63 protein-coding genes and 2 pseudogenes (1 of these 65 cut by a window edge) are annotated in these 57,010 nt (G+C 39.9%); 50 read left to right on the forward strand and 15 right to left on the reverse strand.

Translation table 11 applies throughout. The features are described from left to right. Positions 1-149: 149 nt before the first annotated feature. From ACTJKA_RS14210 to ACTJKA_RS14245, 8 genes and pseudogenes are all read left to right on the forward strand, one after another. Complete coding sequence (locus ACTJKA_RS14210; protein ID WP_268359920.1) at positions 150-1,028, forward strand: hypothetical protein; 879 nt, start codon at positions 150-152, stop codon at positions 1,026-1,028. A gap of 183 nt (positions 1,029-1,211) precedes the next feature. After that, entirely contained in the window at positions 1,212-3,005 is a 1,794-nt protein-coding gene (locus tag ACTJKA_RS14215; RefSeq protein WP_345912305.1) for a DNA/RNA non-specific endonuclease, read from the forward strand. A 5-nt stretch (positions 3,006-3,010) separates the two neighbouring features. After that, positions 3,011-3,493: an immunity protein YezG family protein gene (locus tag ACTJKA_RS14220; protein WP_268382712.1), complete on the forward strand. Its 483-nt coding sequence runs from the start codon at positions 3,011-3,013 to the stop codon at positions 3,491-3,493. A gap of 146 nt (positions 3,494-3,639) precedes the next feature. After that, a pseudogene (locus ACTJKA_RS14225) lies at positions 3,640-3,942 on the forward strand (DNA/RNA non-specific endonuclease); the annotation flags it as partial. Positions 3,943-3,944: 2 nt separating this feature from the next. Further along, positions 3,945-4,421 (forward strand): immunity protein YezG family protein, encoded by a 477-nt coding sequence (locus ACTJKA_RS14230; protein WP_171465996.1) that lies wholly within the window; start codon positions 3,945-3,947, stop codon positions 4,419-4,421. Between the two features lie 155 nt (positions 4,422-4,576). Beyond that, a complete protein-coding gene (locus ACTJKA_RS14235; protein WP_265154765.1) occupies positions 4,577-5,146 on the forward strand; it encodes an SMI1/KNR4 family protein in 570 nt (189 codons plus the stop codon). Positions 5,147-5,434: 288 nt separating this feature from the next. Then, positions 5,435-6,280: pseudogene (locus tag ACTJKA_RS14240) on the forward strand (DNA/RNA non-specific endonuclease); the annotation flags it as partial. Beyond that, positions 6,280-6,750, forward strand: a complete 471-nt coding sequence (locus ACTJKA_RS14245) for an antitoxin YezG family protein (RefSeq protein WP_268359916.1) — start codon at positions 6,280-6,282, stop codon at positions 6,748-6,750. The pseudogene ACTJKA_RS14240 and the gene ACTJKA_RS14245, both read left to right, overlap by 1 nt. Before the next feature lie 106 nt (positions 6,751-6,856). On the opposite strand, the gene ACTJKA_RS14250 is transcribed toward ACTJKA_RS14245, so the two are convergent. Further along, on the reverse strand, positions 6,857-7,318 hold the full coding sequence (locus ACTJKA_RS14250; protein WP_017367303.1) for a macro domain-containing protein: 462 nt from the start codon (positions 7,316-7,318) through the stop codon (positions 6,857-6,859). A gap of 165 nt (positions 7,319-7,483) precedes the next feature. Here ACTJKA_RS14250 and ACTJKA_RS14255 point away from each other — a divergent pair, with 165 nt between their 5' ends. Together ACTJKA_RS14255 and ACTJKA_RS14260 are read left to right on the forward strand one after the other, a co-directional pair. Continuing rightward, positions 7,484-8,026, forward strand: a complete 543-nt coding sequence (locus ACTJKA_RS14255; protein WP_017367304.1) for a GNAT family N-acetyltransferase — start codon at positions 7,484-7,486, stop codon at positions 8,024-8,026. A 140-nt stretch (positions 8,027-8,166) separates the two neighbouring features. Next, the gene (locus ACTJKA_RS14260; RefSeq protein ID WP_008343955.1) at positions 8,167-8,748 is read left to right on the forward strand and encodes an undecaprenyl-diphosphatase; all 582 of its coding nucleotides are present in this window, start codon (positions 8,167-8,169) and stop codon (positions 8,746-8,748) included. A 57-nt stretch (positions 8,749-8,805) separates the two neighbouring features. Here the strand turns inward: ACTJKA_RS14260 and ACTJKA_RS14265 are convergent, their stop codons facing one another. After that, positions 8,806-9,177: an iron chaperone gene (locus tag ACTJKA_RS14265; protein ID WP_008343954.1), complete on the reverse strand. Its 372-nt coding sequence runs from the start codon at positions 9,175-9,177 to the stop codon at positions 8,806-8,808. 386 nt (positions 9,178-9,563) lie between these two features. Here ACTJKA_RS14265 and ACTJKA_RS14270 point away from each other — a divergent pair, with 386 nt between their 5' ends. From ACTJKA_RS14270 to ACTJKA_RS14290, 5 genes are all read left to right on the forward strand, one after another. Then, the gene (locus tag ACTJKA_RS14270; RefSeq protein WP_017367305.1) at positions 9,564-10,217 is read left to right on the forward strand and encodes a CotZ-related putative spore coat protein; all 654 of its coding nucleotides are present in this window, start codon (positions 9,564-9,566) and stop codon (positions 10,215-10,217) included. Positions 10,218-10,291: 74 nt separating this feature from the next. After that, positions 10,292-10,636, forward strand: coding sequence for a DUF3992 domain-containing protein (locus ACTJKA_RS14275; RefSeq protein WP_008343952.1), 345 nt, complete (start codon positions 10,292-10,294; stop codon positions 10,634-10,636). A 44-nt stretch (positions 10,637-10,680) separates the two neighbouring features. Continuing rightward, entirely contained in the window at positions 10,681-12,267 is a 1,587-nt protein-coding gene (locus tag ACTJKA_RS14280; RefSeq protein ID WP_440607808.1) for a BclA C-terminal domain-containing protein, read from the forward strand. A gap of 244 nt (positions 12,268-12,511) precedes the next feature. Next, positions 12,512-13,624 (forward strand): tetratricopeptide repeat protein, encoded by a 1,113-nt coding sequence (locus ACTJKA_RS14285; protein ID WP_035391960.1) that lies wholly within the window; start codon positions 12,512-12,514, stop codon positions 13,622-13,624. Positions 13,625-14,086: 462 nt separating this feature from the next. Beyond that, on the forward strand, positions 14,087-14,308 hold the full coding sequence (locus tag ACTJKA_RS14290; protein ID WP_440607809.1) for a hypothetical protein: 222 nt from the start codon (positions 14,087-14,089) through the stop codon (positions 14,306-14,308). Between the two features lie 39 nt (positions 14,309-14,347). On the opposite strand, the gene ACTJKA_RS14295 is transcribed toward ACTJKA_RS14290, so the two are convergent. Next, positions 14,348-15,043 (reverse strand): YoaK family protein, encoded by a 696-nt coding sequence (locus ACTJKA_RS14295; RefSeq protein WP_008343947.1) that lies wholly within the window; start codon positions 15,041-15,043, stop codon positions 14,348-14,350. 34 nt (positions 15,044-15,077) lie between these two features. Further along, a complete protein-coding gene (locus tag ACTJKA_RS14300) occupies positions 15,078-16,943 on the reverse strand; it encodes a DNA ligase D (RefSeq protein ID WP_440607810.1) in 1,866 nt (621 codons plus the stop codon). Positions 16,944-17,058: 115 nt separating this feature from the next. Here ACTJKA_RS14300 and ku point away from each other — a divergent pair, with 115 nt between their 5' ends. Further along, positions 17,059-17,907 carry a non-homologous end joining protein Ku gene (ku, locus tag ACTJKA_RS14305; RefSeq protein WP_007499384.1) on the forward strand — a complete coding sequence of 283 codons (849 nt, stop codon included), beginning with the start codon at positions 17,059-17,061 and terminating at the stop codon, positions 17,905-17,907. A gap of 28 nt (positions 17,908-17,935) precedes the next feature. On the opposite strand, the gene ACTJKA_RS14310 is transcribed toward ku, so the two are convergent. Continuing rightward, complete coding sequence (locus ACTJKA_RS14310; RefSeq protein WP_098680466.1) at positions 17,936-18,379, reverse strand: DUF2188 domain-containing protein; 444 nt, start codon at positions 18,377-18,379, stop codon at positions 17,936-17,938. Between the two features lie 159 nt (positions 18,380-18,538). Between ACTJKA_RS14310 and ACTJKA_RS14315 the strand changes: the two genes are divergently transcribed. The 8 genes from ACTJKA_RS14315 to ACTJKA_RS14350 all read left to right on the forward strand — a co-directional run bounded on the left by ACTJKA_RS14315 (position 18,539) and on the right by ACTJKA_RS14350 (position 26,650). Continuing rightward, a complete protein-coding gene (locus tag ACTJKA_RS14315) occupies positions 18,539-19,012 on the forward strand; it encodes a VOC family protein (RefSeq protein ID WP_051626170.1) in 474 nt (157 codons plus the stop codon). 48 nt (positions 19,013-19,060) lie between these two features. Beyond that, a complete protein-coding gene (locus ACTJKA_RS14320; RefSeq protein ID WP_035700902.1) occupies positions 19,061-19,474 on the forward strand; it encodes an Rrf2 family transcriptional regulator in 414 nt (137 codons plus the stop codon). Between the two features lie 135 nt (positions 19,475-19,609). Continuing rightward, the gene (locus ACTJKA_RS14325) at positions 19,610-20,461 is read left to right on the forward strand and encodes an SDR family oxidoreductase (protein WP_440607811.1); all 852 of its coding nucleotides are present in this window, start codon (positions 19,610-19,612) and stop codon (positions 20,459-20,461) included. A 263-nt stretch (positions 20,462-20,724) separates the two neighbouring features. Then, positions 20,725-22,284, forward strand: coding sequence for a M48 family metalloprotease (locus ACTJKA_RS14330; RefSeq protein ID WP_440607812.1), 1,560 nt, complete (start codon positions 20,725-20,727; stop codon positions 22,282-22,284). 245 nt (positions 22,285-22,529) lie between these two features. Further along, a complete protein-coding gene (locus ACTJKA_RS14335; RefSeq protein WP_048002255.1) occupies positions 22,530-23,246 on the forward strand; it encodes a (Fe-S)-binding protein in 717 nt (238 codons plus the stop codon). A gap of 21 nt (positions 23,247-23,267) precedes the next feature. Beyond that, on the forward strand, positions 23,268-24,692 hold the full coding sequence (locus ACTJKA_RS14340) for a LutB/LldF family L-lactate oxidation iron-sulfur protein (protein ID WP_270107731.1): 1,425 nt from the start codon (positions 23,268-23,270) through the stop codon (positions 24,690-24,692). Continuing rightward, on the forward strand, positions 24,689-25,411 hold the full coding sequence (locus tag ACTJKA_RS14345; protein ID WP_270107730.1) for a LutC/YkgG family protein: 723 nt from the start codon (positions 24,689-24,691) through the stop codon (positions 25,409-25,411). The genes ACTJKA_RS14340 and ACTJKA_RS14345 overlap by 4 nt, the downstream gene beginning before the upstream one ends. A gap of 330 nt (positions 25,412-25,741) precedes the next feature. Next, the gene (locus tag ACTJKA_RS14350; RefSeq protein ID WP_142155167.1) at positions 25,742-26,650 is read left to right on the forward strand and encodes a DMT family transporter; all 909 of its coding nucleotides are present in this window, start codon (positions 25,742-25,744) and stop codon (positions 26,648-26,650) included. A gap of 51 nt (positions 26,651-26,701) precedes the next feature. Here ACTJKA_RS14350 and ACTJKA_RS14355 read toward each other — a convergent pair whose 3' ends face one another. Further along, positions 26,702-26,842, reverse strand: coding sequence for a hypothetical protein (locus ACTJKA_RS14355; protein ID WP_270107729.1), 141 nt, complete (start codon positions 26,840-26,842; stop codon positions 26,702-26,704). A 111-nt stretch (positions 26,843-26,953) separates the two neighbouring features. Between ACTJKA_RS14355 and ACTJKA_RS14360 the strand changes: the two genes are divergently transcribed. The 8 genes from ACTJKA_RS14360 (at position 26,954) to ACTJKA_RS14395 (ending at position 38,814) form a co-directional block, all read left to right on the forward strand. After that, on the forward strand, positions 26,954-29,170 hold the full coding sequence (locus tag ACTJKA_RS14360) for an RNA ligase (protein ID WP_270107728.1): 2,217 nt from the start codon (positions 26,954-26,956) through the stop codon (positions 29,168-29,170). A 64-nt stretch (positions 29,171-29,234) separates the two neighbouring features. After that, entirely contained in the window at positions 29,235-29,945 is a 711-nt protein-coding gene (locus ACTJKA_RS14365) for a DUF421 domain-containing protein (protein WP_224559863.1), read from the forward strand. Between the two features lie 228 nt (positions 29,946-30,173). After that, positions 30,174-30,755, forward strand: a complete 582-nt coding sequence (locus ACTJKA_RS14370; protein WP_007499369.1) for a TetR/AcrR family transcriptional regulator — start codon at positions 30,174-30,176, stop codon at positions 30,753-30,755. 21 nt (positions 30,756-30,776) lie between these two features. Continuing rightward, positions 30,777-33,920 carry a bifunctional cytochrome P450/NADPH--P450 reductase gene (locus ACTJKA_RS14375; protein WP_336750461.1) on the forward strand — a complete coding sequence of 1,048 codons (3,144 nt, stop codon included), beginning with the start codon at positions 30,777-30,779 and terminating at the stop codon, positions 33,918-33,920. Positions 33,921-34,164: 244 nt separating this feature from the next. Further along, positions 34,165-35,073 (forward strand): trypsin-like serine peptidase, encoded by a 909-nt coding sequence (locus ACTJKA_RS14380; protein WP_048001486.1) that lies wholly within the window; start codon positions 34,165-34,167, stop codon positions 35,071-35,073. 146 nt (positions 35,074-35,219) lie between these two features. Beyond that, positions 35,220-37,214, forward strand: coding sequence for a glycosyltransferase family 39 protein (locus ACTJKA_RS14385; protein ID WP_440607813.1), 1,995 nt, complete (start codon positions 35,220-35,222; stop codon positions 37,212-37,214). Positions 37,215-37,441: 227 nt separating this feature from the next. Beyond that, complete coding sequence (locus ACTJKA_RS14390; protein ID WP_224559893.1) at positions 37,442-37,822, forward strand: NucA/NucB deoxyribonuclease domain-containing protein; 381 nt, start codon at positions 37,442-37,444, stop codon at positions 37,820-37,822. Positions 37,823-37,965: 143 nt separating this feature from the next. Then, the gene (locus ACTJKA_RS14395) at positions 37,966-38,814 is read left to right on the forward strand and encodes an STAS domain-containing protein (protein WP_017359585.1); all 849 of its coding nucleotides are present in this window, start codon (positions 37,966-37,968) and stop codon (positions 38,812-38,814) included. Between the two features lie 32 nt (positions 38,815-38,846). Here ACTJKA_RS14395 and ACTJKA_RS14400 read toward each other — a convergent pair whose 3' ends face one another. Beyond that, on the reverse strand, positions 38,847-39,389 hold the full coding sequence (locus tag ACTJKA_RS14400; protein WP_017359584.1) for an IseA DL-endopeptidase inhibitor family protein: 543 nt from the start codon (positions 39,387-39,389) through the stop codon (positions 38,847-38,849). A gap of 296 nt (positions 39,390-39,685) precedes the next feature. Between ACTJKA_RS14400 and ACTJKA_RS14405 the strand changes: the two genes are divergently transcribed. Further along, on the forward strand, positions 39,686-40,129 hold the full coding sequence (locus ACTJKA_RS14405; protein WP_008343821.1) for a hypothetical protein: 444 nt from the start codon (positions 39,686-39,688) through the stop codon (positions 40,127-40,129). A 47-nt stretch (positions 40,130-40,176) separates the two neighbouring features. Here ACTJKA_RS14405 and lexA read toward each other — a convergent pair whose 3' ends face one another. After that, on the reverse strand, positions 40,177-40,797 hold the full coding sequence (lexA, locus tag ACTJKA_RS14410) for a transcriptional repressor LexA (protein WP_007499350.1): 621 nt from the start codon (positions 40,795-40,797) through the stop codon (positions 40,177-40,179). A gap of 159 nt (positions 40,798-40,956) precedes the next feature. On the opposite strand from lexA, the gene yneA reads away from it, so the two are divergent. The 6 genes from yneA (at position 40,957) to ACTJKA_RS14440 (ending at position 45,373) form a co-directional block, all read left to right on the forward strand. Next, entirely contained in the window at positions 40,957-41,268 is a 312-nt protein-coding gene (gene yneA / locus ACTJKA_RS14415; RefSeq protein WP_007499348.1) for a cell division suppressor protein YneA, read from the forward strand. Between the two features lie 17 nt (positions 41,269-41,285). Next, positions 41,286-41,933: a YneB family resolvase-like protein gene (locus tag ACTJKA_RS14420; protein ID WP_017359583.1), complete on the forward strand. Its 648-nt coding sequence runs from the start codon at positions 41,286-41,288 to the stop codon at positions 41,931-41,933. 69 nt (positions 41,934-42,002) lie between these two features. Then, entirely contained in the window at positions 42,003-42,233 is a 231-nt protein-coding gene (locus ACTJKA_RS14425; protein WP_008343816.1) for a DUF896 domain-containing protein, read from the forward strand. A 188-nt stretch (positions 42,234-42,421) separates the two neighbouring features. Beyond that, the gene (gene tkt / locus ACTJKA_RS14430; RefSeq protein WP_047946227.1) at positions 42,422-44,425 is read left to right on the forward strand and encodes a transketolase; all 2,004 of its coding nucleotides are present in this window, start codon (positions 42,422-42,424) and stop codon (positions 44,423-44,425) included. A gap of 198 nt (positions 44,426-44,623) precedes the next feature. Further along, entirely contained in the window at positions 44,624-45,070 is a 447-nt protein-coding gene (sirA, locus tag ACTJKA_RS14435) for a sporulation inhibitor of replication protein SirA (protein ID WP_007499339.1), read from the forward strand. Between the two features lie 84 nt (positions 45,071-45,154). Continuing rightward, positions 45,155-45,373 carry a YneF family protein gene (locus ACTJKA_RS14440; protein ID WP_003212379.1) on the forward strand — a complete coding sequence of 73 codons (219 nt, stop codon included), beginning with the start codon at positions 45,155-45,157 and terminating at the stop codon, positions 45,371-45,373. Between the two features lie 268 nt (positions 45,374-45,641). On the opposite strand, the gene ACTJKA_RS14445 is transcribed toward ACTJKA_RS14440, so the two are convergent. Continuing rightward, a complete protein-coding gene (locus tag ACTJKA_RS14445; protein ID WP_369810454.1) occupies positions 45,642-45,815 on the reverse strand; it encodes an aspartyl-phosphate phosphatase Spo0E family protein in 174 nt (57 codons plus the stop codon). 208 nt (positions 45,816-46,023) lie between these two features. On the opposite strand from ACTJKA_RS14445, the gene ACTJKA_RS14450 reads away from it, so the two are divergent. Together ACTJKA_RS14450 and ACTJKA_RS14455 are read left to right on the forward strand one after the other, a co-directional pair. After that, positions 46,024-46,731: a cytochrome c biogenesis CcdA family protein gene (locus ACTJKA_RS14450; RefSeq protein ID WP_008343813.1), complete on the forward strand. Its 708-nt coding sequence runs from the start codon at positions 46,024-46,026 to the stop codon at positions 46,729-46,731. 94 nt (positions 46,732-46,825) lie between these two features. Beyond that, positions 46,826-47,308 (forward strand): CcdC family protein, encoded by a 483-nt coding sequence (locus tag ACTJKA_RS14455; RefSeq protein ID WP_007499337.1) that lies wholly within the window; start codon positions 46,826-46,828, stop codon positions 47,306-47,308. Positions 47,309-47,328: 20 nt separating this feature from the next. On the opposite strand, the gene ACTJKA_RS14460 is transcribed toward ACTJKA_RS14455, so the two are convergent. The 4 genes from ACTJKA_RS14460 to sspO form a co-directional block, all read right to left on the reverse strand. After that, positions 47,329-47,757: a DUF2621 domain-containing protein gene (locus tag ACTJKA_RS14460; RefSeq protein ID WP_007499335.1), complete on the reverse strand. Its 429-nt coding sequence runs from the start codon at positions 47,755-47,757 to the stop codon at positions 47,329-47,331. Positions 47,758-48,016: 259 nt separating this feature from the next. Beyond that, positions 48,017-48,406, reverse strand: a complete 390-nt coding sequence (locus tag ACTJKA_RS14465; protein ID WP_057079487.1) for an Hsp20/alpha crystallin family protein — start codon at positions 48,404-48,406, stop codon at positions 48,017-48,019. A gap of 102 nt (positions 48,407-48,508) precedes the next feature. After that, positions 48,509-48,655: a small acid-soluble spore protein P gene (locus ACTJKA_RS14470; RefSeq protein ID WP_003211331.1), complete on the reverse strand. Its 147-nt coding sequence runs from the start codon at positions 48,653-48,655 to the stop codon at positions 48,509-48,511. A 17-nt stretch (positions 48,656-48,672) separates the two neighbouring features. Then, positions 48,673-48,819 carry a small acid-soluble spore protein O gene (sspO, locus tag ACTJKA_RS14475; RefSeq protein ID WP_008343809.1) on the reverse strand — a complete coding sequence of 49 codons (147 nt, stop codon included), beginning with the start codon at positions 48,817-48,819 and terminating at the stop codon, positions 48,673-48,675. A 220-nt stretch (positions 48,820-49,039) separates the two neighbouring features. On the opposite strand from sspO, the gene acnA reads away from it, so the two are divergent. From acnA to ACTJKA_RS14510, 7 genes are all read left to right on the forward strand, one after another. Next, positions 49,040-51,769 carry an aconitate hydratase AcnA gene (gene acnA / locus ACTJKA_RS14480; RefSeq protein WP_440607814.1) on the forward strand — a complete coding sequence of 910 codons (2,730 nt, stop codon included), beginning with the start codon at positions 49,040-49,042 and terminating at the stop codon, positions 51,767-51,769. A 66-nt stretch (positions 51,770-51,835) separates the two neighbouring features. Further along, positions 51,836-52,339: a TlpA family protein disulfide reductase gene (locus ACTJKA_RS14485; protein ID WP_144740958.1), complete on the forward strand. Its 504-nt coding sequence runs from the start codon at positions 51,836-51,838 to the stop codon at positions 52,337-52,339. Positions 52,340-52,414: 75 nt separating this feature from the next. Then, on the forward strand, positions 52,415-52,540 hold the full coding sequence (locus ACTJKA_RS14490; protein ID WP_003211002.1) for an FbpB family small basic protein: 126 nt from the start codon (positions 52,415-52,417) through the stop codon (positions 52,538-52,540). A 51-nt stretch (positions 52,541-52,591) separates the two neighbouring features. Further along, complete coding sequence (locus ACTJKA_RS14495) at positions 52,592-52,735, forward strand: acid-soluble spore protein N (protein ID WP_008357830.1); 144 nt, start codon at positions 52,592-52,594, stop codon at positions 52,733-52,735. A 15-nt stretch (positions 52,736-52,750) separates the two neighbouring features. Continuing rightward, positions 52,751-52,993 carry a small acid-soluble spore protein Tlp gene (gene tlp, locus ACTJKA_RS14500; protein WP_017359579.1) on the forward strand — a complete coding sequence of 81 codons (243 nt, stop codon included), beginning with the start codon at positions 52,751-52,753 and terminating at the stop codon, positions 52,991-52,993. Between the two features lie 103 nt (positions 52,994-53,096). Then, the gene (locus tag ACTJKA_RS14505; protein WP_008343800.1) at positions 53,097-53,519 is read left to right on the forward strand and encodes an acyl-CoA thioesterase; all 423 of its coding nucleotides are present in this window, start codon (positions 53,097-53,099) and stop codon (positions 53,517-53,519) included. A gap of 3 nt (positions 53,520-53,522) precedes the next feature. Next, positions 53,523-53,831, forward strand: a complete 309-nt coding sequence (locus tag ACTJKA_RS14510) for a hypothetical protein (RefSeq protein WP_008343798.1) — start codon at positions 53,523-53,525, stop codon at positions 53,829-53,831. Between the two features lie 40 nt (positions 53,832-53,871). Here the strand turns inward: ACTJKA_RS14510 and ACTJKA_RS14515 are convergent, their stop codons facing one another. Together ACTJKA_RS14515 and plsY are read right to left on the reverse strand one after the other, a co-directional pair. Further along, entirely contained in the window at positions 53,872-54,159 is a 288-nt protein-coding gene (locus ACTJKA_RS14515) for a HesB/YadR/YfhF family protein (protein WP_008343795.1), read from the reverse strand. Between the two features lie 96 nt (positions 54,160-54,255). Then, positions 54,256-54,837 carry a glycerol-3-phosphate 1-O-acyltransferase PlsY gene (gene plsY / locus ACTJKA_RS14520; RefSeq protein ID WP_008343794.1) on the reverse strand — a complete coding sequence of 194 codons (582 nt, stop codon included), beginning with the start codon at positions 54,835-54,837 and terminating at the stop codon, positions 54,256-54,258. Between the two features lie 154 nt (positions 54,838-54,991). On the opposite strand from plsY, the gene ACTJKA_RS14525 reads away from it, so the two are divergent. Both ACTJKA_RS14525 and parE read left to right on the forward strand, forming a co-directional pair. Beyond that, on the forward strand, positions 54,992-55,405 hold the full coding sequence (locus ACTJKA_RS14525) for a CoA-binding protein (RefSeq protein ID WP_048001484.1): 414 nt from the start codon (positions 54,992-54,994) through the stop codon (positions 55,403-55,405). A 416-nt stretch (positions 55,406-55,821) separates the two neighbouring features. After that, positions 55,822-57,010 carry the 5' portion of a DNA topoisomerase IV subunit B gene (gene parE / locus ACTJKA_RS14530; RefSeq protein ID WP_007499323.1) on the forward strand. Its footprint extends 779 nt past the window's final position, so 1,189 of the gene's 1,968 nt are visible here — the first part of the coding sequence; it begins with the start codon at positions 55,822-55,824; the stop codon falls past the right edge of the window.

Consider the following 57,010-nt stretch of genomic DNA (forward strand, 5'->3'; position numbering starts at 1 on the left):
CAAACGAAACTAAACAACCAATCACCGATAAACTATCGGCAATTGGCTGTTTCATAAAGGTGTTTTGATCCCTGTCTCAAAAACGGGGGTCAGTCCCGATATTTACGGTTTTTTCTTTATATGGTAGTGTGTGGGCGGAGGTGTTTGGGATGAAAATCAGGTTCATACTCATTTTACTAGCTTTCGTATTCTCATTGACAATGTTTGGGGGTATTTCAAGTGCAAAAAGTAAGGAAACTAAAGATAATACAAGCCAAGAACATTCAGTCAAACTTGAAGTTGTCAAGTCTACTACATATTATAATTCACTAGATGGAGAAAGAATTGAATATAATTCTGAGAATGAAAAGCGGATTGCAAAAACAAAATTAAAGGACATAAAGAAGTATAAAAAGCTCACAGGAAAAAGTATTTCATACGAAGATGTAGGGTTGAAAGATAATGGTGATTTAGGAGAATCTGATAAAATACATACCTTATCATCTTTACCGCCAACCGATCCGGCAACAAATAGCAAACTGCTTATTTCTCAACAAGTTTTTTATAAAGGTACATCTGGAACTAATTATAAATATCAATATCATTCTTATGCCGAATGGTTTAAAAAGCCTGTTAACCATAAAAAAGATGCGTTTGCAGTAGCTTGGGATACATCTGCAGTCCCATTATCAGGTGCTTTTGAGGGGGATTGGCAGCAACAAAAGGCCGTTGCTGACGGTAAAGGTGGCCTCACACATGTAACAGAAGATAAACAACTATCAGCTGATACAGACTCATACAAAAATTATGGTCATGGAGTTAGTCTTTCACCTGGCTATGGAGATACTCAATTTATAACAATGGATAGAGATGTACTCGTTCCAACGTCTAAAAAAGGAGATCCTGCAAATATTATCACAAAATATCATCACACTTATGCAACAATAAATGGTATTTCCATTAGTGTTGGCCCAGCTTCAATAAGTTTTAGCGATAGTTGGGGAGATGATTTAGTTACAGAATATAGCTTTGTATATGGAGATAGATAAGAGAAGAGTGAAGCCCTTCACCTTGTTAGGATTCCTTATTAATTCCTATTGATAACAGCATCTCATTCAATGAGTATGTTCAAATTCTTCAAAATTGGTTAAAAAACGATAAAGTGGATTAAAGTGTCAGACTCCTTATGGTATTCTAGTAAAAGAATATGCCATAAAAGGATTCCTTTTTATATGAAAATATTAGATGCTCCATCTTTACTATCAGCTGTAGAACAGAGATCAAAGGCTTATCATGAGCTTCAAGAAGAAATGAAACTTGTGAAAAAAGCATTAAAAAGTGTGTCGGGCTTAGGTGATGAATTTACTGGAAAAGGTGCAGACAATATCAAATCTTTTTATGAGGATCTTGCGCTGTACACAGACACATATCTTGATTTTATCGATATGCAGAAAGCTTTTTTAGATGGGGTGAAAGGAAAGCTTGATGATGAATCATTAGGCGGGAGTACTTTTATTGATGAGCACTTTTTAGACACTCAATTGAAACAAGGGATTCAGAACAATAAAGATATGGTCAAAGAACAAAAAGAGGCACTTTCCACTATTTTTGACGATGCGAACAAAAAAAGAAAAGAGACCATTGAAGTTTTACATGAAATAGACAATGATTTGAAAACGGAATACGCAAAGTCAGAAGCGGTTGAGAACCACCTCAACACTTTTTATGCAAAGATGATGGCTGCTACTGGAAAAGAAAAGAATGCGCAGCCAATGTATTATGATGCAAAAGCATTTCATGAGACAGACGTGTACAAGAACCATGATCAGATTGATGCTCAAGTGAAAGCCTATTTAAAGGTGAAAAAAGAAGAAAAAGAAAAACGAAGAATCAAAGAATTGAAAGAAAAGCTCAATGATCCTTCGTGTCTATCAGAAGCGAAATACTTTGAGATTGTAGATGAGATCGGTTATGAGAATCTCACATATGCTCAAAAAATGTATTACAGCCAGCTTCTCCAAATCAAAGCACAGGAAGAAGCATCGGAGGTGTTCATTGATAGTGTAAAAGGTGCTGCAGTGGGTCTATATGATGTGGCAAAAGATACAGTGACCGGAATCTATGATCTAGTCACTGATCCTGGTGGGGCTGTGGAACCAGTCGTAACGGCTGTTTCACATCCAATTGAAACATCGAAAGCGATTGGAAAATCGATTTCAGACTCATTCCAAAAAGAAGTCATAAATGGTGACGCGTATTCACGGTCACACTGGTTCGCCTATGCGACTGGTTCTCTTGCAGAAATTGTCTTTGGTTCTAAAGGAGCAAAATCAATAGATAGAGTCTCTATTCCTGGTCTATTGCCATATTCACCAAAGTTTCAAATGGCTGGTGGACCGAAGCTCCCGTACAATGTATTTGACGGAGAAAATCTCAAAAATAAACTCCTCTCCATGGCAAAGCGTTTAGACAACAACTCAGGATACGGTATCTCTCAGACAGGCAGAAGATTACCAGCACCCAAATCACCACCGACCGTTGTCAGTTACGGAGAGCACTATGTGCGATGGAAACGCAAAAAGGTATTAAAACCGAATGTCGTTTATTCAACAAAGCAAGGTTACACCTACACAACAGATCACTATGGCCGCATTGTCAAAGTCGAAGCAAATAATTTAAAATATGGAGAGGTCAAAAGAAACCAATATGCTCAATCCAATTCAGGTAAGCCGGATCGATTATTAAAAGATGATGGAGGTCATTTAATTGCCTCTATTTTTAAAGGGTCTGGAGATATTGATAATCTTGTACCAATGAGTTCACAAATTAATCGAAGTGGTGGGAAATGGTATGAGATGGAGCAAAGATGGTTGAAGGCATTGAGGGCTGATCCACCTAAACATGTAGAAGTTAGCATTGAACCTATCTATAAAGATGATTCCTTAAGACCAGATAGTTTCGTCATCGAATATAACATTGGAAAACGATCCTATCTTGAAAAAATTAAGAATCAACCTGGAGGCTAAAGATAATGGAAGGATTAGAATTGAATTATAAAAAAATAGCAGAAGCAATTAATGAAATGATTCCATGTGATTGGGATAAAGTTTGGATGTATGCAGAAATATTGGATGATTCAGCAGGAATTACCTTTTATTTTACTGAACCTAATAATGAAGTAAGAGTCTATGGGCACGATATTCCAAAACGATATAGTGTAAGTAACTCTACATATAAACATTTATTTGTCGAGCTCAGTGAAATTCTTGAAGAGTTGAAGAAGGAATATATAAAAAATGGTCTAGGTGCTTGGACAACAGCTACTCTCGAGTTGGAGAAATCGGGTAAATTCTCAACTGATTTTGGATACGAAGATGTTTATTCTTTAGGTATTGACAATGTACAAAGAATAGCCGTTTGGGAATACGAAACGTTCGGATTTCTACCTGAAGATGAGGAAGATAAAGAAGCTGTGCTAAATTATTTGAAAAATAAAGAAGAAAATAACAAATAGTAAATGACCCTCCAAATAAATGAAGGAGGGTTTTTGTAATATTTGTTTTCATCAGAATTTCTCATTTTAAACCGATAAACCGTCACTTCACACTCACCAAGGACCTCTTCTATCATCTCTCGAACAACCGTCCAATCGCCACCTGTAAGCCAGATCGATTACCTGATGATGATGGCGGACACTTGATCGCGTCTATTTTTAAAGGATCAGGCGATATTGATAACCTACTTCCGATGAATTCACAGATTAATCGAAGTGGTGGAAAATGGTACAACATGGAGCAGGAATGGTTGGCAGCCTTGAGGAAAAAGCCGCCTGAGACTGTATCAGTTAATATCGAACCTGTTTATAAAAATGATTCAATGAGACCAGATCGTTTCATTGTTAAATATTCAATAGCAGATGGTGATTTTAAAAGAACAATTATTAAAAATCAAAAAGGTGGATAAAAATGGAATTGGAGAAACTAGATACTCTTTACGGAGAAATTGCACAAACTATTGATGAAATGATACCAAAAGAATGGGAAGAAGTTTGTTTATATGCAGAGATACTTGATGATTCTGCAGAGATTAATTTTTATTATAAATTAATGGGTGAAAATGAATATCGTTACTCACATAATATACCTGAAGATCATAATGTAAGTGAATCAATCTATAACGAGTATTTAATAAAATTACATGATTTATTTGAAGAGCTACAACAAGCGCATGAATTAATTAATCCTGAAAAATGGACAAATTTAACTATGAAGTTAGATGCGAATGGAAAATTCTCTTTAGATTTAAATTATGAAAATGTATTGAATCAAGAAATTAACGGATCTCAAAGAAGAGCAATATGGGCATACGAAAATTTAGGGATACATCCAAAAAGAAAGTCAGTTAGAGAGTTTCTGGATCAATATATTAAAAACAAAGGATAAAAGTAACAACTAACTTACCGCCCTCCAATTAAAGGAGGGTTTTTTATTATAATAGGCATATTATTAAGGAAAAAGTAGACGGACTGTTTTGACTGACTTACATAAAAATGTGCCACATATTGGTGCAGCATCAGACTTAAGAGGAGGCTATTAAAATGAGCTTTAAACGGATTAAAGACAAACTTGATCAATACACTATTGATATTAGATCAACTAAAACAAACAACTCGTTAAACGAAATGAATAAAATGGAAGAAGAAAATGCTTATCACATTTCTCCTGATTATAAAAGTTTTATTAATGAATACGGAGAATGTTGGATTGAGGACAATGTATATACCTATTTAAAAGAAAAACCAGTGTGGCTAGTTGGTGAATCAGTGCCAGTCGAATTGTTTTATGGGTTGGAGCAGAATGATTATGATATACGAGAAGCCATAAAAACATATAAAGAGCAATTACCAGAACAAATAATTCCTATCGCAGATGCAGATGGTGGAGACCTAATTTGTTTAGATGTTAGTGAAATAAATCAAGGGAAAATATATTTCTGGGATCATGAACTAAGAGATGGTGAACAAGACCTATTTCTGATTGCTGATACTTTTACCGAGTTCATTGAAGGGTTATTTGTTGTTGAAGATGATGATGAAGATAGTGATACAGAAGATATTGATATCCAACTTAGTGACGATCTCTTAAAAATGTTAAAGGAAAGAAATTAAAAAAATTTAGACAAATTCTTTCAAGAAGACTAAACGTTTCTTCTATCTATATGGAAATTCATTTTAATCTGAATAACTTTTAAGTTTAAAGGGTGCTAAAGTGTATCCTTTTTATTTTTTTAAAAAACACTCTTTAGGGATGTTTTAGTTTGTATTAGCTATAGGATGTAATGCATGATTATGATCATCTAAAAGATAATCAGGATGGCTTTTAACATTGTATATTTAATTGTTTTATCAGGATTATCCACGAAGTATTATGTCATCAATGGGAAGACTTTTTATTATGGTGATGCATATTCTCGGTCACACTGGTTCGCCTATGCGACTGGTTCTCTTGCAGAAATTGTCTTTGGTTCTAAAGGGGCAGGAGCCATCACAAAAACAGGGACAACAGCGGCCAAAACAACAGTGAAGAAAGGCCTTGAACAAGGAGCAAAATCATTAGATAGAGTCTCTATTCCGAATCTATTGCCATACTCACCAAAGTTTCAAATGGCTGGTGGACCGAAGCTCCCGTACAATGTATTTGACGGAGAAAATCTCAAAAATAAACTTCTCTCCATGGCAAAGCGTCTAGACAACAACTCAGGATACGGTATCTCTCAGACAGGCAGAAGATTACCAGCACCTAAATCACCACCGACCGTTGTCAGTTACGGAGAGCACTATGTGCGATGGAAACGCAAAAAGGTATTAAAACCGAATGTCGTTTATTCAACAAAGCAAGGTTACACCTACACAACAGATCACTATGGCCGCATTGTCAAAGTCGAAGCAAATAATTTAAAATATGGAGAGGTCAAAAGAAACCAATATGCTCAATCTAATTCAGGAAAGCCGGACAGATTACTGGATGATGATGGTGGACATTTAATTGCGTCAATTTTCAAAGGGTCAGGCGATATTGATAATCTTGTTCCAATGAATGGAAATTTAAACAAAGGTGAATGGAAAAAACTTGAGAACACTTGGGCTGATGCTCTTCAAAATGGTGATGAAGTTAAAGTGAAAATAACTCCTAACTATAAGGCTGATTCTCTACGTCCTGAAACTTTTGATATTAAGTATAAAATCGGTGATGATGAATGGGAAATCAGACGATTTGATAATGTGTATGGAGGTAAAAAGTAATGAAAGAAGAACTAGAATATGTATATAAGCTGATAGTTGATGTTGTAGTGGAAACCATACCGGTCAAGTGGAAAAAGGTCTATTTATATGGTGAGGTAGTTGAAGGTTCACAGACTGCTTACTTTTATTTTTTACCTGAAGAAAATGATAGTAAGCCGGTATATAGTCATGAGATAACTGAATTGTTTGAAGTGAGTGAACATGAATACAAAGAAAGGTGGCATCAATTAGTCGACTACATCCAAGAACTTGGGAGAGTGTTTGAACAAAGTGGTCAAGCACCTTGGACAAATTTTACAATGATAATTGATGAAACAGGATATTTAAATATAGAGTTTAATTATGATGACCTTTCGAATACAAACCCTCATGAAAGAAAAACTATTTGGAAATATAATCATCTAGGCATTATACCTAAAAGCAATTCGGGTAAAAAACATTTAGAAAAGTACCTTTCTACTTTGGAGTAAAAATCGTTTTGAGAATATTAAAGAAATACAGACTAGAGAACATAATAAGAGCACTCATTCCAAGCAGAAAGGGTGCTCTTATTCACTCTAGAATTTCTCATTTCACCTATTTAAACCGATAAACCGTCACTTCACAATCGCCAAGAACCTCTTCCATCATCTCTCGAACAATCGTCCAATCGCCGCCTGCCAAGCCGCAGCCGATCCCATAAGGAATGGCGATAGAATGAAGGGGATGCTCTTCATTTAGATTTGTCACTGTCTGTTTTAGATGTTCAAAGCAGCTGCGTAATGCGTCGTCATCTGTTTGTTTTGTTTTTCTTCCGTATCCAACTTGGGCGAATAAGTTGGCAATGGTTTTTCCGTCGCTCGTTGTGATGAGCTGAACGGAGCTTAATAAATCATCTCCTTGTTCTGCACATAACCGTTTATAGTCTTTATACACATTTGGATATTTGCTTTTGATCTGCTTTGCTAACCCTGCTCCCATGACACCCTTACAATTCACTTGGTGACAGATGATGTCTTCTTCTGCGTCTAAGATATTGCCTTCTACCGTTTTGATCATTTCAAGTCATCCCTTTTCAATAAAATGCAAACTTATGTTCTATTATATCAGTTTTGATGACATTATGTTTAAAAAAATGGATACGTTCATACGATCAAATTGGCAAAAACAGTCCATGACATCTAAAATAGTGAAAGATAAAGAAAAAGTAGTAAGGAGAGTCTTATGGATAAAATAGAAACAAATCGGTTAATTCTTAGACCATTTCGTGATGAAGATGCACCCGGAATGCTTGCATACTTGTCTCAACCAAGAGTGAATTGTTTTCTGGATGATCAAATCTCTACATTAGAAGAAGCGGTAGCTAAGGTGCAAAAAAGAAAAGCAGATCACTCTTATATGGCGGTTTGTTTAAAAGAAAGTCAGTTGATTATCGGTGAACTGTTTTATCTAAAAGATGAGCCGGATACGTATTCGATTGGCTGGAATTTTCATGCGTCATATGAAGGAAAGGGATATGCCCGTGAAAGTGCTGAAGCGCTCTTGTCATATCTTTTTGTCAATCAAGGAGCAAGGCGTTTATATGCATATGTAGAGGATGACAATGATCGATCTCAAACATTATGCGAACGTTTAGGCATGAGGAAAGAAGGCTTCTTTCTTGAGTTTGTTTCATTTACTACAAATGAGGATGGCACCCTCAAATATGAAAACACCTATCAATATGCTTTGCTGAAAAAAGAATGGGAGCAGTATCATTCTAAATAGTGCTTTGTTTCTTGGTATCCGAATGACAACGAAGTAACAAAAATGTGAGATGATCCCTTTATTTTGTTCGCTCGATCGATGTCACGGTCTTCTTTTTTCATTTATCCTTTTCCTAAACGAAGCAAAAGGAATGAAATGAGATGCAGGAGTTTAATGAACGGGTATTTCGGTCGATTAATCAACTTAGTATGAATCACGATGTCTTAAATCCAGTTCTTATTGGATTGGCTGAATATTCAGTGATGTTCATTGCGATCATATTTTTGATCATGTGGTTTCAAAATCGGAGCAGAAGAAACAGATGGATGATGATATCTGCTGGGTTGACCTTTATCTTGGCAGAGATGTTAGGGAAAGTCGCTGGGCTCTTTTATTCCAATCAGCAGCCCTTTGCAGAATTGAATCATGTTAATCTTTTAATCGAAAAGGAAGTGAACAACTCTTTTCCGAGTGATCACACCATTTTTATTTTTTCCATTTGTATAGTCTTATGGCTTTTTCACAAGCGTCGTATTTATTGGCTTTTCATTGCCTGCGCTGTAGGATTTTCAAGGATTTGGGTAGGTGTTCATTATCCATTTGATGTGCTGGCAGGTGCTGTGATCGCTTGTTTAACGGCGGTAACGGTTGTTTATTTGCCGCTATTCCAAAAGGGCGTTAGCCTGCTTCTGTCGTGCTTTGAATGGGTGGAGCAGAAATGGGCAGGAGAGAGAACCAAATAAAATGTAAGTCCACGAAAAAACACCCCAATCTGTTATGAAATCAGATCGGGGTGTTTATTATTTTCGCCAAAATGTGGAACAATCTGCTTTGTCTTCAATGTTAAATTCAATGATTTTTTTAAGTAGAGGATAGTCAATCGGTAAGCTTTCCTTCATCCGAAACATCTTTTTTCCATGGTCATAACCAGCTTGTACAATATCTGCTGAAAAGTGATCAATCCCTTTTCCTTCTGGTGCGACAGAAATGTGGTGTTTTGCGACGCTAAATCCGATAATAAATGTGCCATGATCTGTGAACATGGGCTGATTCCAAGCAATTCTGGGCTCTAATTGAGGGAATGTGTCTGAAATCCATTGTAAGATGTCTTGCATGCGCTGTTTCAGCTCTGGATGACCGATGTTGCTTACATATTCTTCAAAAACCTGCATTGTTTTCATCCTCCATATTCATCAAGCCTCAGACGGGATTCGAACCCGCACTCCTTTCGTAAGCATAGGCTAGGGGGCAACACGCTTCCCTACGGAATTTCACCGACAGGAGTTTCACCTGTCTCAGCTCATTTGCTTTTCGGTGCTTCTGAAACCCTTGCCTTGCGACCCGCCAGCTACAATTGTTTTACGGCGCTCTTCCCTTCTAGAGCTACTGAGGCACGGAAGTTCTTGTTCATATTATATAGAGAAACTTGAAAAATGAAAAGCTATGCTCATCATCTAATCCAATCGCGCACAAAATAGTCAAAGGCACATATGATAAAAGACCATATAGTTATGTATACAGCATGGAATTGGGCTGATTGTAAGTGACAAACCTGTTGATGAGTAAACTAAAAGAGATAAACAATCAAACAAAATTAGAAGGCTTTACTCACAAACGTTCGATGAGTTCTCCCTTTTTGCTCACCATGGAAGATGGGGAACCTTTTTACTCATGGGTGTTTTTTGAAAGAAGTGTGTTTAAGACTTGCTATTTTTCTTTGAGCTCTATCAATGAAAAGCAAAATTGTGTGCTGTTGGAACTTCTTGTACCGTGCTGCAATAGATCAACATGCTGTCAAAAAGTTTTGTATCGATCTAGTTCGAAAATTCTTGTCGATCTTTCTTTTTTATGTGGAATGATTGAAGTAGAGCTTCCTGTATATGATGCGCTTATTTTAAAAAACATAGAATCTCACCACATCTTTCTTTGTTTTTCCACATCGTCCAGTTCGGTGGAAGTATGGCGGAATGGAACAAAATTTCTCAATACGGCAACTGTTGTGTTGCATCATCAAGATCATCAGGATGTACCAGTCGCAATTAGGATTCAAACTGGTACATTTTGTTATGATCTTCTTGTCCAAAAAGGAGAAAGTCGTGCGATTACTGTGAAAGATGTGAAATTTATCTTGAAATCTCCATCAACTGAAAGTGTGCAAGCACGATTAGACATGCAAATCAACATGGTGCAAAGAAGAAAAATAAAGCTTTGAAGCTGTGATAATCGCACAATCATCCAATATCAATGGATCATAGTCTATCAAGATTAGGTTGAAGGAGGGTTAAAATGGCTATTTTAGGCGGATGTAGTAATGAACAAGCGGGCTTTGTAAATGATGCAGTATGCTTCACACTTGATTTAGCAGCAGCAGCTGATGCAGTTGTCGTCTGGACAGATGGAACACCTTATGTCATAAACGGAACCATCATGGTGGAAAACAATGGGATTGTGGCTGTGGCACCTACCGTGGCTTTAGAGGTAAACGGTACAGCTGTTCCTGATTTCACGGTACCGCCAGGAGAGAGTCGATCCATTACGCTCAGTGATCTGAACTCAATTGGGATTTTAGCTACTGGTGGAACCTCGACTGGAAGTATTGTCGTTTCGTTTTCTCTCAATTATCAGTATTAGTGTGTATGTCTTGATGATTCCACAGTTTGAAAGTAGTGAGAGACATGTGCGCCCAACTTAATATGTGTGGAGGAATAACTGGTCCAACCGGGGCCACGGGTTCATCCGGAGTAACTGGCCCAACGGGAGCCACGGGTTCATCCGGAGTAACTGGTCCAACCGGTGCAACGGGCTCAACGGGAGTAACTGGCCCAACGGGAGCCACGGGTTCAACTGGAGTAACTGGTCCAACGGGAGCCACGGGTTCAACCGGAGTAACCGGTCCAACCGGTGCAACTGGCCCAACGGGAGCCACGGGTTCATCCGGAGTAACTGGTCCAACGGGGGTAACCGGCTCAACCGGAGCCACGGGTTCAACCGGAGTAACTGGCCCAACGGGAGCCACGGGTTCAACCGGAGTCACGGGTCCAACGGGAGTAACCGGCCCAACGGGAGCCACGGGTTCAACAGGAATAACTGGTCCAACGGGAGCCACGGGTTCAACCGGAGTCACTGGTCCAACGGGAGTAACCGGCCCAACGGGAGCCACGGGTTCAACCGGAGCCACGGGTTCAACGGGAGTAACTGGCCCAACGGGAGCCACGGGTTCAACCGGAGTCACGGGTCCAACGGGAGTAACCGGCCCAACGGGAGCCACGGGTTCAACAGGAATAACTGGTCCAACGGGAGCCACGGGTTCAACCGGAGTCACGGGTCCAACGGGAGTAACCGGCCCAACGGGAGCCACGGGTTCAACCGGAGTCACGGGTCCAACGGGAGCCACGGGTTCAACGGGAGTAACTGGCCCAACGGGAGCCACGGGTTCAACCGGAGTCACTGGTCCAACGGGAGCCACGGGTTCAACCGGAGTCACTGGTCCAACGGGAGCCACGGGTTCAACAGGAATAACTGGTCCAACGGGAGCCACGGGCTCAACGGGAGTAACTGGCCCAACGGGAGCCACGGGTTCAACAGGAATAACCGGTCCAACGGGAGCCACGGGCTCAACGGGATCGACGGGTTTAACGGGAGCCACGGGCTCAACGGGATCGACGGGTCCAACGGGAGTAACTGGCCCAACGGGAGTAACTGGCCCAACGGGAGCCACGGGTTCAACAGGAATAACCGGCCCGACTGGAGCCACGGGTTCAACCGGTGCAACGGGCACAACTGGTGCCACAGGTCCAACAGGAGTAACTGGTCCAACCGGAGCCACAGGTGACACAGGTCCAACCGGTACTAGTTTAACAACTAACTCGATGTACGCATCCAATACGTCGGGAAGTACGGTGCTGGTTGTTTTGGGCGGAACGGCAGTGACGCTGCCTAATAACCAAAGTTTAGATGGATTTACCGTAAGTGGTGGTAATACGGTGTTTACTGTACCTGTTTCAGGACGATATTTCATCACGTATCAAGTAAATACAAACGCTGCACTTCTGGCAGGAACAAGAGTAATTAACAACGGAACCCCCATAGCAGGGTCTATTTTAACACCTGCTTTATCTACATCTACCTACAATGTATCTCTCATTACAACACTTGCAGCAGGGAATCAAATTTCTCTTCAAATATTCGGTTTAGTCGCAACCGTAGTATTACTTGGCGGGGGATCTGTTGGAGCGGCATTAACCATTATCAGATTGGAATAAATCCAAAAAGCCCAATAAGGGCTTTTTTTCAATTCAACCGTGTCCTTTAATAGAAAAAAGACGGATTTTTTAGTGTATGCATCATTGACTAGGAGAAAGAAACGCAATAACAAAGGAATCGGTTATTGAAGATTCAAGTGATTCATATTAAAATGATGTCAAATGGACGAATTAGCAATTGCTAATAGAAGTTCCATATTTAGTGAAATCATGTGGTGTAGCTGAAGGTGATTGGGGGTGTAGAATGAGCAAAGTTCCTGTGGCGGAATTGGCATCACTATTAAATGACTGGAACATGGAAATCAAAAAAGATCATGCAGATGAGGCAGAACGGCTATTTGCTAAAGCGAAACAAGCAGTAGAGGAAATTGATGATGCTGACATCCTCATGTATTATTCTCTTCTTGAGAAAAGGCATCATATTCTGATGTACAATTTAAGAGGGCAAAAAGGCAATGTTTCAACGAAAAGTAAAGAAGGCCATTATGGGAAAAAAGATGATGATTTGTCTAATCGCCTTGCTTACTATTTTGATTTTTATGAGGGTGTGTATGAACAGCATCAGGGGAATTATGAGGTTGCATTACAGATGTATCAAAGTGCGGAAAAGCTCTTAGATAAAATTCCAAGTGAAATCGAACGCGCTGATTTCGATTTTAAGGTCGCGTGGCTTTACTATCGCCTGAGTCATATCATGCTTTCATTAAGTTATATTCGCAGGGCTCTACACGTCTATAAACGTCACAAGCACTATGAAAGAAGAACTGCACTTTCATATTCTCTTATTGCAGCCAACCTTACAGAGATTGGCAGGTACGAAGAAGCGCTTGAGAATTATCGTTTGGCGGAAGAGGTGTTGACGAGCGAACAGGATGATTTTATGCTGGCTCAGCACCATCATAATGTCGCCATTTTATATTCATTTTGGAATAAACCGAAAGAATCTATACGACATCTTGAAAAAGCATTGTCTCATCAAGAGTATTATGATTCAGATTTCTTTTTCCATTCTACGTATCTGATCAGCCGGGAACTCTGTGTGATTGGTGAAAAGCAGCGTGCAAGTCAGTATATAGATGCTGCATATGCCCGAATGAAAGAAGCTTCTCATGAAGTGTTTCAGCTCAAAATAGGCATCGTACATGATCTTTACTTAACGAATGTGCCACAAAGATTTCAGCAAATTAATGAGAAATTAAGAAAGTTAGAAGAAAAGAATGAATATCATGAAGTGAAAGAGCTTTCTCACTTTGCTGCAAAGTATTGTGAAAAGCAAGCACTTTATGAGCAGTCTGTTTTTTACTTGAATAAAAGTTTAGAAGCGGATTTACATATGAAAAGAATGGGGTTGATATAAGATGAAAACAGGATTAAAAGTATTATTCGTTGTGGGTTTAGCGGTCGCTGCGGCTGTTTTAACTGAAAATGTAGCGGGTTCTTTCGAAGTAGCAGAAAAAATCATTGGTGGTTAATCACCCAATCATATCTCGCCCTTGTTGATGATCATCAGCAAGGGTTTTTTATATGGGTGAAAATAGGCTCTTCTTATTAAACGCTGCAAGAACGTTTAATAAGAAGAATTCGCAACAAAGGGGGTGTGCAAATTTGTTACCTGCTCCATTATTCTAAATAAATATAGGGCAGAGCAACAAGTTAAAAAGGTCACCTTTCTTTGCTTAATTTAATTTTTTGCAGGACTTTTCATTCAAATTTCATCAAATTGGTCTATAGTACATAGAAATTGTTACAAAAGTGGGAACACCGCTCCATTTGTCACGCATATGATGAGATGAAGTGTAAGTTGAAGGCAGGTGATTGTATGGATCCTCGGGTATATGGAGGCTTTCATGGCGGCGGTTTTAGCGGAGGTGCAGTGGCCCCTCATATTGGCTTTGGCGGGTATTATGTGAGCCCTGGCGTATTCTCGGGCTTAGGAGGTTACCCTGGATATGGAGGGTTCGGGACGTTTTCTGGATATTCTCCATATGGCTCCACATTCATTATGGGGCGTCCTCCTGGTTTTTATGTAAGAAGTTATTAATGTTTTATCACAGTGGTTGAAATAGCCATCTAAGATTGGCTATTTCAATTGGTGAAAGTGCTTAAATGTAGCTGTGATCACGATAACCCCTAGGATGCAAATAGGCAGCCAAATGATGATAAACGGATCGTACGCATCTGTGTATGCTGCTAAAGCAGCTCCTAGGCAGTAAAAGACAATAGAACCGATTCGCAGCAAGCTCACATGTTGAATAGGGGCTTTTCTTTTTTCCCGATTTGATAAGCGCTGCGCCAAATCTTCAAATAAGTTAGCAAGTGTACTCGTTAAAACTGTTGTAGAAATGCCAGCGACATTTAATTTGCGTGCGGCCGCCGTTTGCATGCCCATCGCCATACTTAAAAGGATAATCAGCATAAAATAAGCACCTTGCGTATAAGGGAAAATGGTCATAAGAGCAAATAGAAGCAAGATGATGACTTCTATGATAAAGATGCGTGTAACGGCTTTTGGCCAAAATGTTTTTTCTTGTTTTCCACCTATGACAACGGCTAGTAAAACACCTAGAACAAATCCGCTAAGTGCCGTGATGGAATGAAGAGCGGTTAACTGCAATGAACTGCCTGCTGCAATGCCAAGCAGTACAATATTTCCCGTCATATTTGCTGTAAACACATGCCCCAGGCTTAAATAGCCAATAACATCCACTATTCCTGCGGTAAGACATAAGAACATCAGGGCAATGTTTCGTATTGAGTGTGCGGTCAAAATAGTCATCCCTTTCTTCCTATCTAATGAATAAGTGTAACGCTTAATGACCGCGTATGTCCATTTTATGAGCTGGTAACATGTCCTGCAGCTGATATAAAACTTGTCGAAAAGAATCATCATTCACATGGTGCCTCATTTTCCGGAATGGATCGCCTTTTTCCTTTAGACGTTTCATAACAGCCGGCATCGTAAATAAAGAAGGGTGACAGTCTTCGCTATTTAATTCTTCCCATTCAATCGGTGTTGCAACAAGTCCGAGCTCGTTTCCTCTCGGGGAATACGGGGCGATGATTGTTTTTCCAGCATCATGTTGAAGGTAGTCTAAATATAAACGGTTGCCGCGGTTTTTCTTTAGACGCTCTAGCGTAAACAGCTCGGGTGCTTGTTCGCATAAAAATTGGCAGATGAACGCAGTGAATTGTCTAGTTTGTTCATATGTAAAGGCATTTTTCTTCAATGGGATATAAACTTGTAGCCCTTTCCCACCACTTGTTTTAATAAATGCGGTGAGAAAGAGTCCATCTAAAATGGCCTTGATTCGTTTGGCTGCTTCTATTGCTAGGTGAAACTCTTTAACAGAAGGCGGATCTAAATCAAATACAATTTCTACAGGCCGATCTGTATCTCTCGTTTCAAAAGGAATATGAAATTCCATCGCCAGCTGGTTACCAAGCCAAAGCAACGTATTAGGATCATTACAGATTGTGTAAGACATATCGTGCGCTTGATCTGTCTCAACAAAATCAGGCGCATAATCGGGCGTTGCCTTTTGATAAAAAGATTCTCCACCAGTGCCATGAGGAAAGCGTATTAACGTAAGACGTCTTTCACGTAAAAAGGGCAATAAATAGGGAGCGGCTTGCCTCAAATAAAGTAAGTAATCTGCCTTTGTGATATGAAGGGCAGGTACAACCGGTTTCTCTGGGTGGGTGACGTCAATCAAAGCTGGGAGCGGATAAAGCTGTTTGAGCATGTGTTGAAAGGTACACGTTGCTGGATCTGCATCGAATAAAAACGAAGAAAACCGGGGCTCTCGTAAGGCTGATCCATCAAAAGAGATACAGGCAATCTTTGCGACAATGGATGGTGGGATTTCATAATGTGATGCTCCAGTCATTTGACCTTTGGTTAGAAATAAGGTGCGCAGGGTTTGTTCTTCTTCTTTAGAAAAACCATGCTTAAATTGGACAACCTCTAAGAGATTCGTTTCTTGATAAAGACATCCTTGAAAATAGCCATTGTCTTTATCAAAACGAGTCACGATGACAGATACATACCGCCAATTTTTGATTTTGAGCCATTCTTTCGAGCGGGTATGCTCCTGCCATTTACTCATTTTCTTTTTAGCAACTAATCCTTCCGCTAAATAGGTCAGCATGATTTTTTTCATGTCATCAGGGCTGCTATCGGTTTGGATGATTTGAAGAAGAGAGGGGTGATTCAGCTGAACGGAGGGAGGAAGATTTGCAGCTTGGAACACCTCATGCAGCTCAGCTTTTCTTTCAATCAGCGGTAAATCAACGAGGGATTTCCCTTTGCATCTCAATAGATCAAATGCAATCAAATGACATGGAAACCGCTTAGCCTGGCGTTGAATGGTTTCTGTGTTTTTCAGGCGGCCTCTTTGCTGAACTTTAGTAAAGTCGCTTTCTTGTTCACTCAGTAAAAAGACCAATTCTCCATCTAGGGTCAGCGGTAAAAAAGGTGCAAGCTGCTTTGTTAGTTGCTGGCACTGCTCAATGACTTCAGGAAATTGTTTGTTTAATCGTTTTCCCGCTCTGCTCTCTAAATGGATGGCGTCTTTTTCCCAAATAAGAATGGCCCTGAAGCCGTCATATTTTAATTCATACAGCCAGTCTGCTCCAACAGGAATACCATGTGCAGACGTTAAACGCATCGGTTTCATTGTGTTTTTCACTTCCTTACATCATGTGTTCTTATGGTGGGATGAAATTTTCATAAACATACATAACTCTGATGAAAACATTACATAGTAAGGAGAAAAGAACGGAGGCGTTACGATGCATACAGTATGGAAGGGCGGCATTAGCTTTGGACTGGTGAATATTCCAGTCAAGCTGTTTACCGCTACAGAAAACAAAGATATTAAATTAAGACAGCTTCATAAAGAATGCCATACGCCGATTAACTACAAAAAGGTTTGTGCTAACTGCGGCGAGGAGGTAGCGCCAGAGCAAATTGTAAAAGCGTACGAGTATGCCAAAAATAAATTCATTGAATTGGATGAGGAAGAACTCGAAAGGCTGAGAAAAGAAAATGAAGAAAAAGCCGTCGAAATTATTGATTTTGTGAAGATAGAAGAAATCGACCCCATCTATTATGAAAGAAGTTATTTTCTATCTCCAGATACCGGCGGAGCAAAGGCTTATTCATTATTAAGAAAAGCGTTGCAAGAATCAGGGAAAATCGGTGTAGCCAAGATCATGATTCGCTCAAAGGAGCAATTAGCGATTGTTAGGTGCTACGAACATATTTTACTAATGGAAACCATTCATTTCCCTGACGAAATTAGGCAAGTATCAGACGTCCCCAATATCCCGCAAGAGGAAAACATCGTGAAGAAAGAGTTAGATACAGCACTCCTTTTAATTGAGCAGCTGACCACCACATTCGATCCAGCCGCTTATCGGGATGAATACAGAGAGCAGCTGATGAATGTCATTGGAGACAAAATTTCTGGAGAACATACCGTTCAACCAGCAACGACAGGTAAAAAAGAGGCTTCATCCAATGTCACTGATTTGATGGCCGCTTTGCAGGCTTCTATCGATCGATCAAAACCAGAAAAAACGAAAAAAGCAGCACCTAAGAAAAGAAAAGCACCCGCTAAAAAAGAAAAGAATGCATAAAGAAAAGACCGCTCGCCAAAGGGCGGTCTTATTTGGGCTTCACCACATCCTGAATCGTCCCATCTGTTCGGTGGATGACAACTGCTGTTCCTTTTTTAGATGAAATCTCTTTCGCGCGGTCGATGGCTTCCTGTTTCGTTTCTTTTACCTCACTTGCACGCTTCGCTTTTTCAGTTTGAACCGCCCAGCTTTCATCATGTTTCACGACATGCTGCGCATGATCCATGAGCTCAGGTCGTGCAGAGCTGCTTTTCTTAGAAGGAGTCACAGAACCATGAGAGTGAAAGTCCTCCATTTCTTTTTCCGTCGCATTCTTTTTCCACTCTTTCGCTTGATTGATCGCAATTGGAATCGCTCTACCTTCTTCATAGCCTTCCTGCACCATTTTGTTGGAAATCTCAAGTGCTTTTTTTCGAATGACTTTGTCTAGTGATTGGAATGAAGCTGGATAATCTTCCATTGTCCAAGGCATATTGAACGCTCCTTTCTTTTATTTGAACACCTTCCCCCATATGCAATGGATCAAACATTTAACCATCTCAATCCAATGGCTTGGTTGAAATACATCGTTTTGCTGAGGAAGAATGTTTTCAATTCCTGCACAATAGAAGATAGTAAAGGAGTGATTGAAATGATGATGAAAGGCTTGTATGAAGCACATTTACCTGTGAGTGATTTGAAGGCATCCATTTCTTTTTATGAAAAATTGGAATTAACACTTGCTCATGAAAATGAACGAGTGGCTTTTCTATGGATTGAGAAAGGAAAGAGCTGGCTTGGCTTATGGAAGGCTGATATATCCACTATTCCATATCATCCAGCCACTCGACATGTTGCGTTCCAAATAGAAACATCCAGCATTGAGCAGATCAAAGAATGGCTGATAGAAAAAGGGATCAGCATACATCCGATGTTTGGCTTTTCGGAAGAGCAACAGCCTTTAGTACTTGATAATCCGCCACAATTTCATGCCGCGATTTACTTTCTTGACCCAGATGGCAATTTGCTTGAATGCATTGCACCGCTTGAAATCGATGCAGGAGAACATCATGAGATGATGACATTTGAAGATTGGGAAAGAAAGAAACATCCGTTTATTGATTGACAAAACCGCTTATTGTAACTATATTGATTACAACGGTGGTGAAGGAATGTGAAACAAATTAGCAGCAGATATACCATTGCTGTTCATATCTTGTCTTTTATTGCGGGTGTTTCAAAAGAGTGCACAGGGGATTTTATTGCAGAAAGTGTTAATTCAAATCCAGTCATTATCAGAAAAATGATGGCTATGCTCAAAAAGGCGGATCTCATTGAGATTCGCCGAGGAGTTGGCGGTGCTTCTTTAAAAAGGCCGGCAGAGGACATTACTCTACTAGATGTGTACCGGGCTGTGGATGTAAGCGAAGATGAAGAGTTATTTAACTTTCATCAACCAGTCATTGCATGTCCAATTGGTCAAGCCATGGATACGAGACTGCGGCAAGAACTTAAAGAAGCACAGTCCGCACTTGAGCATCACCTTAAACAAGTGACAATTAAGCAATTATTAATCGAGGCGGAGTAGAAAAAGCTCATACATAGAGCTTTTTTTACCCCTTCGTTGTAACCATTTCGATTATAACGAATGATCTGATGCAAGAAACCAGCTGCTTCATACATGAAACATCACCGTTGAACGAAAAATGAGGAGGTCAAATCAATGACATTATTAGTGACAGGTGCAACAGGACAACTTGGATCGCTCGTCGTCAAACATTTGCTCGCAAAAGTACCAGCTGAACAATTGGCGGTCAGTGTTCGAGATCCGCAAAAAGCAGTTCATCTAAAGGAAGCTGGGGTGGATGTGCGCAAGGGAGACTTCACACAGCCGGATACACTTCAATCAGCGTTTCAAGGGATTGATCGCCTTTTGATCATTTCGTCTGGGGATGGAGATCGCGTGAAGCAGCATATCAATGCCATCCAAGCAGCGAAAGCAGCGAATGTGTCATTTATTGCTTATACAAGTGTTGTCAATGCAAGAGAAAGTCAGCTTAACCTAGCACATGACCATGCAAAAACAGAAGAAGCAATTTTGGCCTCTGGCATACCTCATGTTTTTCTAAGAAACAATTGGTATGTGGAAAATGAAAAAGATACGATTCTGGCATCAGTGAACGGAGCGCCGTTTATCAGCCCAATTGGTGAAGGTAAAGTCGGCTGGGCAACAAGAAATGACTATGCAGAAGCAGCAGCAAATGCGTTAACACTGCCGACACATGATCAGGAAATCTATGAATTGTCAGGACCGCTTCGCACACACACTGAACTTGCACAAATGGTCAGCAAAGTGAGCGGGAAAGAAATCAAAGTAGAGCACATGGATGTAGATACATTTGGAGAATTTTTAGCGTCAAATGGTGTACCGAAAGAAGCTGTTCCATTTGTCAAAGCGATGCAAAGCGGAATTCGCGATGGGGCATTAGCAGTCGAAAGCCATGATTTCGAAAAACTATTAGGCCGCTCTTTAACACATATTGAAGATAGAATACGAGAAATGATGTCAAACTAAACAATTAACAACGCCCTGTAAAAAGGGCGCTTTTTCTATCCTTGTTGATCCGTTATTTTGAAAATATAGGTGTAATGTCCATTTTGTCGTACATATTCTTGTATGTAGATGTTAGAATTTTATGAGATGATTCCAGCAAATGAATGACGCTTACTTTATTATGAAATACATTATTCAAGATATTCATTTTGTTTTAATCCTATTAAACAGCAGGATGTGATGACATGTTACGCAAAGCCTTCCTCTCTTATTTGACTGCCAGTATGATCACAATCATCGTCATTATGATTGAACTCGGTTTTCGTTCAGCCGTTGTTTCACCATTTGTTTTACTTGATTCGAACAAAGAAAGCAATCCAAAAGTATTCGTCGCTCATTCGCTATATCAGGGTGACGTTTTATTAACCTATCAAGACGGTTCTTTCAATGGCCCATCAGAAGCATCCTTTCAATTAAGTGGAAAGTACATAAATCTCACACAGATCCCATCTGCGAATGGAATCAGTAAGATTGAAACAGACAAAATAATGAATGATAAGGCATTGGTTTTTCTAAGAAAAGGCTTTGTACCTATCCATGATGATACGATCATGATGGAACAGGTAACGCAAAATCCCTTCTTTTCTACATACAATCTAACGAATCTAACAGAAACAACTAAGATCAACACAAACTTTAAGCATAGCACCACATTTGTTACATTCATGACTTTAATGGGAATTCTTTTGCCCGCTTTGTTATTTTTCCTTTTTAACCTTCATGAATCGATGAAAAACCTATTCACATTATTCATTCCCTTTGTTCTAGCCATTTTTCTTCCCTTGGGATTAAATTATTATTTCTTAATGGGATACGTGCTATCAGTTACAGGATCTTATGTGTTGAGTATGATTCTCTCTATACTATTGCCTAGTTTCCTGTCAGTCTTATTGACAGCTTATTCATTTGAGTATGTGACAAAAGATTCTTCTGATGTATTAGGAGAAAATGAAGACACTTTAGGAAATTCATTCTTCCTGAACGTTAGGGAGCAAGCCGTTTTATTTGGTGCTATCACATTATCCTTGATATATTTCGGCTCTTATTTAGTCATGCCTTTGGCGTTTCAAGCGAAGGTTATGGATCATCTTATTCTATTTTGTGCTTGGTATTTCGCCCTAGTCATCTTATTTATTATGGGTTACTCATTCATTCAAAAAATGATAAATAAGTATGAAGTCTTACGGACGGACGAATTCATAAATATTTGCAAAGATATTGAGCATCAAACGAACCAAAAGGTAAAAATATGGGTAAAAAAAGACTCACAACATGATGTGAATGCCTGGATATATTCATTTCAACTTCCATTTAGAAGAAAAGTCAATCTATATGTGACGGAAGGGTTATTAGATAAGTTTGATACAGAGGAAATTCGTGCGATCTTATTCCACGAAATGGGACATGTAAAATTAAAACATGCGCATTTCACCATTTACCTCACTGTGATTGTCACTTTACTTATGGGAATCAGTATGTATTATGCCAGACAGGTGATGCTTGCCAATGGTTGGTGGCAATATATTTTGTTGTTCCCAGTAGGGGTATTAATCATAATATTTATGACGGAGTGGTTGCCAAAGAAAATGAGTCGGTTATTTGAGATTCAGGCGGATCGCTTTGCTGTTCACCATCTTGAGAATCAAACTCTATATCTCAATACTTTGATAAAATTAAGTCATTTGATTGAAGAAGATGGAGATGACGAAAGAAAATCTGAATGGCGTGAAAGTCATCCTTCTTTTGAAAAACGAATTCATCACATAAAGAAAATCATGAAGTGAAGGCGGTTTGTGTGAAAGACGACACTTCCTTCGGTAGTATGAAGAAATAAAAACATGAATGTTCTCAAACGCCCTGTAAAAAGGGCGTTTTTTCATGTATCACACAAGCATGATGTCCAAATTTTAGACAAATCCGTTCGTTGAAATTTCAGAAATTTGGGATTAAAATGAAATGAAGGGCCATTATTTAGTCATCAGATGACCAGACATAAATCAAGGTGCAGTAAAAGAAAGGAAGTTCGCCGATGAGAGTCAGTTTATTTGTCACCTGTATCATTGACACGATGCAGCCACATGTAGGAAAGGCGACTGTTGAGGTACTAGAGCGGCTTGGTGTTGAAGTGGAATTCCCTGAAGCACAAGTGTGTTGTGGGCAGCCCGCCTTTAACAGCGGTTATACAAAAGAAACAATCAAAGCGGCCAAAAATATGATGAAAGCCTTTGAATCAGCTGAATATGTCGTCACACCATCAGGTTCTTGTAAGGCCATGTTTTTAGAATATCCGCACCTTTTTAAAGAAGACCGAGCGTGGTTCGCCCGTGCTCAGGCACTTGCTGCGAAAACATATGAATTAACGGAATTTATTGTTGATATATTACATGTAACAGATGTAGGTGCGAGTCTGAAAGGAAAAGCCACCTATCATACCTCCTGCCATATGACGAGACTGCTTAGAATTAAGGAAGCGCCTTTCACACTGTTGTCAAATGTCAAAGATTTGGTGATGGAACCATTGCCTCGCGCTGAAAATTGCTGCGGATTTGGAGGAACTTTTTCAATCAAAATGACACCCATTTCTGAGCAGATGGTCGATGAAAAAGTACAAAGCATAGAGGAGACAGGCGCTGAATATATCATTGGTGCTGACTGTGGCTGTCTGCTCAATATCGGAGGAAGGCTGAATCGTCTTCATAAGCCAGTTAAAGTGATGCATATCGCAGAAGTGTTGAATAGCCGCTGAAGCTAAGAGGGGGAACGGCAGATGAGTATGAAAATTGGAGAGAAGGCTTTTAAAGAGCGGATCGGCGAAGGATTAGAAGACGCTGTGATGAGAGGAGCTGTTTCCTCTGCACAAGAGCGTCTGTATAAAAGACGGATGACTGCAAGTGAAGTGCTTGGAAACTGGGAAAAGTGGCGTGAACTTGGAGAGGACATTAGGCAGCATACACTTGCCCACCTTGATGACTACTTATATCAATTAAGTGAGAGCGTGAGCAGACGTGGAGGTCATGTGTTTTTTGCAAAAACAAAGGAAGAGGCATCGGCGTACATTCAAGATGTCGCACAAAAAAAAGCAGCAAAAAAGATCGTGAAATCAAAATCAATGGTCACAGAAGAAATTGAAATGAATGAAGCGCTAGAAGAGATTGGCTGCGAGGTAGTTGAAAGCGATCTTGGAGAATATATTCTTCAAGTTGATGACCATGAACCACCTTCACATATCGTGGCACCAGCCCTTCATATGACGAAAGAACAAATACGGGAAGTTTTTCACGAAAAGCTTGGATATGATATGTCAGAGACTCCTGAAGAAATGACCAAATTTGTAAGAGCTTTGTTACGAGAAAAATTTCTTGAAGCAGATATTGGTGTGACGGGCTGTAACTTTGCTGTGGCTGACACAGGATCGATTTGTCTTGTGACGAATGAAGGGAATGCGGATCTTGTCACGTCTATTCCAAAGACACATATCGCAGTCATGGGGATGGAGCGGCTTGTACCAACGATGGAGGAGCTCGATGTCCTTGTCGGTCTATTGTGCAGAAGCGCAGTAGGTCAAAAGTTAACAAGCTATATCTCTGTCGTGGGGCCAAAAGGAGAAGAAGAAGTTGATGGGCCAGAAGAGTTCCATTTGGTCATTGTGGATAACGGACGGTCAAACATATTAGGGACGGAATTTCAGCCAGTTTTGCAATGTATTCGGTGTGCAGCCTGTATCAATGTGTGCCCCGTTTATCGGCATGTTGGCGGTCATTCGTACGGATCAATTTACCCGGGTCCGATTGGCGCTGTTCTTTCGCCGCTACTTGGAGGATATGACGACTACCAAGAGCTTCCTTTCGCCTCAAGTTTGTGCGCAGCCTGTACAGATGCTTGTCCAGTGAAAATTCCACTTCACGAATTATTAATCAAACATCGACAAGTCATCGTTGAAAAAGAGGGGAGAGCGCCTAAAGCGGAAATGATGGCAATGAAAATGTTCGGAATGGGCGCATCCACTCCTAGAATGTATCGATTTGGAACAAAAGCAGCCCCTGTGCTCTTGAAACGTATGGCTTCAAACGGACAGATTTCAAAAGGTGCGGGTCCTTTAAAGAATTGGACAGAAATTCGTGACCTCCCAGCGCCAAGCAAAGAAAGGTTTCGGGATTGGTTTAAAAAGAAACAAAAGGAGGAGCGGCAATGAAAGGAACCATTTCTCATCGAGATCCATTTTTAGCACATATCCAGCAACAATTAGGCAAAAGCTCCTCCAAGCCTGCATCTATTCGGCGTCCGGTTTGGAAGCATCGAGTCAATTGGGAAACAAATGAAGGTCTGTCGAAAGAAGAATTGGTAGAGCAATTGAAGGTGCAATGTCAGCAAATTCATACGAGAGTGGTAGAAACAACGCCAAAAGAAGCACCCTCAACGTTACGACTATTGATGAAAGAGTATGGAGAAGGTCCTGTGATGACTTCGAGCGATAGACGTTTTGCACAATATGAATGTCATCCTATGTTTCAAGCCTTGCGGAAAGAAGGAATCTCAGTTATTAGCTGGAATGCAGATACATCAAGAGAAGAAAATATAAGGCAGGCAGAACAAGCGAAATATGCAGTGGTATTCAGTGATTACACACTTGCAGAATCCGGAACGGTTGTTCTTTCCTCCCATCAAGGTCAAGGGAGAGCACTTCATTTTTTACCGATGATGTATATCGTATGTATTGAAAAAAGCACAATTGTCCCGCGGATGATTCATGCTGTTTCAGCTCTTCATCGCCTAGTAGAAGAAGGAGAGCAGACGAAAGGCGCCATTCATTTTATATCAGGTCCAAGTAATTCTGCCGATATTGAAATGAATTTAGTCGTTGGTGTTCATGGCCCGGTGCGGGCTGTGTATGTATTAATAGATGATGAATAAGGGCTTTCGTGAAGAAAGCTTCAGCGTGTAGACAAACCCTCGCATTCGGTGTCAGTCCTGCGCTTCGGTGCTCACGAATGTTAAATTCGCTCCGCGCCGATGCTCGTCCTTCCTAGGGCTGCAAAGGTTTTCTATCACGCTGAAAAGAAGACAAAGGGCTAAAATAAAGTTCATTTTAGCCCTTTGTCAACAATCTGAGGCTTTCGTGAAGAAAGCTTTTTTTATGTAAACATTCTAAAAATTCATCTTGCCTCTAGGCGAATAGTCATAGTAAGATGACGTCATACAAGATGAGAAGCTCATCTACTGCTGATGTAAAGGAAGCTGCTAATGGAAATGAAGACAAATGCTCCAAAGAAGTCAATTGCGGTGCCGCTTGTGATCTCCATCATTGCGATTTCGTTTTCGGCCATTATTGTAAAATGGTCAAGTGCGCCTGCTGCTATTCTAAGTATGTATCGAATGATATTTGCGGCGGTTTTGATGCTTCCGTTTATTCTGCCGCGTCAAAAAGAGTTTGTCTCTTTAAAGCGGAGAGACTGGTTTTTCTTATGTATGTCAGGTTTCTTTTTAGGGCTCCATTTTGTTTTGTGGTTCGGCTCATTGAAGCTCACCACAGTGGCGAGTTCTACAATCATCATTGCACTTCAGCCGATGGTGTCATTATTAGGCGGATTTCTCATTTTTCGTGAACGAACAACGAAGTCAGCCATTTTCACAATGTGTGCGGCGATTGTTGGTGCGCTCATGATTGGATGGGGGGATATTGGACATAGCCAAGACGCCATTATAGGAGACATTTTATCCTTTTTCAGTGTAATCGCTGTTGTTTGTTATTTATTAATCGGTCAACAAGCTGTGAGAAAGATATCTCATTGGATTTATAGTTTTTGTGTATTTGGTTTTGCCGGCCTTTTTTTAATTTTATTTAACCTTATACAGCAAACGCCTTTTATAGGCTATTCGGGTAAAGAATGGGGGATTTTCTTACTGCTCGCCATTATTCCTACCATGTCCCATGTGATTAATAACTGGCTGTTAACCTATGTGAATGCGACAACTATTTCAATGAGTATTCTAGGCGAACCTGTTGGGGCAACGATACTCGCTGTTTTACTGCTTGGAGAGAAAGTCACGCTGCTACAAATGTTCGGTGGTCTTCTTGTTCTTTTAGGTGTCTTTTTCTTTTTGATGCAGCAGCGACAAGGGATCGTAATGAAAACACAAAAATCCGGCTAACTCCCGGATTTTTACTCTTTTAAATGATTTTTTTCAATCACTTTGTTTCATCTAGCCTCTACTTTCTTTAATTCCACTTGTTTTCTTCTTATCATTCGAATCGCGATGACAACGATGGTCACGATCAATGCGATGAATAGAAGAGAATACGATATCCCCAATATTGAATGCAGCACTCTCTTCATTAGACATATGTAACCCCTCCTTTTGATATCTATATATTTCCATATTCAATAAAAGATTGAGATTTATCCATAATTTATCTATAATAGGTAAAATATCACTCATTAAAGGAGAACCATTATGAGAACTTTAGTCCTTTTACGAGGTCTCCCAGGTGCAGGTAAATCAACTTGGATCAAAGAACAAGGCTTAGAACCATATACATTATCAGCGGATCAGATCCGTCTGTTAACCCAGCCTCCGCAGTTATCAGTCAATGGGAAACCGGAAATTTCAAGCAAACATGATCATAAAGTCTGGTCTTTATTATTTGAACTCCTCACAGCCCGAATGGAACGAGGAGACTTTACTGTCATTGATGCAACACATGTCACAAGTAAGTCCATTTCGCAGTATAAGTCATTAGCTACTTCATATCGCTACAGAGTGTATGTCGTCGATTTTACGCAAGTGCCTCTTGAAACAGCCCTGCTGCATAATCGCAGTCGAGAGTCGCACAAAGTAGTGAAGGAATCTGTGTTATATCAAATGAATGAACGGTTAAAGACAGAGAAGGTGCCTTCATGGGTAACCGTTTTGACGCCTGAGGAATATCCAGCCATTATGACGTATCAGCCCAGGTCTTTTGATCAGTATGAGGCCATTCACGTCTTCGGTGATATTCACGGCTGTTACACAGCTCTAAATACTTATTTGCAAGGAGACTTGAAAGAAAACGAGCTTTATATCTTTGCAGGTGATTTGCTTGATAGAGGAATAGAAAACAAGGAAGTGTTAGAATGGATGCTGGCACATAGAGAATGCCGCAATGTGATCGTCATTGAAGGAAATCATGATCAGCATCTTTACAAATATGCACATGAAGAAAAAGTGAGAAGTAATATGTTTAACCGTCATACTGCGCCTGAAATTGCGGAAGCAGGTTTTGACCTAAAAGAATTAAGGAAGTTTGTCAGAACATTTCATCAGCTCACCTATTTTACGTATCATGGTCAGACATTTCTTGTCACCCATGGTGGGCTTGCCCATTTGCCAGAAGAGCTTCTGCATGTCTCAACGCAGCAGCTTATTCACGGAGTAGGTGAATATTCAGATGACATTGACCACTTATTTGTGCAAAATACTTCTGGATTAGATATCATTCAAATTCACGGTCATCGCAATTTATATAGACTGCCTATCCAAGCGGCGGAAAGATCTTATAACCTCGAAGGTCAGGTTGAATTTGGTGGACAGTTGCGTGTGTTAAAAATTACAGCAGGCGGGATTGAGACACATGAAATTGACAATCCTGTCTACAGAGCTTCTGAAAACAAGCAACCGGTCTTTGTTCAGCCCAATGTGACGCTGGATGATTTTTTATCCCATTTAGATCAGCATGAATATGTACAAGAATTAAAGCTGCCACACGATATTTCATCTTTTAATTTCACCAAAAAAGCATTTAGTGAAAGACAATGGGATGAAATAAATGTCAAAGCAAGAGGGTTGTTTATCAATATGACTTCAAAGCAGATTGTGTCTAGAAGTTATAATAAGTTCTTTAATATTGATGAACGTCCTGAAACCAGAATGCAGCATTTAGTGAATCATCTTCAATTTCCTGTGACGGTCTATGATAAAGCAAATGGATACTTAGGCACGGTTGGGTTTAACGACATAAAAGATGAACTGGTGTTTACGTCCAAATCGTATACGTCACATGTGAAGCAAAATCAGCATGCTGCTTGGGTCGAAGAGCTATTTTATGCGACCTTTGACGATGTGCAGGTCGATTACATCAAATCATACGTACGCGACAACCATGTATCCCTTGTATTTGAAGTCATTTTGCCAGAGAAAGACCCGCATATTATCACATATGATCATGATCAACTCATTTTACTTGATATCGTGAAGCGTCAGCTGAGCTATCAAAAAGAACCATTTGCTGAAGTGAAAAGGCTCAGTGAACAGCTTGGCATGCGGTGCAAACAGCAAGTGGCAGTGTTTCATGATTGGACCTCTTTCTATAAATGGTATCAATCTGTATCACATGATGACACAATCAAAGAAGAAGGTTATGTCATTGAGGATAACAGCGGCTTTATGACCAAGTTAAAGCTTCCTTATTATCAATTTTGGAAGCAAATGCGATCCATTAAACAGCGTGTTGCAGATAAGCGCTCCACCCAAAAATATATGCAGGCTTTGCAAACAGCAGAGCAAGCAAGATTTTATACATGGCTACTCGAGCAAGATCCAGTAAACGTGAGAAACAGCTCAATCATTGAGCTGCGTTCACAATTTGAGCAAACAGAAGCGGCCCATTTGAATAATGACGGAATAAATGCATAGTCTAACAAAGAGTCTTTTCTAAAGAAAAGGCTTTTTTTCATGAAATCGAAAGGTGGAAGCTGAAATGCCAGATCATATTGAAGTCATACTTCGAACCATATTTGCTTTTGCTATTTTATTCGGCGGTGCCCGTCTTCTTGGAAAGCAAACCATTGCACAAATGAATATTTTTGATTTCATTGCGGCGATCAGTCTAGGTTCAATTGCGGCGAACTTGGCGTTTAATACTACGCTTCCGCTTCATCACACAACCATTTCTTTTATTACACTTGTGATCATTATTTATGTGATTTCTTTACTTGCTTTAAGAAGCCGGAAGATGAGAGGTTTTATGGCCGGTAAACCAACGCTTGTGATTCAAAATGGCAAAATTCTTGAAGAGAATATGAAAGGAATGAGGTATACACTTGATTATTTAAATCAACAGCTCAGAGAAAAGAATGTGTTTGACATTAGTGAAGTTGAATTTGCAATGATTGAAACAGATGGGCATATGTCAGTGAAAAAATACCCTTCATTTGATTATGTCACGCGAAAAGATCTTAACCTATGGATGCAGGCAGAGCGTTACATGCCCATTGAAGTCATTATGGACGGAAAGCTCATTTTGAAAAACCTTCATGAAAACCAATTAACGGAGCAGTGGATCTATGAAGAACTTCAAAAAAGGCAGCTGTCTTTAAAAGACATTGTTTATGCGGTTCGTTCAAGTAATGGCAGTTTATACATTGATACATATGACGATCACATCCATTCTCCAATTGACCAAGAATGAACATATAGTTCAGACGACACCCGCGCGTCACAAAACTGCCAATATTTATAAGTCGTTTGGATGTCATCTATCTAGGTATCATTTCTCAATTATTATTATTTTCAGAAAATGTAGTGACGGAGAAAAATAAGTATGTTTAAGTATAAATAGAAGAATTTAAAATATTAATATAATATACATCAAGCGGAATGAACATTCATTCCTGATAAATCGAAAGGAGAGGATGAAATGCCCGCAGCAACTACTGATAAACAGGAGCAGATTATGAAGGCTTCTCTGGACTTATTTATTGAACGGGGTTTTGACGGTACAACGATGCCGATGATTTCGAAAAGAGCCAATGTTGGAGCAGGAACCATTTATCGTTATTTTGATAGTAAAGAGGCTCTTGTGAACATTTTATACCAGCGAAGCCTGACTGCATTTATCGACAAGGTGAATACAAACAGTCCAGACCCTAAAGCAAGCATCAGGGCTTATTTCAAACATGTCTTTTACTGCTTAGTGCTCTTTACAAAAGAGAATCCAAGTGGTCTGTACTTCTTAGAAATTGACAAACGCTCACACTATTTAGATGAGACAAGTAAAGAGAAGATGCAGCAGCTATTAAATGAGCTATTTCATATTTTTGAAGAAGGCAAAAAGGATGGAATTCATCCAAATCTTTCAGGGAGAACGATTTTATCCATTGTATTTGGAGCGTTCGTTCAGCTTCATAAACAGATTCTAGCAGAGGAAATTGAACCAACGATTGAATTTTTAGAAGATATTGAGCAATGCTTATGGCGTGCCATTAGCGTTGCATCATAAAGAAATAAAGGGAGTGGGCACATGCAACAAACATCAATCATTCCAAAACCAAAAACATACGGACCTTTAAAAAATATTCCTCATATCAAAAAAGGAGAGCTTTCTCAAACCTTTTGGCGGCTGGCAGATGAATTAGGGCCGATCTTTCAGTTTGAATTTTCAAAAGCAACAAGTATTTTTGTTTCCAGCCATGAACTTGCCAAAGAAGTATTTGATGAGAAGCGTTTTGATAAATTCATTGGAAGCAGTCTCAATAAAGTGAGAACATTTTCAGGGGATGGGTTATTCACAAGTTGGACAGAAGAGCCGAATTGGAGAAAGGCTCATCACATCTTGATGCCGGCGTTTAGCCAGCAGGCCATGAAGGGCTATCATGAGATGATGCTCGATATTGCCACACAGCTTGTACAAAAATGGCAAAGAACGGGCCGTGATGAAGAAATTGAAGTAGCAGAGGATATGACAAAGCTCACTTTAGATACGATCGGGCTATGCGGTTTTGATTTTCGATTTAACAGCTTTTACAAAGAAAATCAACATCCATTTATTGAAAGTATGCTGAATGGTTTAAATGAAGCGATGGATCAAGCAAGCAGATTGCCGGTCGCAGATAAATTAATGATCAAAAGAAGAAAAGAATTTGAACAAGATGTTGATTTTATGAAGCAATTAGTAGATGACATTATTCAAGAACGGAAAAAACAAGATAAAACGGGCAATGATTTACTGTCTCTCATGCTACATGCAAAGGATCCTGAAACAGGTGAACGCCTGTCAGATGAAAATATCCGTTATCAAATCATTACCTTCTTAATAGCGGGTCATGAAACAACAAGTGGATTGTTGTCATTTGCGATTTATTTTTTACTAAAGAATCCAGACAAATTAAAAAAAGCCGTACAAGAAGCAGACGACGTGCTACAAGGCGGCCTGCCGACATTTAAGCAGGTTCAAAAACTAAGTTATACGCGTATGGTCTTAAATGAAGCACTTCGCCTCTGGCCGACGGCGCCTACGTTCTCTCTTTATGCGAAAGAGGATACAGTCATTGGAGGAAAATATCCGATCAAAAAAAACCAAAGTGTCAATGTGCTGCTTCCTAAATTACATCGGGATCAAGCGGTTTGGGGGGAGGATGCAGAAGAATTCAAGCCTGAACGTTTTATGCATCCTGAAAAGATTCCACAGCATGCCTATAAACCGTTCGGAAATGGCCAGCGTGCATGTATTGGGATGCAATTTGCCCTTCATGAAGCCACGATGGTTCTGGCGATGGTTCTGCACAACCTTGAACTGATTGACCATACGTCGTATGAACTGGATTTAAAAGAATCCCTGACGATTAAGCCGAATGATTTTAAAATCAAAGTGCGGCCAAGAAAGCAGCAATTCTTTATGGCGCCTCCGAAAGAAGAACCAACAAAAAGCACGGCCTCTGCTGAAGCAAAAATAGCGAGTCATGGAACACCGCTATTGGTCTTGTACGGATCAAATCTGGGCACAGCAAAGCAGATGGCAAACGAATTTGCTGAAGACGGGAAAGCAAAAGGGTTTGACGTGACAACGGCACCGCTTGATGATTATACTCGAAAGTTACCAGAGTCAGGCGCAGTTTTAATTGTAACGGCTTCATACAACGGTCATCCGCCTGATCATGCGAAACAGTTTGTGGATTGGGTAACGCAGGATGAGGAGCAGGATCTATCAAATGTGACATTTGCAGTCTTTGGGTGCGGGGATCGAAATTGGGCGAGCACGTATCAGCGTATTCCTCGTCTGATTGATGAAGCACTTGAAAGAAAAGGGGCGAAGCGTGTAACGGATATTGGTGAAGGCGATGCGGGCGGTGATATGGATGAAGATAAAGAAACATTCCAGAAGACAGTCTTCAATGAGCTTGCAAAAGAATTCAAATTAACCTTGCAGGAGAAACGTCAAGAAAAGCCAAACCTATCCATTGCATATACGAATGAGCTAGTGGAACGTCCTGTTGCTAAAACATACGGTGCCTTTTCAGCTGTTGTATTGAAAAATCAAGAATTACAATCTGAAAAAAGTACCCGCCAAACAAGGCATATCGAACTTCAATTACCTGAAGGCAAGCACTATAAAGAAGGAGATCATATCGGAATCGTGCCAAAAAATAGTGCAACACTCGTTCAGCGAGTGACCGATCGTTTTAAGCTGGATCCAGAGCAGCACATGATACTCTCTTCGGAAAAAGAAGCAAGTCATTTACCATTAAATCAGCCAATTCAAGTCGGAGAATTGCTGGCGTCACATGTAGAGCTACAAGAGCCTGTGACACGTACTCAGCTAAGAGATCTTGCAAAATATACGGTATGCCCACCTCATCGTATTGAACTTGAACAAATGGCGGGAGAAATTTATCAAGAAGCTGTATTAAAGAAGCGTGTGACCATGCTTGATTTACTAGAACAGTACGAAGCATGTGAACTGCCATTTGATCATTTCTTAGCCCTTTTACCAGGATTGAAGCCTCGTTATTACTCGATCTCCAGTTCGCCAAAGATAGATGAAAAGAGGCTTAGTATCACAGTAGCTGTTGTGAAAGGAAAATCATGGAGCGGACGCGGTGAATACGCAGGCGTCGCATCAAACTATTTATGCGGACTGCAAGAAGGAGATGAAGTGGCCTGCTTCCTTCATGAAGCTCAAGCAGGATTCGAATTGCCGCCTTCTCCTGAAATACCAATGATCATGATTGGACCAGGAACAGGTATCGCCCCGTTTAGAGGGTTCATTCAGGCAAGGGAAGCATGGCAAAATGAAGGGAAGTCGTTAGGTGAAGCCCATCTTTATTTTGGCTGCCGCCACCCGCATGAAGATGATCTGTATTATGACGAAATGCAGCTTGCACAAGAAAAAGGAGCCGTCACCATCCACCGTGCTTACTCTCGCTACGAGGAGCAAAAAGTGTATGTCCAGCACTTCATTAAAAATGATGGAGCCAAGCTCATTGAATTGCTCGACAAAGGCGCCTACCTGTATATTTGCGGGGATGGAAAGGTCATGGCACCAGATGTCGAGGCAACACTTATTGAACTGTATCAGACTGAGAAACAGTGTGCGAAAGAAACAGCTGAACAATGGCTGACATCTTTAGCCAATGACAACAGATATGTAAAAGATGTATGGAGCTGATCATGTTGAAAAGAAGACAAAGGGCTAAAATAAATCACTTTTTAGCCCTTCGTCAACAATCTTGAAACCGCCAAAATGGCGGTTTTTCTTTTTTCATAGAGAGATCGCTAGAATAAATATTTGGAAGATACGAAACACCTAATTTACAAATGAAATATTTTGTAAAAAATAAGAATATTCTCTCATTTACTCCAATATGAAACAATCGTATCATTTTTGATATAGGACATAAAGGAGGAATATGATGAAAAAGGTGAAAAAATTAATCCCTTCTCTACTCGTTTTTGGTGCTTTAAGTGTGCCTAGTTTTGCCCATGCAGCATCTGATTCAGTACTTACGTCTGATTATGACATGGTGACTTCTGACGGAAAGGTGATTTCTTCAGCTGACTTCCACAACGATATGAAAACCCCCTCATCCTTTGACAAAGTGGATGATCTCTCTTCTACTATTGGCGAAAAAGTAAAACCACTCACAAAATATTTAAAAGACTTTCAAACAAAAGTAGTCATTGGAGACGATGGTAGAACAAAAGTGACGAATACAAGAGTAGCACCCTATAATTCTATTGCCTATATTACATTTGGTGGATCTAGCTGCACAGGAACACTCATTGCTCCAAACAAAATATTGACAAACGGACACTGCGTCTACAATACAGCCACAAGAAGCTATAGTGCAAAAGGGTCTGTCTACCCAGGCATGAATGACAGCACGGCTGTGAACGGCTCAGCAAACATGACCGAATTCTATGTACCAAGCGGATATATCAACACGGGGGCGAGTCAATATGATTTTGCCGTCATTAAAACAGATACGAACATTGGAAATACGGTCGGCTACCGCTCTATTCGTCAAGTGACAAGTCTAACAGGTACAACGATTAAAATTTCTGGATATCCAGGTGATAAAATGAGATCGACTGGCAAAGTGTCACAATGGGAAATGTCAGGTCCAGTCACGAGAGAAGATACGAATCTCGCATACTATACGATCGATACATTTAGCGGAAACTCTGGCTCTGCGATGCTAGATCAGAACCAACAAATCGTCGGGGTCCATAATGCGGGTTATTCAAACGGAACGATCAACGGCGGACCAAAAGCGACTGCTGCTTTTGTTGAATTTATCAACTATGCGAAGGCGCAATAAAAAATAGGGCATTCAGCTTGTTTCCTTTACAGGGCACAGGCTTTTTTTATCGTCAATTGCAGAAAAGTTTCTTTTTTTGTTCATCACTATTTCATATTTAAAAGCTATGCTGAATGAAATAAATGAAAAAGAAAGAAGAGATATGAGTGAAAAATAAAAAAATAGATATGATATTGTTGTTGATTTTATTGATTGCAGCTTTTCTCTACACTTATCAAATTTGGCAGAATGACAGTGCCAATCAATATTATTTAGCTGCAGTCAAAAGTATGTCCAAAAGCTTCCATCACTTTTTTTATGCCTCATTTGATGCAGCTGGATTCGTATCAATTGATAAACCACCCGTCGTTTTTTGGATTCAAACCATCAGTGCACTTATTTTTGGCTTTCATACATGGAGTGTGATATTGCCGCAGGCACTTGCTGGAGTGGGATCTGTTCTTCTTCTTTATCTCATGATAAAACCGGCTTTCGGTCAAGGTGCTGCAAGGGTGTCAGCGGCCGTTATGGCTCTCACACCAATTGCCGCAGCTGTGAGCAGAACAAACAATATAGACAGTATGCTCGTCTTCACATTACTTGCGGGTACGTATTTCTTGATGCGTGCTGTAAAAAGCGGGAAGATGCGCTGGCTTCTTATGGCCTTCGCTTTGGTAGCGGTAGGATTTAATATGAAGATGCTGCAAGCGTTTATGGTCGTTCCAGCATTTATTTTCTACTATTTTATTGCTGCTCGCGTACCGTTAAAAAAGAAAATTTTCTCTCTCTTATGCTCGATCGTTGTATTAGCCTGCTTATCTCTATCATGGGCAGTTGCTGTAGATATGACAGCTGAAAGTGAGCGCCCTTATGTGGGAAGCAGTCAAACAAATTCAGTGTTAGAACTTGCCTTTGGGTATAACGGCACGGAACGGCTGCTTGGTCAGACGACAGGGAAATCCTTTGGTGACATGAACCAGCAAGCAGGTATGGTGATGCCAAACAATTCTGGATTAGGCGATTCGTCAGAGGATCAGTCAAACAGAAATCAGCCGCCGCCATCCCAAAATCAAATGATGCCACCTCAACATGGTCCAGGTGGTGGTTCTCCGCCTGGAAGTGCTGTAGGTCAACAAAGCATGAATATGTATGGCACTGGGAATCCCGGTATATTTCGTTTATTTCAATCTGCATTGTCAGGTCAAATCAGCTGGATGCTGCCGTTTGCTTTGTTTGGACTTTTAGGGATGATCATCAGCTGGTGGAAGGAGAGAAAAGCTCAATTAAATGAATGGAAACAAACGATGTTTTGGACAGCATGGCTGATTCCTGCTGCCGGATTCTTTAGTATTGCGGGTTTCTTTCACCATTACTATCTCATTATGCTTGCCCCGCCTATTGCAGCACTATGCGGCATAGGAGCTAAGAAGATGGGAGATTTATTTAAGGCCAACAAAGGAGTATCTGCGTATTTGCTTCCAGCAGCAATCGCTGTTACAGCCATCTTCCAAGGGTATATTTTGAGTAACTATACGACTCAAATCAGTAGTATTTGGATGTATGCCATTGCGATTGCAGGGATGATTATCGCTATCCTATTGCTGATGTACAGAGAAAAACAATTGATCATGAAACGACTGCTCATCACCGCTTTGACAACGCTGTTACTGATTCCAGGTTTTTGGTCCGCCACCCCAATCATCTATGGTGGAAATGCTGTTCTTCCAGAGGCAGGTGTACAGCTGGCTAGTTCACGAGGAGGGAACATGTTTACATCTAGTGTCGATCAAGGCTTACTCACTTATTTAAAGGCGCATCAAACAGGAGAAACGTATTTATTTGCAACGCTTACGACTGTTACCGCAGCGCCATATATTATTGATGAAGATGAGAATGTCATGGCCTTAGGCGGTTTTAATGGGACAGATCCTATTTTGACTGTCAATAAATTAAAAGCACTTATTCAACAAGGAAAGGTGAAATACTTTTTATTACCAGACAATCAGTCATCAGCTAACAGCAAATTGGTGAGCTGGATTAAATCACATGGTACAGTCATCTCATCAGAAGAATATAAACAATCCTCATCAGCTGAAGAAGGGATGCCGTCCGAGATGTCTTCGCAAAATGAAATATTATATAGAGTAGATGAAATATCTTAAGTAGAACAAGGCGAATGATGAAGAAATCATTCGCTTTTTCTTATGAATCTTTTGCTAGGCAGATTCAGCTCATGTTTTTCACATGTCATCACGCAGCCACTCATACATTAAAAATGACTCATTTCCTTCAAGTCAACATCATTTCATCAAAAGTATGAGGAGGTCACGAGCTTTTGAAGATGAGAAAAGGCTGGATCGCTGCTGTCGTTCTTTGTTTTGTCATTTGGATGGGTGCGTTATTAGGTGGTTTTGGAGAGGATCGTTCCGCAAAAGGGGCAGATCGTTATGATCATGTGATTCAATTTCCTAAGGAACGGTATCCTGAAACAGGCAGTCATATTCAAGAAGCTATTCGAAAAGGGCACTCAGATGTGTGTACCATTGACCGAAATGGGGCAGATGCCCGCAGGCAAGAATCATTAAAAGGAATTCCCACAAAACCTGGTTTTGACCGGGATGAATGGCCGATGGCAGTGTGTCTTGAAGGAGGAAAGGGGGCGAGCGTTCAATATGTCAGTCCATCAGATAATAGAGGCGCTGGTTCATGGGTCGGGCATCAAATCAGCGGGTATCCTGACGGGAAACGAATTTTATTTATTGTCAAATAAACATAGACAAGAGGCTCCTTGAGGGGGGCTTTTTTTGTTCAACAGGAGCGTATTCGAGCTAGCAGGTACAAAAGATTCAGTGGTACAATTAATCCATCAGGTACAAAGACTGACAAGTAGAAAATGTGAAGGGACATATGCTTATGGAAAAGAACCGTGCATTATACGATTTTTTCATGCAACATGCAGAGAAACTGACTGAAACATGGTATGAATCAATTGAGGATGATGATCCAGAATCCATTTATCGTTCAACAGATTCCAGCATCATAGCAGAGCTAAAACGGCAAAATCAAGATTATTATCAGCATTTTATCCGCGCACTTATTGAAGACAAGACGTATTTACATACGAAATTTAAAAAATGGTCTGAAGACTTAGCAAGTGATCCGAAGCACTTGAACACACCATTAGATTACGTCGTGAGAGAATATATGTCCAATCAAAGAGTGGTTCTTCATTACTTAAAAGAGTTTATAAAACAGCATCAAGGTGATATTGACATTGACCGAATATTTTATTGGTATGATTTGATATCTGAGGCATTTAACATTTCAATTCATGTCTTTATTCAGCAATATGTGAAAAATACCACCAAAAAACTCGTTGCACAAAGAGACATGATTTATGAGCTGAGTTCCCCAGTCATTGTGTTAAAAAGTCATGTTGCCTTATTGCCTTTAGTTGGAGATATTGACACTGCGCGAGCAAAGATTATCTTAGAAAATACATTAAAACAGTGTTCGCAAAAAGGTGTTCAACATTTATGTATTGATTTATCAGGTGTCGTCATCATTGATACGATGGTAGCACATCAAATCTTTGATCTTGTCACGTCACTTCGATTAATTGGGGTTGATACGACCATTTCAGGCATTAGACCAGAAATTGCTCAAACGGCTGTACAGCTTGGACTTCCTTTTAATGAATTTCAAACGGCTTCATCACTTGCTCACGCTTTAGATCGTATGACTGAATTTTCATCCATATAAAAACCAGGCCTAGTGAACGGCCTGGTTTTTATTTAGATCACAGCGTCAATTTTTGTTACTTTCCACTCGTTTTGTACTTTCTCGAAAGTGACAGTACGTTTTACTTTGCGTCCATCAAGTGTTGGAACTGTGAATTCGTATGTGCGGATTGTACTTTTCTTAGAGACGAGTTTAGGTGTTGCCTTATCCCAATTAAGCATATTGTCTCCGTCACCAACTGGCACAGCCATTTTTCCTTTATGAACGATGAACTGATAGTCTTTTAAACCGTGAGTAATGGCATCTTTTGTGAAAACTTGAGATAGATAGCTGTTTAGTTTTTTCTTTGTGTCAAATGTTTTAGACAGGTAGTTGTAAGTCATGTCTTTATAAGTAAATGATTTTAATTTGTAATCTGAATGCTCTTTAATGTTGTAGCCTGACATCGCACTCCAAAAGTGTTCTCTTGCATCAAGGGCAATATGTAACGCTTCTTTATTTGTCAAAGCGGCTGATTTTTTGGAAGCGGCCAGTGTTGTTGTTTGTAATGAGATCATAAGCATAATAGCGGTTAATAAAACAAATAATTTTTTCAAGGCGATTGCCTCCTTTTCTCAATGAAAACTTCTTATGTTACAAATGTTACAATAGTTACATAGATATTACAAGTATTAAATCTAAATGTTTTTTATTTCTTTTCTTTCTATCTATATAACGTTTGAGGGAGACAAAAAGTTTTCATTTTTTTATTTTTTTCTTCCTCATTAGTATTTAACCGTTCTAAAGGAGAATAAAACGTCTTTTGGAAAGATTTCTATTTGTCTCCTCAACACTCTTTTTTTATGTATGACATATACTGTCGTGATGAATGTCTAAGAAAGTGGTGTTTAGTATGTATAATCCATATGAAGGTACGTGGAATGGATACTTGTACGATCGGCAGGTACAAAGCATGCCAGCGTTTCCTATTTCTCAAGTTGGAGGATTTCCCGGCTTGCCATTCGGAGGGACTGGGCAAGGGCAAGGTGCAGGAGGACAGTCGGTCCCGCCAGCCCCGCCGCAGCATATCATCTCGCAATATCAACAAGCAGTTTCTCAGCCTCAAAGTATGCAGCCGCTCATTGCAGGGCAGAGTGTAGGCGGAAGCCAGCAAACGGTTCAATTTGCAGCTGGATGTAATAGAAGGTGGACCATTGTGTTCCTTAGAAACGGTCAAGTATTTCTCATGTATGTTCTTTCCTCGCAGCCTTTTGGCCGTACAACGGGTTTTATATGGCCGAACTTTACATTTGGCTCGTTCCCAAGCTCCAGTATTCTTGCATATTCTTGTTCATAAAAGAAAAAGCCGGCTCTCATCAGCAATTGATGAAATACCGGCTTTTTTTAATGAATATTTCTAAATACGCCAATCACTTTACCTAGTATACTCACATTCTGTAAAATAATCGGTTCCATTGATGGATTCTCGGGCTGTAATCTAAAGTGTGTATCTTCCTTATAAAAACGTTTCACTGTTGCTTCATCTTCTTCTGTCATAGCCACCACAATATCTCCATTGTTGGCAGTGCTTTGCTGACGCACAATGACGTAGTCTTTGTCCAAAATACCTGCATCAATCATACTTTCTCCCATAATTTCAAGCATAAATACTTGTTCATCTGGCGCTGCAAAAGTTTCTGGAAGTGGGAAATATTCTTCTACATTCTCAACAGCCGTGATAGGCAAGCCTGCTGTGACTTTTCCGATGACTGGAACATTCATTACAGCGCTCTTTGGAATATTCATTTCCTCTTCATCTAGTACTTCGATCGCTCTAGGTTTCGTCGGGTCTCTTCTAATTAAACCTTTCGTTTCTAGTCTAGCTAAATGTCCATGGACAGTTGAACTTGATGCTAGACCGACAGCTTCGCCAATTTCACGAACGGATGGGGGGTAACCCTTGCTTTTTACTTCTTCTTTTATGAATTTCAGGATATCGAGTTGTCTTTTTGATAGCTTCGTCATCTTTTGCACCTCAAAACGTCAATTTTAAAGAAATTATAGCATGTTTTTCCTAACAGTACAAACATAGGTTCGAAAAAAACGTTTGACAGAAACGTTTGTTCGTATTTATAATGAGTGTCAGAAAGAACGAACACACATTCTATTAGGAGAGATGACATTATGAGGTTAAAGGAATCTATTATTTTTATTGGGCTATTCTCATTCATCGTTGGCATATTTCTCTCACTTATTGCAGTCACTAGCCATAATGATCCAAATCAATATGTTAAAATAGAGGTTCAATCAGGTGATACTCTTTGGGGATTAGCTGATCAAGTAAACGACAGTAAATCAATCGATAAAAATGCTTTTATTGACTGGGTAACTGAACACAATGATCTCGCTTCAACTGACATCCAGCCGGGAGATATCCTTGTGATTCCAGTTAAAAAAGAGCATCCAGTCGTATATCAACTTGCAACAGTACAGTAGAAAGGTCGATTGAAGACATGAATGCAATCATTTATGCGAGAGTAAGTACTGCCAAAGAAGAGCAAGAAACCTCGCTTAAAAGACAAGAAGAAGAACTGCTTGCTTTAGCTGCAGCGCACAAGATGAATGTAGTCAAAGTGATTAAAGAAAAAGCGAGTGGTTACGATCTTGATCGTGACGGTGTTTTTGACATGCTGGCTGCGCTGAAAGAGGAAGAAATCGATGCTGTTCTCATTCAAGATGAGACACGCCTTGGAAGAGGGCAGGCGAAAATCGCTCTTCTTCATTGTCTGTTTAAAGAAAAAGTCAAGGTGTACAGCGTATTTCATAGAGGAGAGCTTGAGCTTTCAGAAGCAGATGAAATGGTCATTGAAATTGTAGGCGTTGTAGAAGAGTATCAGCGGAAAATTCATAATTTAAAAATTAAGCGTGGGATGAAAAAAGCTGTTGAGCGAGGGTATCAACCCGAACTAAATTTAAAACACCAAGAACAGGCGCCCGGCCGCGAACGTATTGAAGTACCGATTTCTGAAATTGTTCGATTAAGAAAAAACAACATGACATTCGCTGAAATTGCAGTGACATTGCAGGCACTTGGTTTTGACATTTCAAAAGCAACCGTCCATAGAAGGTACCAAGAATATGAAAAAGGGCTTGCGACTTAAAGCGTGATTTGTTGTAAAAATGACTGATATTTAGTAGTATGTAGAGAAAATGTTTTAAAGGAGTTTGTCATGATTTCTAAAGAACAGCTTGCAAGAATCAATGAGCTTTCAAAAAAGTCGAAAGAGGCCGGTTTGTCGGACGCTGAGAAAACAGAACAGAAGCAATTAAGAGAGGAATATTTAAAGGCTTTTCGTTCTTCTATGAAAAATACACTCAAAACCGTGAAAATCGTCGATCCAGAAGGAAACGATGTCACACCAGAAAAATTAAAAAGAGAAAGAGACCAGAATCTTCATTAAAGGTCATCATTTCTTGATTTTTGAAAAGATGGGAGGAATATTCTCATCTTTTTTCATATTTGCATAAGTTTTTAGGTGATCGATAAACTAAATGTGACAAAATCCTTCTTTTTCGGCGTGAAATAGTTGTGAAAAAAGGACAGTAGATTTATGATAATGGTGTACACAAGATACGGAAGGGGATTTATATGGAAACGATTGAATTGAAATCTATTGCAACAATACGTACTCTCTCCATAGACGCAATTGAAAAAGCGAATTCCGGTCACCCTGGAATGCCGATGGGCGCTGCACCAATGGCATACGCTTTATGGACGAATCACTTAAACGTAAGTCCGCAAAATCCAAATTGGTTTAACAGAGACCGTTTTGTGTTATCTGCGGGACATGGCTCTATGCTTTTATATAGCATGCTTCATTTAAGCGGATACAATCTGAGCATCGAAGATTTAAAACAATTCCGCCAATGGGGAAGCAAAACACCTGGACATCCTGAGTTTGGACATACAGAGGGTGTAGATGCGACAACAGGTCCTTTAGGACAAGGGATTGCGATGGCTGTTGGAATGGCACTTGCAGAAAGACATCTTGCAGAAACGTATAACAAAGATCACTTTAATGTTGTGGATCACTATACATACAGCATTTGCGGAGATGGAGACTTAATGGAGGGCATTTCCTCTGAAGCTGCTTCACTTGCTGGTCATTTAGGCTTAGGCCGTTTAATTGTTCTTTATGATTCAAACGACATTTCTTTAGATGGCGACCTCGATCGTTCTTTCTCTGAAAATGTGAAGAATCGTTTTGAAGCGATGAATTGGGAAGTTCTTTATGTAAAAGACGGCAATAACATTGATGAAGTGACGGCTGCTATTGAAAAAGCCAAACAAAGTACAGACAAACCTACACTTATTGAAGTGAAGACGACAATCGGTTTCGGATCTCCAAACCGCGCGGGAACGTCTGGGGTGCACGGTGCACCGCTTGGCAGTGAGGAAGCGAAGCTAACGAAGGAAGCTTATTCTTGGACGTTTGAAGAAGATTTCCATGTACCTTCTGAAGTGTACGATCATTTCAAAACAGCTGTTAAAGACGCTGGACAGAAAAAAGAAGCAGCGTGGAATGAACTGTTTGAGCAATATGAAAAAGAATATCCAGAACTAGCAGCTCAGCTGAAGCTTGCGATTGAAGGAAAACTTCCTGAGAATTGGGATCAAGAGGTTCCTGTTTATGAAGCAGGTTCAAGCCTTGCCTCTCGTGCTTCTTCTGGAGAAGTATTAAATGGCATTGCAAAACAAGTACCATTCTTTATTGGCGGGTCTGCTGACCTTGCTGGATCAAATAAAACAACAATCAAAGATACAACTGACTTTGGCAGAGAGAATTACGCTGGCAGAAACATTTGGTTTGGTGTGAGAGAATTCGCAATGGGTGCAGCATTAAACGGTATGGCACTTCACGGCGGACTTCGTGTATTCGGCGGAACATTCTTTGTTTTCTCTGACTACTTAAGACCTGCCATTCGTCTTGCTGCATTAATGGGACTTCCTGTCACTTATGTATTTACGCATGACAGCATTGCGGTTGGGGAAGATGGACCAACGCATGAGCCAGTTGAACAGCTCGCTTCATTACGTGCGATGCCTAACCTTTCTGTGATTCGTCCAGCTGATGGAAACGAAACAGCTGCAGCATGGAAAATTGCTGTATCTTCAACGAATAAACCGACAGCGCTTGTTCTTACTCGTCAAAACCTTCCAACGATTGATCAAGCACCAGAGAAGGCGTATGAAGGCGTAGAAAAAGGTGGATATGTCGTCGTTGAAGCAGCTGATGCACAGCCAGAAGCTCTTCTACTTGCTTCAGGATCTGAAGTAGGTTTAGCCATTGAAGCGCAAAAAGCACTTGAAAAAGAAGGCATTCGCGTTTCTGTCGTGAGCTTACCTGCATGGGATCGCTTTGATGAGCAGTCAGACGAATACAAAGAGTCCGTTCTTCCTAAAGCAGTGAGAGCACGTGTTGCAATCGAAATGGGTGCTTCACTTGGCTGGGAACGTTACACTGGCCTTGATGGCGATGTGATTGCGATTGATAAATTTGGCGCTTCTGCACCAGGCGAAACCATTATTGAAAAATACGGTTTCACTGTCAGCAACGTGGTGAGCCGCGTAAAGGCAAAGCTAAATAAATAATCAGTCTCCAAGCATCATGCTTTTTTGCAGTCGGTTTGCAGAGCTTTTCACTATGCTCTGCAAACTTTTTTCTTTTTTCTTGTTTTTTTGACAAAACTAGTTTCTTCTTGCTTCATATATAGACAATTCTTTCTTTCACATTTTTGTATAATACAAGCAATAAGCGAGATTGACGAAATGTGAAAGGAAGGGATAGACATGGAACGCCATTATTATATTTATTGGATTGAGGATGAGTTTGCTCATCATTATTTTGGTAGAGAATCTATTTTGTTTCATTTGTTTGAATCGTTACACTGGACGAACCGCAGTGATGACGAATTAGTCATGCTTGTTAAGCAAGTGGATTATGTAACGAAACGTATCCCTGCTTTTCATATGCACCAGCGTTTAATGAACAATTTAACCAACATTCACTATACACAAATAGGCTCAATATACAGTGCATCGCTGCCAGATGGAAAAGGCACAGCCGCATTCATTATAAAAGACCGTTACATTCAAATGTCTGCCACAGGCAGTTATGAGGCAGAAGCGGTGTTTTTTGAAGTACTCAGAAAAATTAGTCCTTGTTTCCTAGCTATGGACTTTGGATCAAAGAAGCATGGTTGGCTCAATCCGGTAAAAGTGAGGAATTTTGTTTAAAAAAATAAAATTGAACGTGAAATGTTGTATAATAGCCTTTTGTTTAGTACACTTTATACGAGACAACATGAAGGAGGAAGAATTATGGATTTATGGGTTGTCATCCTTGTAGGCGTTGTTGCACTGCTTGCAGGAGTTGCACTCGGATTCTTTATTGCTCGTAAGTATATGATGAGCTACTTGAAAAAGAATCCACCAATTAATGAACAAATGCTTCGAATGATGATGATGCAAATGGGCATGAAACCGTCCCAAAAGAAAATCAATCAAATGATGAAAGCCATGAACAACCAAGCGAAATAATACGTACGTTATTATGATCATAGATGGAACATGGTCCCTAAAGATTGGACAAGCGATGTCCTTTCTTTATTGAAGTCACCTTCATCAGACGCATAAAACCACTGTACTTGCATGAATAAAGCAGGGAAAGTGGTTTTTATTTTGCCGTGAACCGTCCGTTAAAGACAAAACAAAAAACCCCTGTGAGCAGAGGTTTTCGTTTCTTTTATTGTCACACATATCAACTTTTCTAAAATCGTGCGGCATTTGTTTCTATCTTGAGATATCATTAGTTGGCTGAGTTTGAGTGTAAGTGTCGTTGATATTGTAAGAGGAGATGATCTAGCTGCTGGCTATGTTCGATGGTCACTGTTGATGTCATCCCATTATGCAAGACAACTTTCATCAACTCTTCTCTTTTTTCTTCAATTTGAGTTAATAATGATGTTTTTACCAAAGTCATGTTCCTTTCATGCAAATCTTGATAAAAAGAATCGGTTCTATTATATCCATTTTAAGGTTTATTTTCAAATTTAAAGGGTTTGGTATCTTGATGTCAAATTAAATTATATAAGGTTTTAAGAGATTAGACCATCTTTATTGAGATGATGTAAAAAAAATGAAATGAATTTGTCATCTCTTATTGTATATTGTAAGAAGGGGGTGTTCTTTTGTCAGATTTGAATTACTTTTTAGCGTTTGGAGCAGGGTTTCTTTCTTTTATCTCACCGTGCTGTCTGCCACTTTATCCAGCCTTTTTATCCTATATTACGGGCGTTAGTATAGATGAAGTGAAATCTGAGAAGGTGATGCTGAGAAGGAGAAGTCTTCTTCATACATTATTCTTTTTAATTGGATTCTCTCTCATTTTTATTGCCATTGGATTTGGGACATCGTTTGTTGGGAAGTTTTTCATTGAATATCAAGATGCGATTCGTCAAATTGGTGCCATTCTCATTATTTTCTTTGGCTTTATGATTCTTGGTGTATTTCAGCCTTCTTTTTTAATGGGAGAAAAGAGGTTGCAGTTTAAGAATCGTCCAGCCGGTTTTTTTGGATCGATTCTCATCGGAATGGGTTTTGCTGCTGGTTGGACACCATGTACCGGCCCGATTTTATCAGCCGTCATCACACTTGCCAGCAACAAGCCAGAGTCCGCTGTGACCTACATGATTGCGTATGTATTAGGTTTTGCTATCCCATTTTTTGTTCTTTCCTTTTTCATCACAAAAATGGCTTGGATCAGAAAGCGCCAGCAGCTCATTATGAAAACTGGCGGGATTATTATGATCGTGGTAGGAATCTTGCTGTTCTTTGATCTTCTGACGTGGATCATTATTATGTTCTCATCATTATTTGGAGGATTTACTGGTTTTTGAAATCGTTTTCTACAGTCGCGGCGAATGGTTTTTTTTCGTCAATTGGAGTATATTATACATAGGCTGACCTTAAAGAATAAAGGAATGATTTGATATGATGATCATAATTTCTTCTATAGTGGCGGTATGTATGGCGGTAGCCGTCATGTTTATTCGCATTAAATCATCTGCAAAACCTGCAACCGCGAAAAAAATTATTTTACCTCCTATCTTTATGAGCACTGGTGCACTGATGTTTTTTGTGCCAATGTTTCAAGTAACTGGAGCTGAATTTTTAGAGGCGATTACTGTAGGGATGTTTTTCTCTATCTTTTTAATTAAAACATCGAAATTTGAAATTAGAGGCAATGAAATCTATTTGAAGCGTTCAAAAGCATTTGTGTTTATTCTCATTGGGCTTCTTGTTCTTCGTATCGGAATGAAGACGATTTTAAGTTCTTCCATTGATTATGGTGCGCTTAGCGGGATGTTTTGGATTCTAGCCTTTGGCATGATTGTCCCTTGGCGGGTTGCGATGTATTTGTCGTTTAGAAAGATGTCTAAACAATTAGATCTGCAGCAGGCCCAAATAAATTAAACCTCCTTTTTAAAAGGAGGTTATTTTAATAAAGATTCATATGGTGAATGGTCGATCTTTTTTTCTTGAAGGCGCTTTAGTAGAAATTTATGATCCCGCTTCGGTGTAGCGATAATATAGCCACGAATGATTAAGTCTAAATTAATGCTGGCCGCTTGTTCTTTAAGTGCCAGCTCGCCAATTTTACCGGCGATTTTTTCTTTGGCGACATCTCTAAACAACTCTGGAACCGGTAAAACTAGCTCATTTAATAGCTGTTTGTCTTCATCACGCCATAGGTGCAGGCTCTTTTGAATATATTCATCCTGCCAATCAAGCTCTGATTTCCCGTCTTCTTTCGGCAATCGTTTTAAAAACTTGCGAAACATAAAAAAGCCACCGATCGCTAGTAATCCAATCATCACTGTACCCCAAAATAAAATGAACCACAAAAACCAGCCGCTTAACATGTTCTCACTCCCTATATCCCTTCTCTCTATTCTATTTTACATGAAGAGAAGGTAGAAGAAAATAACAAAAATGTATGTGTTTTTTCTCTATAAATGCCTTTTTTGATCAAGAGGCGCCCATTTACTAGAATGACCCAAACCATTTAGTAGAAATGGAATACATTATTGTATAGCGACTCTACTATTTGGCCATGGTGGTTCGCACAAGGTATTGACTTGAAACGAACGGAAGAGAGCCCGCCTGTATACAGGCGGGCTCTTAATGTTTGAAGTGTGGCATTTGAAAGGAAAATGCTCCGTCTTGACGATGGGCATCCTTTTTGATTTTGATTGATATGATTCTGTTTTCGTAATCTGTATCAATGTCTTTGTCATTCAAATAAAAAGGGAGCATGACACTTTTTTCAATCGGCTGTTCTCTTTCATCAATCAAATAAGCGAGGATGAGCTCACATCCGGAAAAGGTCAGTTTTAAATCAGTGATCGATAGGGTGGAGAGGTCGATCTCAATAATATAATCACGGCTCGTTTCGTAAAGATCGATTGGGAGCTGTTCGTCATACCATGCAAAAGGATCATCGATTAATACACTCAGCCAATCATCTATTTCAAGAAAATCAGAGGAATTCACTTGCTTTTCATTCTCCATAAACACTCCTCCATCACATCTCATAATAAATCATATGATGAAAGCTGAAATGTGTGAAAGACCTAAAACATCCCGTTTGGTCACGGGCTTAAGAGAAAATGTTTACATATCATGATGTGAATTGTGCTTTTGTCTTGTATGGTTGCGGTTTTTCACTTTTTTACTGCCTGATAGTGGCTCAGGCTGCCCGCCTTGATGCTCTTTAGGAGAGTTTTGACGTATGTCTTTCCCGGTGTTTTTGTTCGTCATCATTACTCACTCCTTTCTTATTGGTTTTTTTTACGCTTTTTATTATTTTGCTTTTGTTCTTCTGTTAAAACGAGCTGATCATTTTCTATATAGCCTGCACCATTTCCTTGGCTTTTGGCTGCGTTCATGCCTTCAATTACATGATTTGCTTTTCTTTTTGTCATGTTCTATCACCTCAGCATTAGTATGAACCCGTGCTGCTCAGTTTATGAAGAGTAATCATTTCCTTGTGATAAGCTAAACTTATTGAATTTAATAAAAGCATTGTTATTTACTTATGTATGAATTTGTTTTAAGATGAAATTGTGAGAAAATTGTGGTGAAATACGACGATTTTTCTGAGAATTGAAATTGATCTTGATCATCAAAAGGGGGATTTTGGACATGTCGAAACAGCAGCAAGTCGCTAAACAAGACGCTTTTCAATCTAGAAAAACGTTTTCGACAAATGGGAAAACGTATCACTATTATTCGTTAGAAGCACTCGAGAAACAAGGAATCGGAAATGTTTCTAAATTGCCTTATTCCATTAAGGTACTGTTAGAATCAGTGCTTCGCCAAGTAGACGGTAGAGTGATCAAGAAGGAACACGTTGAGAACTTGGCAAAATGGGGAACTGCCGAGGTAAAAGAAATTGATGTTCCATTTAAACCTTCTCGTGTTATTTTACAAGACTTCACGGGTGTGCCAGCTGTCGTTGACCTTGCTTCTTTAAGAAAAGCAATGGCAGATGTGGGCGGAGACCCAGATAAAATCAACCCTGAAATTCCAGTTGACCTAGTCATTGACCACTCTGTACAAGTCGATAAAGCTGGAACTGAAGATGCATTAAACATTAACATGGATTTAGAATTCGAACGTAACGCAGAGCGTTATAATTTCCTTAGCTGGGCAAAGAAAGCGTTTAACAATTATCAAGCTGTTCCGCCTGCAACAGGGATCGTTCACCAAGTGAACTTAGAGTATCTTGCAAGTGTTGTTCATGCAATCGAAGAAGATGGCGAGATCATCACTTACCCAGATACATTAGTTGGTACTGACTCACATACAACAATGATTAACGGTATCGGTGTACTCGGATGGGGCGTTGGCGGTATCGAAGCAGAAGCTGGTATGCTCGGTCAGCCTTCATACTTCCCAGTACCAGAAGTTATTGGTGCTAAATTAGTTGGAGAGCTTCCAAACGGAACAACTGCAACTGACCTTGCATTAAAAGTGACACAAGTTCTTCGTGAAAAAGGCGTAGTTAACAAGTTCGTCGAGTTCTTCGGACCTGGTGTTGCACAATTGCCGTTAGCAGATCGTGCAACAATTGCGAACATGGCGCCAGAATACGGTGCAACTTGCGGATTCTTCCCAGTAGATGAAGAAGCGCTAGCTTACCTTCGCCTTACTGGACGTGATGAAGAGCAAATTAATATCGTTGAAGAATATTCTCGCGCAAATGGCTTATTCTATACGCCGGATGCAGAAGAGCCAATCTTTACTGATGTTGTGGAAATTGATCTTTCTCAAATTGAATCAAACTTATCTGGTCCTAAACGTCCACAAGATTTGATTCCACTTTCTCAAATGAAAGAGACGTTCCATAAACACATCGAAAGCCCAGCTGGTAACCAAGGTTTTGGCTTAGAAAAATCAGAGCTAGACAAACAAATCGAATTTGATCTAGCAAATGGTGAAAAAGCTGTGATGAAGACAGGTGCGATTGCGATTGCAGCGATTACGAGCTGTACGAATACATCGAACCCATACGTCTTAATCGGAGCAGGTCTTGTTGCGAAAAAAGCAAGTGAGCTCGGTATGAAGGTGCCAAACTACGTGAAAACGTCACTAGCACCGGGTTCTAAAGTTGTAACAGGGTACCTTGTGAATTCGGGACTTCTTCCATATTTAAGAGACCTCGGATTTAACATTGTTGGGTATGGCTGTACAACATGTATCGGAAACTCAGGACCGCTTGAAAAAGAAATTGAAGATGCTGTCTCTGAAAATGATCTGCTGATCACTTCTGTTTTATCAGGTAACCGTAACTTCGAAGGTCGTATCCATCCGCTTGTAAAAGGAAACTACCTTGCATCTCCACCATTAGTTGTGGCTTATGCACTTGCTGGTACGGTGAATATTGATTTAACAAAAGATCCGATCGGTGTCGATAAAAATGGCGAGAACGTTTATTTCAATGACATTTGGCCATCAATGGATGAAATCAACAGCGTCGTGAAAAGCACTGTCACACCTGAGCTATTCCGTTCAGAGTATGAAACTGTTTTTGACAACAATAACCGCTGGAATGAAATTAAAACGACGGACGATGCATTGTATAAATGGGATGAAAATTCCACATACATTGATAACCCGCCATTTTTTGAAAACTTATCAGTTGAACCTGGTAAAGTTGAACCACTTAAAGGATTGCGCGTAGTGGCGAAGTTCGGTGATTCTGTCACAACAGACCATATTTCTCCTGCTGGAGCGATTGGTAAAGACACACCTGCGGGTAAATACTTGCAAGAAAGAGGCGTATCGCCTAGAGACTTTAACTCATACGGATCTCGCCGTGGTAACCACCATGTTATGATGAGAGGTACTTTTGCAAACATCCGTATTAAGAACCAAATCGCACCAGGAACAGAAGGCGGGTATACAACGTACTGGCCAACTGGTGAAGTGACATCGATTTATGATGCATGCATGCGTTATAAAGAAGATGGAACTGGTCTTGCGATCTTAGCAGGTAAAGATTACGGAATGGGTTCTTCTCGTGACTGGGCTGCAAAAGGAACAAATCTTCTTGGAATTAAATTCGTTCTAGCGGAAAGCTTTGAGCGTATCCACAGAAGTAACCTTGTCTTCATGGGTGTACTTCCTTTACAGTTTAAAGATGGAGAAAGTGCAGAAACTTATGGACTAACAGGAACAGAAACATTCGAAGTAGATGTTGATGAAACAGTTCGTCCGCGTGATCTTATCACTGTAAAAGCAATTGATACAGATGGCAACGAGAAAACATTTGAAGTAATTGTTCGCTTTGACAGTGAAGTCGAAATTGACTACTACCGTCATGGTGGTATCCTTCAAATGGTATTGCGTGAAAAATTGGCAAGCAACTAATAAAGCAAAGAAGAGAAGGCGCTTAGACAGCTTTCTCTTCTTTTTTAACATAGTGGAGGATCAATCATGTGGAAAAAAGGAATGGCAAGCGCTGTTTTACTTGTGTTGATTGGTTTACTTGCATGGAATGTATTCGGACCAAAAGAGCCATCCATCGGTCTTGAAACAGGGGACAAAGCCCCTGATTTTGAGCTCAAAACCCTTGATGGCAAAACGGCATCGTTATCTGATTATCGAGGGAAAAAAGTACTCCTCAATTTTTGGGCGACATGGTGTAAGCCTTGCCGAACAGAAATGCCAGATCTAGACGCAATTAGAAGTGAAAATGAGCAAGTTGAGGTACTAGCGGTGAATTTGACGAACACTGAAAAGAGTGTGGATCACGTCGCCTCATTTATTGATGAACTTAAGGTCAGTTTTCCTGTTTTATTAGATCAAAAAGGTATTCAAGCGAGATATCAGGTACTTTCCTATCCGACGACATACATACTAGATGAAAAAGGGCGTATCCTGACTGTAAAGCATCAAATGCTCACAAAAAAAGAAATTGAAAAAGAGCTGGATCTATAATGATTCAGCTCTTTTTGCTTATTTTCTAAATGTTTTGGCGAAAATGGTATGAACAGAGTGGAGGTGGTGATAGACATGAGAAGAAGAAAGCGCCGTACATTTGAAGAACTTGTGCTTGAAAATAAAAAAGAATTATTAAGCAATGAGGAATTTTTAAACCAGCTTGAAGAAAAGTTGGAAGAGCGATTTAGACAGAAATAAGTTATGTTTTGACCTTTTTCGTTCATCCTAAAGAAGAGGGAGGGATGAATGATGGGTAGAGAGCATGATAAACAAGCGCAGTTTACACCAGACCATTTAGGGACAAAACCTGTAGCATACAAACGAAATAAAGGCAAAAAGATGCATAATAAATCGAATGAACAGCCTGATGTGATACAGACGAAGGGCGAATAATAGGAGGTAAGCATGATGAATGACAAGTCATATCAATCCAATCCAGATGATCGTTCTGATAATGTTGAGAAGCTGCAGGATATGATCGAAAACACACTTGAAAATATTGATGAATCTGAAGCAGCAATGGGTCTTTCAACAGAGGAAGAAAAGCAGATGATCAAGCAAAAAAATGAAAACCGTAGAACAAGTATTGACGCAATGCGTTCTGAAATAAAGGACGAGGAAGCAGCAAGAAAGAGCGGTTACACTGAATAAACCAGGGATTCCTGGTTTATTTTATTGCCTCTTTTTAGAAGAACCATTTGGAATGTGGTAAAATGTCAGAGACGTTAGGTTTTGATAGGAGAGCGATGAAAACGTGTATGTATCTAAAAAAGAAATAGAAGTCCGTTATGCAGAAACAGATCAAATGGGTATTGTGTATCATGCCAACTATTTAATCTGGATGGAAGTCGGCAGAACAGCGTTAATTAAAGAATTAGGCTTTTCCTATGCCCAGTTAGAGGCAGACGGTGTCCTTGCACCTGTTGTCGATCTTCAGGTTCAATATAAGAAACCACTACTGTACGGTGAAACGGCTACAGTTCACACATGGATAGAAGAATATAACGGCGTGAAAACAGTGTATGGCTATGAAATACAAAAACCTGATGGACAAACAGCTATTACAGGGACCACCTCACATATTTGTGTGGACAAAGAAACCTTTAGACCGATTCAATTTAGAAAAGCTTTCCCTGCATGGCACAGCGTTTACGAACAGTCCAAGAAGCAGGTTTGATTCATGGCATTTGGAATTAAAAGAAAGGATCTACATGCTTGGAAATCAGCTGTTCGGCAAGGGAATGTGGCTTTTTTGACACACTATTGGCTTGATGACCGTTTTCCGCATGCGAATACTGTCACAAAGGCAGCCTGTCAGGATATGGAGCAATTAATCGCTTGGGGACAAAAGCATGGATTAAAGAAAGAATGGATCCATGTTCGCGAAGGTTTTCCTCATTTTGATCTCATCGGTGATTCGCAAAAACGGATTTTACAAAAAGAGCGGTCGTTAGGAAACATTCAGGAGTATGGACTTTATATTGAGTGATAAACAAAAAAGATACCCGAGGGATGAGGTATCTTTTTGTTTATTCATAATGAAATTCTGGTTCTTTCACGGACTCGTTATAATCAATATGCAGATCATGGTTGTCAAAATACCAAATATCACTTTCTTCCACAAAGAAAGTAATGCCTTCTACTTCAGCGGTTGCGCCGGCATTTTGAGGTTCATCTTTTGCGACGCCGAGAGAAAAGCCTTTTTGTACATTACTGCACCCGCCATATCTGACAAAAAAGCGAACATGATCACCTTTTTCTAAATCCAGTTCATTCTTGTACCAATTGAGTGCATCATCTTTTATCGTTAATTTCAATGTGATCGCCCCTTTTTGAAGTCATGCTGTTTTTAAATGCAGGATGCAAAAACAGCTTTTCTTTACTTTTACCACATATTTAAATTGATGAAACGGCTAAAGCCATTTGATTTTCGGTTCAGTTTTGTTGAGAATTCGTTTGAGGTTGGCGATGTGTCTGAAGATCACAAAGCCAGCAAGAACAGCAACAACAATAATTAAAAATAGATCTTGGGTGAATATGCTGTAAATGAATGTGTAGATCCCAGTCAGCATAGATGATAATGAAACATATTTACTAATGTATAAAAATAAGAAAAAAGCAGCGATCATCGTGATAAATAAGAACGGGGCATAAAATAACAGCACGCCGCCTGATGTAGCGACCGCTTTTCCCCCTTTAAATTTTGCAAAGACAGGAAAGCTGTGACCGATAACAGCAGCAACTCCTGCTAATAAGGGATGAATGTCCAGTTGCATGAAAAACGGTAAAGCCGAAGCAAGAGTCCCTTTTAAAATATCAGCAGTGATAACGATGGACCCTGCTTTCACACCTAGCGTACGGAATGCATTCGTCGCACCTAGGTTCCCGCTGCCATGTTCACGGATATCGATTCCCTTTGCAGCTTTCCCGACAATGAGACCTGATGGAATACTGCCGAGAAGATAAGCCAAAATAAACATCAAAGCAATTAACATCTGCATAACTCCTTTATATTCTCCCTCTTGTCTTACATTTTAACATGATCTTATGAAAAACATGGCGATCTTTTTTTGAAAAAAACGATGGCCGATGAATTCAGCTTTGTTTTTAACAAGAAATTCGCTAAAATAGAAGAAAAGGAGTGTCTGGATGAAACATCCTTCAAAACAAGAAATTGGGCGTATATTAAAAAGCAGTAAGCGAATTGCGGTTGTTGGTTTGTCAGATCAGCCGCACCGAACGTCCTATATGGTTTCAAAAGCCATGCAAGATGCCGGTTATGACATCATTCCTGTCAATCCAACGATTGATGAAGCACTTGGGGTAAAAGCGGTCGACTCTTTAAAAGACATAGAAGGGCCTGTTGATATCGTCAATGTCTTTAGACGTTCTGAGTTTTTGCCTGAGGTGGCGAAAGAATTTCTTGAAATAGACGCACCTGTTTTTTGGGCGCAGCAAGGCGTATATCATGAAGAGGCAAAAAGGCTGATTGAGGAAAATGGCAAGGTCGCCATCATGGATTTATGTATCAAAGTGGCTCATGCGATGACAAAAACTCATTAAATCGTCAAAAATCCTTGGTTTTTCAAGGATTTTTGCTTTTTTGTTGCAGAAATATATTTGCGATTCTAGAAGAAAGCGATAAAATAAGGCGACAGGGACCTATCGGTGACCTTGCATATCGAGAAAAAGAGCGATAAGATAAATATAGAACATTTGTTCTGTTTTGCTAAAACCATCATATGATTGCATTTGGCTTATGAAACAGTCTTGTTTATAATGGACTTCTAGTTCTGATTGCAAAATGTAGAACATGATTCATAACCGTGCAAAAGAGCATGTATCGCTGAATCACACATGCATGGTGATGATGCAGCTTATTAAAGTGGACAGTAATGAGCAGCATGATCATCATTAAAATCTAGAGAGATCATTGATGATTAGCCGGTTATGTTTGTTAGTGAAAGGGGATTAAGCATTTGGTTAAAAAGCAGCAAGTAGATTATAACGATGATTCTATTCAGGTGCTAGAGGGGCTTGAAGCCGTCCGTAAACGCCCAGGGATGTATATTGGATCGACGGATTCACGAGGTCTTCATCACCTTGTCTATGAGATTGTAGACAACTCTGTCGATGAAGTGCTCGCTGGCCATGGAGATCATATCATTGTCAAAATACATAAAGATAACAGCATTTCCGTCCAAGATAAAGGACGCGGAATGCCTACTGGTATGCATAAGCTTGGAAAACCGACACCAGAAATCATTTTAACGGTCCTGCACGCAGGCGGAAAATTTGGTCAGGGCGGTTATAAAACAAGTGGTGGACTTCACGGGGTTGGGGCGTCCGTTGTGAACGCACTTTCAGAGTGGCTCACCGTGACGATAGAACGCGATGGATTTATTTATCACCAGCGCTTTGAACATGGCGGCAAGCCAGTCACATCACTTGAAAAAATCGGGAAAACGAAAAAGACCGGTACACTGATTCATTTTAAGCCAGATCCAACGATGTTCAGTGTCACCACCTATAATTTTGATACATTATCAGAGCGTTTAAGAGAATCAGCCTTTTTATTAAAAGGGCTAAAAATAGAGCTGATTGATGAGCGCCATGATGTGCAGGAAACCTTTTATTATGAGACAGGTATTGAAGCGTTCGTTGCTTATTTAAACGAGGAAAAGGATGTACTTAGTGAAGTCGTTTCGTTTGAAGGGGAACATCAGTCCATTGAAGTCGATTTTGCCTTTCAATTTAACGACGGATATTCAGAAAATATTTTGTCGTTCGTCAATAACGTAAGAACCAAAGATGGCGGTACGCATGAGTCTGGTGCAAAAACGGCCATGACGAGAGCCTTTAATGAATATGCACGCAAAGTGACCCTTTTAAAAGAAAAAGACAAAAATTTAGAAGGTACAGATATTCGTGAAGGCCTGTCAGCTGTTATTTCTGTCAGAATTCCTGAAGAACTTCTTCAATTTGAAGGACAAACAAAAGGAAAGCTTGGAACGAGTGAGGCAAGGTCAGCTGTTGATGCCGTGATTTCTGAAAAATTGGCTTATTTCCTTGAAGAAAACCGCGAAACGGCAACGCTGCTTGTGAAAAAGGCAATTAAAGCGCAGCAGGCAAGAGAAGCGGCTAGAAAAGCAAGAGAAGAAGCAAGGA

This window comes from Bacillus sp. 22190 (assembly GCF_052045575.1).
GTDB lineage: Bacteria > Bacillota > Bacilli > Bacillales > Bacillaceae > Bacillus > Bacillus altitudinis.

Coding starts and splice junctions, on each gene's coding strand:
- ACTJKA_RS14210 (WP_268359920.1), top strand. CDS start 150: ATGAAAATCAGGTTCATACTCATTTTACTAGCTTTCGTATTCTCATTG.
- ACTJKA_RS14215 (WP_345912305.1), top strand. CDS start 1,212: ATGAAAATATTAGATGCTCCATCTTTACTATCAGCTGTAGAACAGAGA.
- ACTJKA_RS14220 (WP_268382712.1), top strand. CDS start 3,011: ATGGAAGGATTAGAATTGAATTATAAAAAAATAGCAGAAGCAATTAAT.
- ACTJKA_RS14230 (WP_171465996.1), top strand. CDS start 3,945: ATGGAATTGGAGAAACTAGATACTCTTTACGGAGAAATTGCACAAACT.
- ACTJKA_RS14235 (WP_265154765.1), top strand. CDS start 4,577: ATGAGCTTTAAACGGATTAAAGACAAACTTGATCAATACACTATTGAT.
- ACTJKA_RS14245 (WP_268359916.1), top strand. CDS start 6,280: ATGAAAGAAGAACTAGAATATGTATATAAGCTGATAGTTGATGTTGTA.
- ACTJKA_RS14250 (WP_017367303.1), bottom strand. CDS start 7,318: ATGATCAAAACGGTAGAAGGCAATATCTTAGACGCAGAAGAAGACATC.
- ACTJKA_RS14255 (WP_017367304.1), top strand. CDS start 7,484: ATGGATAAAATAGAAACAAATCGGTTAATTCTTAGACCATTTCGTGAT.
- ACTJKA_RS14260 (WP_008343955.1), top strand. CDS start 8,167: ATGCAGGAGTTTAATGAACGGGTATTTCGGTCGATTAATCAACTTAGT.
- ACTJKA_RS14265 (WP_008343954.1), bottom strand. CDS start 9,177: ATGCAGGTTTTTGAAGAATATGTAAGCAACATCGGTCATCCAGAGCTG.
- ACTJKA_RS14270 (WP_017367305.1), top strand. CDS start 9,564: ATGAGTAAACTAAAAGAGATAAACAATCAAACAAAATTAGAAGGCTTT.
- ACTJKA_RS14275 (WP_008343952.1), top strand. CDS start 10,292: ATGGCTATTTTAGGCGGATGTAGTAATGAACAAGCGGGCTTTGTAAAT.
- ACTJKA_RS14280 (WP_440607808.1), top strand. CDS start 10,681: ATGTGCGCCCAACTTAATATGTGTGGAGGAATAACTGGTCCAACCGGG.
- ACTJKA_RS14285 (WP_035391960.1), top strand. CDS start 12,512: ATGAGCAAAGTTCCTGTGGCGGAATTGGCATCACTATTAAATGACTGG.
- ACTJKA_RS14290 (WP_440607809.1), top strand. CDS start 14,087: ATGGATCCTCGGGTATATGGAGGCTTTCATGGCGGCGGTTTTAGCGGA.
- ACTJKA_RS14295 (WP_008343947.1), bottom strand. CDS start 15,043: ATGACTATTTTGACCGCACACTCAATACGAAACATTGCCCTGATGTTC.
- ACTJKA_RS14300 (WP_440607810.1), bottom strand. CDS start 16,943: ATGAAACCGATGCGTTTAACGTCTGCACATGGTATTCCTGTTGGAGCA.
- ku (WP_007499384.1), top strand. CDS start 17,059: ATGCATACAGTATGGAAGGGCGGCATTAGCTTTGGACTGGTGAATATT.
- ACTJKA_RS14310 (WP_098680466.1), bottom strand. CDS start 18,379: ATGCCTTGGACAATGGAAGATTATCCAGCTTCATTCCAATCACTAGAC.
- ACTJKA_RS14315 (WP_051626170.1), top strand. CDS start 18,539: ATGATGATGAAAGGCTTGTATGAAGCACATTTACCTGTGAGTGATTTG.
- ACTJKA_RS14325 (WP_440607811.1), top strand. CDS start 19,610: ATGACATTATTAGTGACAGGTGCAACAGGACAACTTGGATCGCTCGTC.
- ACTJKA_RS14330 (WP_440607812.1), top strand. CDS start 20,725: ATGATCACAATCATCGTCATTATGATTGAACTCGGTTTTCGTTCAGCC.
- ACTJKA_RS14335 (WP_048002255.1), top strand. CDS start 22,530: ATGAGAGTCAGTTTATTTGTCACCTGTATCATTGACACGATGCAGCCA.
- ACTJKA_RS14340 (WP_270107731.1), top strand. CDS start 23,268: ATGAGTATGAAAATTGGAGAGAAGGCTTTTAAAGAGCGGATCGGCGAA.
- ACTJKA_RS14345 (WP_270107730.1), top strand. CDS start 24,689: ATGAAAGGAACCATTTCTCATCGAGATCCATTTTTAGCACATATCCAG.
- ACTJKA_RS14350 (WP_142155167.1), top strand. CDS start 25,742: ATGGAAATGAAGACAAATGCTCCAAAGAAGTCAATTGCGGTGCCGCTT.
- ACTJKA_RS14355 (WP_270107729.1), bottom strand. CDS start 26,842: ATGTCTAATGAAGAGAGTGCTGCATTCAATATTGGGGATATCGTATTC.
- ACTJKA_RS14360 (WP_270107728.1), top strand. CDS start 26,954: ATGAGAACTTTAGTCCTTTTACGAGGTCTCCCAGGTGCAGGTAAATCA.
- ACTJKA_RS14365 (WP_224559863.1), top strand. CDS start 29,235: ATGCCAGATCATATTGAAGTCATACTTCGAACCATATTTGCTTTTGCT.
- ACTJKA_RS14370 (WP_007499369.1), top strand. CDS start 30,174: ATGCCCGCAGCAACTACTGATAAACAGGAGCAGATTATGAAGGCTTCT.
- ACTJKA_RS14375 (WP_336750461.1), top strand. CDS start 30,777: ATGCAACAAACATCAATCATTCCAAAACCAAAAACATACGGACCTTTA.
- ACTJKA_RS14380 (WP_048001486.1), top strand. CDS start 34,165: ATGAAAAAGGTGAAAAAATTAATCCCTTCTCTACTCGTTTTTGGTGCT.
- ACTJKA_RS14390 (WP_224559893.1), top strand. CDS start 37,442: ATGGGTGCGTTATTAGGTGGTTTTGGAGAGGATCGTTCCGCAAAAGGG.
- ACTJKA_RS14395 (WP_017359585.1), top strand. CDS start 37,966: ATGGAAAAGAACCGTGCATTATACGATTTTTTCATGCAACATGCAGAG.
- ACTJKA_RS14405 (WP_008343821.1), top strand. CDS start 39,686: ATGTATAATCCATATGAAGGTACGTGGAATGGATACTTGTACGATCGG.
- lexA (WP_007499350.1), bottom strand. CDS start 40,797: ATGACGAAGCTATCAAAAAGACAACTCGATATCCTGAAATTCATAAAA.
- yneA (WP_007499348.1), top strand. CDS start 40,957: ATGAGGTTAAAGGAATCTATTATTTTTATTGGGCTATTCTCATTCATC.
- ACTJKA_RS14420 (WP_017359583.1), top strand. CDS start 41,286: ATGAATGCAATCATTTATGCGAGAGTAAGTACTGCCAAAGAAGAGCAA.
- ACTJKA_RS14425 (WP_008343816.1), top strand. CDS start 42,003: ATGATTTCTAAAGAACAGCTTGCAAGAATCAATGAGCTTTCAAAAAAG.
- tkt (WP_047946227.1), top strand. CDS start 42,422: ATGGAAACGATTGAATTGAAATCTATTGCAACAATACGTACTCTCTCC.
- sirA (WP_007499339.1), top strand. CDS start 44,624: ATGGAACGCCATTATTATATTTATTGGATTGAGGATGAGTTTGCTCAT.
- ACTJKA_RS14440 (WP_003212379.1), top strand. CDS start 45,155: ATGGATTTATGGGTTGTCATCCTTGTAGGCGTTGTTGCACTGCTTGCA.
- ACTJKA_RS14445 (WP_369810454.1), bottom strand. CDS start 45,815: ATGACTTTGGTAAAAACATCATTATTAACTCAAATTGAAGAAAAAAGA.
- ACTJKA_RS14455 (WP_007499337.1), top strand. CDS start 46,826: ATGATGATCATAATTTCTTCTATAGTGGCGGTATGTATGGCGGTAGCC.
- ACTJKA_RS14460 (WP_007499335.1), bottom strand. CDS start 47,757: ATGTTAAGCGGCTGGTTTTTGTGGTTCATTTTATTTTGGGGTACAGTG.
- ACTJKA_RS14465 (WP_057079487.1), bottom strand. CDS start 48,406: ATGGAGAATGAAAAGCAAGTGAATTCCTCTGATTTTCTTGAAATAGAT.
- ACTJKA_RS14470 (WP_003211331.1), bottom strand. CDS start 48,655: ATGACGAACAAAAACACCGGGAAAGACATACGTCAAAACTCTCCTAAA.
- sspO (WP_008343809.1), bottom strand. CDS start 48,819: ATGACAAAAAGAAAAGCAAATCATGTAATTGAAGGCATGAACGCAGCC.
- acnA (WP_440607814.1), top strand. CDS start 49,040: ATGTCGAAACAGCAGCAAGTCGCTAAACAAGACGCTTTTCAATCTAGA.
- ACTJKA_RS14485 (WP_144740958.1), top strand. CDS start 51,836: ATGTGGAAAAAAGGAATGGCAAGCGCTGTTTTACTTGTGTTGATTGGT.
- ACTJKA_RS14490 (WP_003211002.1), top strand. CDS start 52,415: ATGAGAAGAAGAAAGCGCCGTACATTTGAAGAACTTGTGCTTGAAAAT.
- ACTJKA_RS14495 (WP_008357830.1), top strand. CDS start 52,592: ATGGGTAGAGAGCATGATAAACAAGCGCAGTTTACACCAGACCATTTA.
- tlp (WP_017359579.1), top strand. CDS start 52,751: ATGAATGACAAGTCATATCAATCCAATCCAGATGATCGTTCTGATAAT.
- ACTJKA_RS14510 (WP_008343798.1), top strand. CDS start 53,523: ATGGCATTTGGAATTAAAAGAAAGGATCTACATGCTTGGAAATCAGCT.
- plsY (WP_008343794.1), bottom strand. CDS start 54,837: ATGTTAATTGCTTTGATGTTTATTTTGGCTTATCTTCTCGGCAGTATT.
- ACTJKA_RS14525 (WP_048001484.1), top strand. CDS start 54,992: ATGAAACATCCTTCAAAACAAGAAATTGGGCGTATATTAAAAAGCAGT.